Here is a 56,983-nt window from a genome sequence, read left to right as displayed (position 1 = left end):
CAGTCGCGGTAATCCCGCCGTCGAATATGTGCTGGAGCGTAATCTGCCTTACACCAGCGGACCTCAGTGGTTGCTGGAAAACCTGCTTAAAGATCGCTGGGTGCTGGCGGTGGCGGGCACACACGGCAAAACCACAACGGCCAGTATGCTCGCCTGGATCCTGGAATCCGTTGGTCTGAATCCTGGCTTTCTGATAGGTGGAGTACCACAAAATTTTGGTATCTCTGCCCGGCTTGGCCAATCTCCCTTTTTTGTCATTGAAGCCGATGAATACGACAGTGCGTTTTTTGATAAGCGCTCTAAGTTTGTTCATTACAGACCAAGAACATTAATTCTTAATAATCTTGAGTTTGATCATGCCGACATTTTCCCCGACCTCGCCGCGATCCAGACCCAGTTTCATCATCTGCTGCGCATGGTACCGGGTAGTGGACGCATCATTTATCCCGCCTCAGATCAGAATCTGCAACAGGTATTAGATAAGGGTTGCTGGTCAGAGACAGAAGCCACCGGACAACAATGGCAAACGGCAAATCACGCCGAAGATGGCAGTGAGTTTGATATCGTTCTTGATGGCGCGGTTCAGGGGCGGGTGAGCTGGACCATGATGGGTAAATACAACCGCGACAACGGACTGATGGCGGTGGCAGCTGCGCGCCATGCCGGCGTGCGTCCGGTTGATGCCATTGCAGCACTGAACCAGTTTAAGAGTGTACAACGTCGTATGCAGCTGCGCGCAGTCGTCAAAAATATCAGTATCTATGATGACTTCGCACATCACCCCACCGCCATCGCGGCAACCCTCGAAGGCCTGCGCGAAAAAGTCGGTGATAAGCGTGTTTTAGCGGTGCTTGAGCCGCGCTCCAACACCATGAAGCAGGGTATCCATAAGGACACACTGGCCGCCAGCTGGCAACAGGCCGATCGGGTGTATATGTTCGAACCCGACGGATTAAACTGGTCCGTAGACACCTTGCAACGGGCCAGTAGCCGCCCCTTTTCCAGCTATCAGCAGGTGGATTCTCTGGTCGATGCATTGGTGAAAGAGGCGCGGCAGGGGGACCAGATTCTGATCATGAGTAATGGTGGTTTTGGCGGCATCCATGAAAAATTAATACAGGCATTGGAGAAAACACATGGCCTTTGATAAACAACTGACCCTGGCGATTACCGGTGCCTCAGGTGCACCTTATGCCCTGCGCTTGCTCGAAGTATTGGTGCAGGCGAATTATCAAGTGTTGGTGCTCATCTCCTCTGCCGCCAGGGTGGTCCTGACTACCGAACAGGACATCAAATTACCGGCCCGCCCCGCCGATGCTGCAGCATGGCTGAGCAACCGCTTTGCTGCCGCTGAAGACCAGATCCGCGTCTTTGGTAAAGAGGAATGGTTTTCACCTGTAGCGTCCGGTTCAGCAGCCCCCAGACAAATGGTGATATGTCCCTGTTCTACCGGAACCCTCTCTGCCATCGCCTGTGGTGCCAGTGACAACCTGATCGAACGTGCCGCCGATGTGGTGATTAAAGAGAAGGGACAGTTAATCCTAGTGCCCAGAGAAATGCCGCTGTCCAGTTTGCACCTGGAAAATATGCTGAAATTGTCAAACCTGGGCGTCACAATCATGCCCGCCAGTCCCGGATTTTATCATCAGCCTCAAAGTATAGAGGATTTGGTGGACTTTGTGGTGGCACGCTTATTGGACCATCTTGGTGTGGAGCAACGACTGATGCAACGCTGGGGGTATGACCACCGGGAGTAAGCCGGTGGCAACATGCCTGCGGGCTAAGAATAGCTGTTCTTAACCTGCAGCATCATCAGGCGAGTTGATCAAACATCGCGCTCAGTTTGCCCAGGGCCTCCTGCAAAATACGGTCTTCCATGGTCAGGGCAGGCAACAGGCGAATCACATTGGCATAAAAACCACAGGACAATAAGATCAATCCCTGCTGAGCCGCATTGGCAATCAGCGCCTGCGTCAGTGCAGTATTGGGCTGATGCGGATCGCTATTCTGCACCAGCTCTATGGCAATCATGGCTCCTTTTATACGCACTTCACCAATCACCTCAGGGTGCCGGCTACGAATCTGCTCAAGGGCTGCGCCGACCTGCTCACCTATAGCCAGGGCTCGCTGACACAACTGCTCCTGCTCGATCACCTCAAGTACCGCCAGGGCTGCCGCGCAACCCACGGGCGAACCACCATAGGTTCCTCCCAGGCCACCCGGCAGTGGGGCATCCATGATCTCAGCTTTACCCACTACGGCGGCGATGGGGAAGCCCCCGGCAATGCCTTTGGCCATGGTCATAATGTCGGCTTCTACATCTGCATATTCGCTGCAAAAGAACTTGCCGGTGCGGGCAAAGCCCGTCTGGATCTCATCCATTATCAGAACAATCCCCTGCTCATCACAAAGACGGCGCAACGCCTGCAGAAGCGCAGGGGGGGCATGGTAAAAGCCGCCCTCTCCCTGAATAGGTTCGATAATAATGGCCGCAACGTCCTGCGACGCAATGTCCACTTTGAACAGGTTTTGCAGGGCTTTGAGAGAGTCTTCAACCGAGACATCATGCAGCTGACTCGGGAAGGGCACATGAAAAATATCTGCCGGGAAAGGTCCGAACTGATATTTATACGGCGTAATTTTACCGGTCAGTGCCATGGCCATGTTGGTGCGGCCATGAAAGCCGCCATTAAACGCGATCACCCCTCTGCGGCCGGTGTGTGCACGGGCAATCTTGATGGCATTTTCTACCGCTTCGGCACCGGTACTGACAAACACGGTCTTTTTCTGTGATGGGCCTGGCATCAGGTGATTAAGCTTTTCAGCCAGCTCTACCGCCTGTGGATAGGGATTCACCATCACACAAGAATGAGAAAATTTTTGCACCTGTTCATTGATGGCAGCCACCACCTTAGGATGTGCGTGACCGGTATTACACACCGCGATGCCGGTACCCATATCGATGTAGCGATTGCCCTCCACATCCCACACTTCCGAATTGCGGGCATGGGACACGTACACCGGGTACACATTGCCCTGTCCCCTTGCAATGGCCTGCTGTTTACGACTCTGTAATGCGGCATTGGTACTCACTCAGATTCCTCCCATGCACAAATATTTGCACTCTAAATAGTCATCCAGACCGTATTTTGACCCTTCCCGTCCATTGCCGGATTGTTTCACACCGCCGAAAGGCGCTGCCGGATTCGAAATCGCCCCCTCATTAATTCCCACCATGCCGTACTCCAGACCTTCGGCCACCCGCCATACGCGACCGATATCCCGGGCATAGAAATAGGCGGCCAGGCCAAAGTCGGTATCATTGGCCATCGCAATGACCTGCTGTTCATCGTCAAAGCGAATAAGAGGAACCACCGGACCAAAGATTTCCTCACTGGCAACCGGCATCTCATTGCTGACATCGGCCAACACCGTGGGTTTAAAGAATAATGAGTCTTTATCCACAGATTCACCGCCAGCCACCACCCTGGCACCGGAAGAAACGGATTCACTGATCAGGTTCTGTACTTTTTCCAACGCATCACGGGAAATTAACGGACCAATCTGAGTGCCTTCATCCAGACCATCGCCGATTTTCAGCTTCTCCACGGCCTCAGTGAGTTTGTCAGTGAACGCCTCATAAACACTGGCATGTACAAAAATGCGGTTAGCACACACGCAAGTTTGTCCGGCATTACGAAACTTGGATACCAGCAACCCCTGCACGGCAGCATCAAGGTCAGCATCATCAAAAACGATAAAGGGTGCATTGCCACCGAGCTCCATGGACACTTTTTTCACCGTGCCGGCACATTGCGAGATCAGCAATTTGCCCACCTGGGTGGACCCGGTGAAGGTAAATTTGCGAACCCGGGGATCTTCAGTGAGCACCTTCCCGATGGCTTTGGAATCCTTACCGGTAATCACATTCAGCACGCCGTCAGGAATACCAGCGCGTTTTGCCAACTCCGCCATAGCGAGTGCCGACAAAGGTGTTTCTGCGGCTGGTTTGACCACAAAGGTACAGCCCGCCGCCAATGCTGCTGCCGCTTTACGGGCAATCATGGCATTGGGGAAGTTCCACGGAGTCACCGCAGACACCACGCCAACGGGTTGTTTGATCACCACCACCCTTTTGTCACCTGAGGGCGAGGGTATGGTATCCCCATAAACCCGTTTCGCCTCTTCAGCAAACCACTCAATATAGGATGCGCCATAGGCCACTTCGCCTTTGGCTTCAGCCAGCGGCTTGCCCTGTTCGAGTGTCAGCAGGCGGCCCAGATCATCCTGATGCTCCATCATTAACTGATACCATTTACGCATCAGCGTGGCGCGTTCCCCTGCACTTTTGGCCGACCAGACCTTGAACGCGTCATGGGCTGCAGCCACCGCCTGCTCCGCCCCATCGGCGCCATGATTGGCAACCAGTACCAGGGTCTCGCCGTTAGCGGGATTGGTCACCGCAAAACGCTCGTCAGTGTCACACCACTGACCATTGATAAATGCGCCGGTTCTGACCAGCGCTTTGTCGCTCAGTCCTAACATTGGGATTCCTTTTTTGAATACTTATGCAAACGTATATGAGTGAAAATTTTAATGTATTGAACAACATAGTTGCCCAACTATAGATAGCAAAGCTTTAACCTTTGGATTAATCGACTCTTACCTAAACCCTATTAACGGGATGAATAAGCATCGCGCCGTGACGCCGTAAATCAGTGGCACTTGCTGCAGGGCTCATATATCCTTTGTGGAGCTACATCATCCTTTACAACAATACCAATACACCATGACCATTTTTAATCTCGGTTCCATCAACTGGGACCATTGTTATCAGGTTTCGCATTTCGTGCGCCCCGGCGAAACCCTGAGCGCACAAGGCTACCATCTTAATCTTGGCGGCAAAGGCGCCAATCAGTCAGTGGCGGCCAGTCGCGCCGGTGCCCGGGTGCGCCATATCGGCGCCGTCGCCGAAGGCGATGCGGCGCTGTCCGTATTGCATAAACTGGGGGTAGAGACCGCTGGGATTGAGCAACAGCCTGAGCAGGTTACCGGCCACGCCATCATCCAGATAGACCAGAACGCCGAGAATGCCATTGTGCTGCACCCCGGTGCGAACCGTGCCCTCAACTGGCCCTGGGTTGAGCAACATCTGGCCACCGGCGGTCAGGGAGACTGGTTGCTGATGCAAAACGAGACAAACCTGTTACAGCAAAGTGCCAGCTACGCCCGTAAAAGAGGCATGCAGGTTGCCTTTAATCCGGCGCCGATGGACAAACAGATTACGCTGAGCCTGCTCAATGAGCTGGACCTGCTCATCGTGAATCAGGTGGAACTGCAGGATCTCACCGAGGAAACCGATCTTGAAGCGGCCATTCGCAAAATTCAGCAACAGTGCGACACCGCCTTGCTGATTACACTGGGCAAACAGGGAGCCCTGTATGTGAACGCCGAAGGCCGCCAGCAGGTCAATGCCTATGCGGTTGACGCGGTGGATACCACTGCCGCCGGCGACACCTTTATTGGCTATTTTCTGGCATCCCGTTGTCTCAGCGACGATATTAATGAGGCGATGAAACAGGCAAGTGCCGCCGCTGCGTTATGTGTCACCCAGGCAGGCGCCATTGCATCCATACCCGATGCCACACAGGTAAACACTTTTATGGAAGAGCATACACTATGACTAAGAAAATCATCATTGATACCGACCCGGGTGTAGACGACGCGCTCGCCATCACTCTGGCATTTAACTCTCCGGAACTGGACGTGATCGGATTGACCACGGTATTTGGCAATGTGGCCGTGGAGCGCTCAACGGCAAATGCCCTGATCTTGTCTCAATTTTCCAGCTACCCGGTTCCTGTTTATCAGGGACATGGTCAACCGATGCAGAGAAACACGCCAAACTACCCCGATTTTGTGCATGGTGCCGATGGGTTCGGCAACATAGACTGGCCCGCCTCCGATAAGCAGGCCGAATCACAACATGCGGTAGACTTCATGATTGAACAGATCCGCGCCAATCCCGGTCAAATCACGCTGGTGGCACTGGGGCCCCTGACCAACCTTGGCCGGGCACTGGAGCAGGCACCGGATATTGCCGAACTGGTTGAAGAGGTCGTGATCATGGGAGGCGCGGTGTATACACCGGGCAACGTATCCCCCGTCGCCGAAGCCAATATTATCGGCGACCCCGATGCTGCCGACAAAGTCATGACCGCGCGCTGGCCTCTGGTGATGGTAGGGCTGGATGTAACCAGTCAGGTACTGCTTAGCAAAGAGCAGACGGCAGCCATTGCCAGGGCCAATCCTGACCAGGGTAAACTATTGCATCAGGCCTGTGATTTTTATATCGACTTTTACCGTAATGAGTTGGGTATCCCGGGTTGCATGGTACACGACCCCTTAACTCTGGCTTACCTCATCGATCCGTCGCTGTTTGAACTGATGTCTGGCCCTATCCGGGTAGCCAATGACGGACTGGCAATGGGGCAGACCATTTTTGCTACCGCTGGACGCCATTATCCGCATCCCGGCTGGGAAAATCAGCCTAATCAGCAGGTCTGTCTGAAGGTGGATAAACAGCGCGCATTGGATCTGGTTATCCAACGTCTAAGTACCCCCACCAGCCTGGACTAAGAGACAATCGGGTCAGGCTTGTTGGCGCTCCTGTCTCAGCCAATGGCGCAAGAAATTGCGCCCGGCCCGCTTGCCCACCAGATAGTCATATTTCAACACCTCATTGGATGACCCCAGCACCATACTGCGCAGGTTAGTGGGCGGGGCAATCTGGATGATCTCCAGATCCCTCGGCGGTGTCTGCATAAAACGCAGGGCATCGGCGTAATGACGCTGATAATTCACGTACATCTCCATCATACGAGGAGATTGCTTGGCCCGTCTTAGAATGGGTCTCAGTCGTTCCAGCATCGGCGATTGTCCATCATAATCTTCGTTGACAGTGCGGATCACCAACACCTTTCTGGCGCCCTGCTGGTATGCCCAGCGCACCGGAATAGGGTCGGCAACCCCCCCATCAATCAACGTTCTTCCGCCCAGTTTCACGCCCTGACGGTACAAAAAGGGAATGGCGCTGGAAGCTTTGAGGTTTTCGTGCATATTCTCATGCCAGGTATGCAGGTAGACCGGCTCCAGTGTATCGGCATCTGCCGCCACCACATACAAATTTGACGCCTGATCCAACATATTGGGATCAGTGGGAAAGCGTAAGGGTCCCTGTGGCTCAACCTGCTGGAAGTACCAGTCCAGATCAATCACATTGCCACCGGTGAAGAAACGGGAAGGACGAAAAAAGGACTGATTAGTGGTCAGCTCCTGAATGGCGGTTTTGGCATACTGGCGGGCCCTGGCGCAGTAAGCGGTGAGATTCTGCGCCCCGGCAGATACCCCTACTTTCAGATGAAAGGGCCAGAACTGCTGATCTAAAAAGCTGTCCAGCACACCGGCAGTAAAAATGCCTTTCTGTCCTCCGCCTTCTGCGACGACGGCGAAGCAAGGTACCTGTTGATTTTCTGTGTAGCTCATACTGTCCTGCAGATTCGATGAACGAGAATAGGGGTTTTACGCCCAGGGGGGTTTGTAACACCCTGTGCTGTCTCTCATAGTCAGGGCAAATACACCGATGATCAAGAGCAAATCCTGATACAGACCGACCAACAGCATTGACGCCAGCGCATGAAACACCCTACATTGGCTTTCCAGTTCATTACTTGCCCAGGTACCCCCTGGCGGAGAATCGTCATGAAACACAGTATCCTCTTTGTCGCCATGCTCAGTGCCGCTCCCCTTACTCAGGCTGACAGTGTCAGTGAAAGGGCCAGTGAAATCGAGCCCAAGGTGATCGAATGGCGCCGACATTTCCATCAGCATCCGGAACTGTCGAATCGTGAATTCGAAACGGCAAAATATATTGAAGCCTATTTGAGGGATCTTGGTTTGCCGGTGCAGACCGGGGTCGCAAAAACCGGGGTGGTTGCCATGCTCGATAGTGGAAAGCCGGGCCCAACCATTGCTTTGCGCGCCGATATGGACGGTTTACCGGTGCCAGAAGAAAACGATCTGCCTTTTCGCTCACGCGCCATCGGAGAATACAATGGTAATGAGGTTCCGGTGATGCACGCCTGCGGTCATGACACGCATATGGCCATGCTCATGGGGGCCGCAAAAATCCTCACGGAAATGAAGTCGGAGCTTACCGGTAAAGTGAAGTTCGTGTTCCAGCCAGCGGAAGAGGGGGCCCCGGCCGGTGAAGAAGGTGGTGCCGAGTTAATGGTTAAAGAAGGCGTCATGAAAGACGTGGATGTAGTGTTTGGTCTGCATATCAGCTCTGACACCGATGTGGGCGTTGTCGAGTATCGCCATGGTGGCATTATGGCTGCGGTGGATCCCTTTAAGATTGTGGTCAAAGGCAAACAAGCCCATGGTGCCTATCCGTGGCTGAGCGTCGATCCGATCACCACGGCGGCACAGATCGTGATGGGATTACAGACTATTGTCAGCCGTGAGCTGCCCCTCACCGAGGATGCGGCGGTGGTCACTGTGGGATCTATTCATGGCGGTAATCGCTCAAACATCATCCCCAATGAAGTGGAACTGGTGGGAACGATACGCACCCTCAACCAGTCCATGCGAGATCAACTGCATCAGGCGGTGCATCGCAAAGCCAACAGTATCGCCCAGAGCATGCGCGCCGAAGTGGAAGTGACGCTACCCTTGGATTACAGCTATCCGGTAACCTACAACGATCCGCAACTGATGGATAAGATGCTGCCAACTCTGCACCGTACGGCAGGTGAAGGTAAAGTGCATGAAGTCAAAGCAGTGACCGGTGCGGAAGATTTTTCTTTCTTTCAGCAAGAAGTGCCGGGCGTCTATTTGTTTGTGGGAGGGAAACCGTTGCAGTTGCCCAGAGAAGAGGCTCCTGCCCATCACACTCCGGAATTTAAGATTGACGAGTCGGGCATGAAACTGGGAGTAGAGCTACTCACCAACCTGACCCTCGATTACATGCGCGCGGAGTAAGGTGAGGGGTAAGAAAGTGAGGAGTGAGGAAAAACGCCTCACCCCTTCCTCCTCACTACTTATTCCATATAGCCTTTGGGCAACGTATCAATTCGCGCCACGCCGGTATCAATCGCAGCCTGGGCAACGGTTTTTGCGACCCGCTGACAGAGTCTTGGATCCATCGGCTTGGGAATGATGTACTCGCGGCCAAAGGTGAGTGACTTCACCCCTGACGCTTTCAGCACTGCTTCTGAAACGGGCTCTTTGGCAATACTGCGGATGGCTTCAACGGCCGCCACTTTCATCTCATCGTTAATGGTGGACGCTCTGACATCCAGCGCCCCGCGGAAGATAAACGGAAAGCACAGCACATTATTCACCTGATTCGGGTAATCCGAGCGCCCGGTGGCCATGATCAGATCATCACGCGCCGCATGGGCCAGATCGGGTCTGATCTCCGGGTCAGGGTTAGAACAGGCAAACACCACCGGATTAGGCGCCATCAGTTTGAGGGCCTCCGGTGGCAATACGTCCGGGCCGGAGACGCCCACAAAGACATCCGCACCGTCCATCACATCTTCTAAGGTGCGCTTGTCGGTATTGTTGGCAAAAAACTGTTTATGCGGCGTCAGATCGTCGCGACGGGTATGGATGACGCCTTTGCGGTCGAGCATATAAATACGTTCACGCTGAGCGCCACACTTGATCAGCAGTTCCATACAGGCCACCGCTGCCGCGCCGGCTCCCATGCAGACGATGGTCACGTCATGAATATTCTTGCCCTGGATTTCCAGTGCATTGAGCATACCGGCTGCCGTGACAATGGCTGTGCCGTGCTGGTCATCATGAAAAATCGGAATACGGCAGCGCTTGATCAGTTCCTGTTCAATCTCAAAGCACTCTGGTGCCTTGATATCTTCTAAATTGATACCGCCAAAGGTGTCCGCGATATTGGCTACCGTGGTAATAAAATCTTCGGTCGTACGATGTTTAACTTCAATATCAATCGCATCAAGTCCGGCAAAACGTTTGAACAACAAGGCTTTACCTTCCATCACCGGCTTAGATGCCATAGGACCGAGATTACCCAGCCCCAGAATCGCGGTGCCATTTGAAATCACTGCCACCATGTTGCCCTTTGCGGTGTATTGATAGACCGCGTCTGGGTTTGCTGCAATTTCTTTGACCGGCTCTGCAACACCCGGGCTGTATGCCAGGGCCAGATCACCGACACTTTCAGCAGGTTTAGTCAGTTCTACACTGATTTTTCCGGGTACGGGCTTGGAATGGTAGTCCAAGGCTTTTTGACGAAAGTCAGACATGCTTGCCTCTGAATTGTTGGGTACTGAAGTATTATTGTTTTGCATCCCCTTTAACGGGGCTTTGTTCTTGCTAATCGGCGAATCTATCACTCAATCCGATATCAACATATCAGATCAGCGCACCAGATAGCGACACACAATTTAGTCTATTTAAAAACCAGTTTGAATATAGCGAATAGTTATTAAAATTAAGTGAATTTATTTTTCAGGGTATAGATAGCAAAAAAGCGCCCTAAGGCGCTTTTTTAACTTCAATAACCGGGTCTTATTTCTTACCCAGGGCACCGAAACGCTTGTTAAAGCGATCAACACGGCCGCCAGTATCAACGTTACGCTGTTTACCCGTGTAGAAAGGGTGACAGGCAGAACATACGTCCAGGTTGATATCTTTTTTCAGGGTAGAACGAACCTGGATCTTGTTGCCACAAGAACAGGTTGCAGTCATTTCTTGATAATCCGGGTGGATACCGTCTTTCATGGGTTACCTCATCATCAGGCCGTACCGCTATTCGATCCAAACTCTTTGGCTTGATCAAACACCATACGAAAAATTAAAAAACTGGCGGCTTGCCGCCGGGAGGCGCGCATATTAATGTATCCTGATGAGCGGTTCAAGAATAAATCGCTGAAATTATCACCAGCGTGACCAAACTCGCACACCAGTTATACGGAATGCAGTATTCATGATAGTAGAAGTGGCCCTGCCAGTGCCCATGCGCGGGGCGTTTGATTATTTGTCCGCCGGCACTGAGCCCTCCCCGGGTTGCCGGGTACGGGTGCCCTTTGGTACCAGGCATTTAGTGGGGGTCGTGGTCGCCATCAAAGACACGTCTGCACAGCCTGAAGATAAGCTGCGTCCGGTGCAGGAGGTGCTGGATCAGCAACCGGTTATCGGTGACACGATGCAGACGTGGCTGCAATGGGCCAGCCGCTACTATCAGCATCCACTTGGCGAGGTGATGAGCACCGCACTGCCGGCGCGTTTGCGTAAAGGCGAGTCCGCCATCACCACCGAGTTATACTACGAATTAACCAGCATAGGCCGGGACCTTGAAGACGATGCGCTGAAACGGGCACCCAAACAACATGCCCTGATCACCCGATTGCGCTCAGCCCGTTGTCGTGACAAAGCGCTAAAACAGGATTTTTCCGCTGCGGTGATTAAGGCGGCGCGGGAGAAAAACTGGATTGATGCCACACCTGCACCCTATCAGGCTGACACCAGCTGGCCCGAACATCTGCAACTCAAGGGCGAACTGCCCCCGAATCTGGAGCAGTCACTGGCCATTACGGCGGTGCACAATCAGCTTGACCGTTTTGCCTGTTTTTTGCTGGAAGGGGTGACCGGCTCAGGCAAAACCGAGGTTTACCTGCAGGCCATTTTGCCGTTGCTGCAACAGGGTAAACAAGTCCTGATTCTGGTGCCGGAAATTGGCCTGACGCCACAAACCGTAGCCCGTTTTGAACAGCGCTTTGCCGCGCCGGTGGCGGTGCTGCACTCAGGCCTCACCGATAAGGAACGCCTGGACGTCTGGCAGCAGGCGCGACAGGGGGAAGTGGGGATTGTCATCGGTACCCGCTCAGCCATTTTTACGCCGCTGGCGTCCCCCGGCATGATCATTGTCGATGAAGAACATGATGGCTCCTATAAGCAGCAGGATGGCTGGCGCTACCATGCCCGGGATCTGGCTGTGGTGCGCGCCCGCCTGGAAAATGTACCATTGATACTGGGCAGTGCCACGCCGTCATTGGAGACCCTGAATAACGCCCTCAGTGGAAAGTATCAGCATTTATCCCTGCGACAGCGGGCTGGTGGCGCCAAAGCGGTGCAACATCAGGTGCTGGATATCAAGGGTCAGACATTGGATTACGGTCTTGCCAAAGGCCTGCAACAGCGAATCCGTCTGCATTTGCAGCTGGGCCATCAGGTCATGCTGTTTATTAACCGTCGTGGTTTCGCACCGGCATTAATCTGTCACCAGTGTGGCCATGTTGAGGAGTGCCATCGTTGTGAGCGCAGTTACACCCTGCACCGCCAGCTGAATAAACTGCAGTGTCACCATTGTGGTGACGCGAAAAAGGTGCCGGTGCGCTGTGCAGCATGCGGTCACCATCAGTTGCAGCCTGTAGGGGTAGGGACTGAACAGCTGGAACAAGGAATTCAGGGGCTGTTTCCTGAATACGATGCCATGCGCATCGACAGTGATTCGGCGCGGGGTAAGCAAAAGCTCCACGACATGCTGGATGAAATCAATCAGGGAAACCGTCAGATTCTCATCGGCACACAAATTCTGGCCAAAGGCCATCATTTCCCCAATGTTTCCATGGTGGTGATTCTGGATGTGGACAGTGCCCTGTTCAGTGCCGACTACCGGGCCGCAGAACACCTGGCACAATTGATTACCCAGGTCGCCGGGCGCGCCGGTCGCGCTCAGGTACAGGGCGAACTATGGTTGCAGACTCACAATCCGGGCCATCCCTTGTTACAGGATTTACTGAACAACGGTTATCAGCACTTTGCCCGCCTGGCACTCAAAGAACGTCAGTTTGCGTCGTTACCCCCCTACAGCTCGCAGGCGCTATTTCGCGCTGAGGCAGTCGACTCAGGGCTGGCCTATGGCTTTCTGGAACAGGTCAAAGACTGTCTTCGCCCCACTGACATCAGTCTCATCGGACCCTTACCGGCCTTGATGGAAAAACGCCAGGGTCGCTACAGAATGCAGTTGCTGTTGCAATCTGAGCAGCGCACCGGTATTCAGAAATGGCTCAGCAATATGATGAGCCGCATCGAGAAGTTGCCGCTGGCAAATAAGGTGAGGTGGTCACTGGACATGGATCCGATGGATTTCACCTGAATTATGCCCTCATCTGAAGTAGAATCAGGCTGCCAACACAAAACACGACTCCCGGCAGTTCTCAGACAGAGATAAGGTATCCATAACACTATGGCACACAAAGATTACGTTTCCCGCGGCCGTTCTCCAAAAACGCCCCCTCCCAAGGCGCCGGTACCCTGGCTGCGTATTATTGTTACGCTGGCGCTGATTCTGGCTTTCGCGTATTTTCTGTGGAGTATCAGAAACAGTGCACAGGAGCAGCCGCAAGCACCGACATCAGTGCAGTCTGAGCCTCAGGAAGCCTTGCCTGAGCCTCCTCAGGAAGAGTGGGAGTTTGTTGAGACCCTGCCCCAGCAAACCGTTGAGGTGGAGCTGCCCGATGAGGTGGAATCCGATGTACGTTGGCTGATGCAATGCGGCTCGTTCAGAAGCGACGACCAGGCCGAGCAGATGCGCGCCAAGATTGCCTTTCAGGGGCTGGAATCACAAATTCGTCCCAGTGAAGGCGCAAATGGTCGCTGGTACCGGGTAATACTGGGCCCTTACGACAGAAAGCGGGCGGCGGAACGCGATCGTCATGCCATTCAGAAAACCGGCATTACCACTTGCCAGATCTGGAACTGGAATCTGGATTAGAGTTGATCCCTTTTGTCAGCTAATGGATAGTGGTGTTTTACCAATCGCCGCGGGTGGATTGGTATAACACTCACAAAAATAAGGGAGAAGCATGTCTGAGAATCTACTCGACGATGCTCTGAGCCGGATTAGCCGTTTTGCCGAGCAGGCAGACGTGGCTCAGGAAGTCATCGACAGCCTGATGCAACCCAGGGCCACCAAAACCGCCAGTTTACCTGTTCGTATGGATAGCGGTGCCACAGAATACTTCACCGGATTTCGTTGTCATTACAACAATCAACTGGGGCCAACCAAGGGAGGCATTCGCTTCCACCCTAACGTCACCCTCGAAGAGGTGCAGGCACTGGCACTATGGATGACCATCAAATGCGCCGTCATGGATCTTCCCTACGGCGGTGGCAAAGGTGGCATCATCGTCGACCCCAAGAAATTGTCCCCCATGGAGCTGGAACGTTTATCGCGAGCCTATGTTCGTGCGATGGCGGATTTTATTGGTCCTCAGACCGATATTCCGGCACCGGATGTGTACACCAACGCCCGCATTATGGGCTGGATGATGGACGAATACGAAGCCATTCATCGGGTCAAAGCGCCCGGTGTTATCACTGGCAAACCGGTGCGACTGGGCGGCAGTCTCGGTCGTGACGATGCCACCGGTCGAGGAGCCTATCTGTGTACCCTGGCACTGGCACGCAAACAGGATCTCACCCCTCAGGACACCTCGGTGGCGATTCAGGGATTCGGCAATGGTGGTTATCATGCCGCACGCCTGTTGCAAAAGGCCGGCTTTAAGATTGTTGCCATCAGCGACTCCCGGGGCGGTATCTACTCCAGCGAAGGCTTTGATGTAGAAAGTGTCTATCAGGAAAAGCAACGTAGCAAACAGGTGAAGGCCGTGTACTGCAACGCCTCAGTGTGTGAGCAGGTTGATCACGACGCCATCAGCAATGAAGAATTGCTGGAACTGGATGTGGATATTCTGATTCCGGCGGCGCTGGAAGGTGTCATTCATAGGGGTAATGCCACAAAGATCCGTGCCCGCCACCTGGTTGAAATCGCCAATGGTCCGGTTGAGGCAGATGCCGATGAGATCCTCGAAGAGAAGGGCTGCATCGTGGTGCCGGATGTGCTTGCCAATGCTGGCGGTGTGACCGTCAGCTATTTTGAATGGGTGCAGAATCGCCAGGGCTACAGCTGGGACGCCGAAACGGTGCAGGAACGTCTTTCTGAACGGATGGAGCGGGCCTTTGAGGACATCTGGGAGCAATCCCGGCAACATAACACAGGATTGCGTGCGGCGGCCTACATCCTGGCCTTAAAACGTCTGGGTGAAGCGGTAGAGGCGCACGGTACCCGAAATTACTTCAATTCATGACCGAACAAACCAGGCCCCATGACCGGCCTGGTTTTCATGCCGGCCCCTGTGCTACGGGCAAATCATTGCGCGCGCCCCACTCACTCCAGGAACCATCATAAAGGGCCAGATTACGGTATCCGCATAGCCAGGCTGCCAACAACGGGACACAGGCCCTGACACCGGAACCACAGCTGAAAATCAGGCGATGATGCTCTGTCACTCCCAGCCTGTTGAAGTGTGCCTGCAACAGTTCTTTAGCGGGCAACTGCCCCTGGTGTAACAGCGCTGAAAAGGGCAGATTCTGAGCGGCGGGAATATGCCCCTGCCGGAGTCCGGCTCTGGGCTCTGGTTCACTGCCGGCAAAGCGCCCCGCAGCGCGTGCATCGATAATCAGGCTTTTGGGATCCTCAATGGCCGCTAACACCTCTTGCGCATTGACCACCCCGTCGTGTTTCAGTTTCGCCTCGAATGAACCTCGTCGTGCGGGGCTGGCTGACTCGGGGCAGGTGTCGCCTGAAATAGCCTGCCAGGCAGGTAAACCGCCGTTGAGGACAGCGACCCTGGTATGACCCATAAGACGAAACATCCACCACGCCCTGGGGGCAGAAAACATACCCTGCGCATCATAGACCACCACGTTAGTATCCGCATCGATACCCAGTTGCTGCACCAGTGCCGTAAAGCGCGCCGCATCCGGCAACATATGGGGCAGTGTCGCACTGGGATCGCAGACCACCGTGTCCATATCAAATGTCATGGCGCCTTTTATCAGGGGGGATGTAACGCGGGTCTTCTGACCCGCAGGTGCCATGCTGGCATCCAGAATACACAGATCGCTGTCGTGCAGATGACGGGCCAGCCAGGCCGGGCTAACCAAAGTCGGGAATGCATCTTCAGACATAAACGGCCCTCTTCATCAGTGACAAAACACCGCTTAACCTGTCCGCACAGGGGGGGGCGGCTCCATGTTATTCGAGCAAAGCCGCACTAGAGTCCGAGTTTTTTCGCTATGGCGTCTACTTCAGCGGGCTGCTCTTTGGTCAGCACCTTACACAGGCCCTGTTTAACATGCTGGCATTCCCCGATGTAGGTGCGGTGTCCTTCCTCCAGAATATACAAGGTCAGGTAGTACTGCATATCCGTATCTCTGGGCTCCTGCGTGCCAATCTGGAAGGGACGCTCCGTGCGCTCTCCCTGTTGGTGTACAAAAGCCGGGCTCTGAACCCAGTCCACCAGCTCGGCGCGTTGATCGGCCATAAAGGGATGGTATTTGTAGAGCCGCAAATCCAACACCGCACGATCGATGGAGGGTAAATCTGCGGGGATAATCATCTGGCCGCTTACCAGCGAGTGTGCATGGCGACTTTCTTCATTCAGACGGCTGCATTGCTCTTTCGCCTGGCGCTGATGATCATGGAACAGTGTGGCGCGCTCGCCATTCACCTGCCAGCCCCATTGCCCCCCCTGAAAATGCATTCCTTCGTGCGAAGCAACTTTGGGCAGCACATGTGTCTGCGTTTTGTAGAGCAACATGGCAGAATCACCGGTGGCGCTGTACGACACCATCACGCTCTCACCAGACTGGCAGCGGTAATGCTGCTGGCGTTCAAACTCCTGGGGAGCGGATTCAGGCACCTGAAATACCTGCAACAACTCACAGCCGCTCAGGGTAAGGATGAACAGGGGCGCAATAATCCAGCGCAGCCATCGGTGACATACGTGATGGCTGGCCATACCCTGGCAGAATGTCGCCGCAGTCAGAGGTGAACGGGACGGGGCGGCTTGCAAACCCATAATGGACTCTCCACGGTTTTCAATGCTCATGATGAAGGGCCCGTTGCACCGCGGCATCAGCATGAATACGCAGCGTGTCAAACAACGGCACATTTGTATGATGCTGCTGCACCAACAGACCAATCTCTGTACAGCCTAACACAATACCCTGTGCACCATTGGCCGACAACTGATTGATAATATTAAGGTATTCCTGTCTTGATTGCTCGTCAATTATCCCCTGGCACAATTCACTGTAGATCACCTGGTCAACCACGGCCCGCTGCGCTGGTGTGGGCAGGACAACCTCAATCGCAAAGGAATCAAACAGGCGCTGTGAAAAAAACGCCTGCTCCATGGTAAAGCGTGTGCCCAGCAACCCTACCTTAGTGATATTGCGGGTCTTAAGGTGAGCGGCCAGTACATCCACAATATGCAGTAGCGGAATAGACAACCCCGCCTGAATCTGGTCCGCCACTTTATGCATGGTGTTAGTACAAATCAGCAGAAAATCCGCACCGCCAGCCTCAACGGCACGAGCCCCCTGGATCAGGAGCTCTGCGGCCTGCTGCCAGTTTCCTTCATGCTGGCAACGGGCTATGGGGGCAAAGTCCAGGCTGTACAGCACCACCTGTGCAGAGTGCAGTCCACCGCGCTGCTGCCTGACCGCCTGGTTAATGTGCTGATAGTAACTGAGCGTAGATTCCCAACTCATACCGCCAAGCAACCCGATAGTCTGCATCAGGCGCGGGCCTTAATAAACGCGCTTACCAGCTCTGCCAGGGCCTGTCCGGTGACCCGCAGCCCCGCTGCCTCACCGGCAGGGTGACGTTCAGGTGCCGCCTCGGCCAGGTGCAGATACTGCACGCTATTCGCCTGGCTCAGTCGATGGACATAATAAATGGCATCGTCCAGTTGCACACCCGCGCTGGTAATCGCACTGGTGGGCATGTCGCTGATGGCATCCATATCCAGTTCCAGGCCCACAGGTCGGGCGGCCCCCTTTAAATACTGCTGCGCCTGCTCAAGCGCCTCGGAGAAGGTCAGCTCACGCCGCCACTGAATCTGTTGAATGCTGAACCAGGGAAAGCCAGCATACTGTAAGGCCTGTAGTGCTTCTGCCGAGTTCTTTTGTTCGTGCAGTCCAACCACGGTGTAGTGGGAGAGATAGCCTTGTTCATAGGCATAACGAAATGCATTACCACTGTGCCGGCCTTCCGGTTGTCTGAAATCGGCATGAGGATCAAGGTTGCACACCGCCATGGGCTCGGCAAGGTGTTCACTACAGGCGCGAATTAACCCGTAGGCGTTATTGTGCCCCCCGCCAATCACCACAGGAATAAGGCCTGCGGCAAAAATCGGAGCCAGCACCTGCAGCAAACGACGATCAAGCTCATCAACCTGCTCGCGCAACTGGCCGAGATCATCACTGTAAGGCAGATCATCACAGATGACTTCACCCAGTAACACCAGCGACTGAGCGCTCAACAGCGCGTTTTCCTGTAAATTCAGAAAGGCCGACAGAAAAGCCTGCCAGCCCAGATGGGCGCCGCCTTTACCACAATTGGCCCTCGGTCCGCTCTGCTCTGGCATACCAAGCAGCACCACGGACCCACCGGCAGCCTTGACAGCATGCCAGTCAGCATAATCAGAGGCCAGGTGAATACGCTGCCCTAACTTCGTCTCACCGGGGCGGGCATGCACATGATCAAGAACACGTGCTTTATCCAGCGTGCGGACGTGCGCCGGATTCATTCAATATCCAGCGGCTCAGGGGAGAGAATAATACCGGTGCTGTCTGCATACAGATGATCTTCCGGCAAAAACGTTACTCCGCCAAAGTTCACCGCAATATCCGCATCACCGGTTTGCTCATAGTCGGCGGAGACGGGAATAGACGCCAGTGCATGGATGCCAATATCCATATCTTCGAGGGTGTCCAGGTCGCGCACACTGCCATAACAGACGATGCCTTCCCAGTCGTTATCTACCGCCAGTTGCGCGGTGTTGGCATCGATCAGTGCCCGGCGCAAAGAGCCGCCGCCATCCACTAACAGAATTTTACCCTTACCCGGCTGAGCCAGAATCTTTTCCAGCAGTCCCTTGTCCTCGAAACATTTTACGGTGGTTATTTCTCCGCCATAGGAACGTCGCCCCCCATAGCTGACAAACATGGGCTCCACCACGTCGACATTATCGGCAAACAAGTCACACAGTTCTGAAGTGTTGTAATCCATGAGGTTATCCGGCACATGTGGGTGATTACCCCTCAGTATACTTTGAGATTTGTCTGTGTCCATGACGGCTTAGACTACTGTCACAAAGTCTTCTTTTTTCTGTCACCTCAGGTTCATAGGAGTTCCATAACCTGCACCCTATCGATGTTCAGGTCGAGAAACAGGTAATGAATTTGTTTGCCAGAGCAGATACACAATTATTTTACTGGCTGTTCAATAAGACACACGGTCGCAATTGTGCACCGGTGCGCTGGATTTCCCACAGTGGCGATGGCCCTCTGTATCTCGTTGCCGGTCTTATCCTGTGGTGTTTTGAGCCCTCCCATGGTGACCTGTTTATGTATAGCGCCCTCACGGCTTATGCGCTGGAATTGCCCCTTTATCTGTTGCTGAAAAAATGTTTTCGCCGCCAGCGTCCCTGTGATCTTCTGCGTAATCTGCGCGCCCACATATCGCCGTCAGACAAATTCAGCCTGCCTTCCGGACACACCGCGGCGGCGTTTCTTATGGCGGCACTGATCGCGCATTTTTATCCTTCTTTCGCCCTGCTCGTCTATGCCTGGGCCGCCATGATTGGGGTGTCCAGAGTGCTGCTGGGTGTGCATTATCCCAGCGACATTGTGGCCGGTGCCTGTCTTGGACTCAGCATCTCGGTGTTCAGTCTGACGCTGATGAGTTAACAAAGGAAAGGCATGAAAATTCTCTATGGCGTTCAGGGAACAGGAAATGGGCACACCACACGGGCCAGAGTCATGGCCCGCGCGTTTGCACAGCGCAACGATGTGGAGGTGGACTACCTGTTCTCCGGCAGGGATGCTGACAAATACTTCGACATGCAGGTCTTTGCTGACTATCAGAATCGCCGGGGCCTGACCTTTGTACATCGCCAGGGCACCATTGATCGCTGGCAAACCCTGCGCAGTGTCAGGCCTGTGCAACTGCTCAAAGACATTAGGGCGCTCGATCTGAGTCCCTATGACCTGGTGCTAAATGACTTTGAACCCATCAGTGCCTGGGCCGCCAGACGGCAGCAGCGGCCCTGTATTTCCATCAGTCACCAGGCCTCCTTCACTCATAATGTGCCGCGGCAGGGCGACAACCTCGCGGACCGTTTACTGATGAAGTACTTCGCGCCGGCCGACATTTATCTTGGTGTGCACTGGTATCATTTCGGTCATGCCATCATGCCGCCCTTCGTTGAGGATGAATATGAAAAAGGCGATAGCGGCAAAGACATACTGGTGTACCTGCCCTTTGAAGCCGTCGGTGATATTGCCACCCTGCTGGACCCCATCAGTGAGGTCAATTTCGTCTGCTTTCATCCCGATGTGGACTCGGCTTATCAACAAGGCCATATCCGCTGGCAGCGTCCCTGTAAAGACGGCTTTCATGAACAACTGAAATGTGCCGCCGGGGTGATTGCCAACGGCGGCTTCGAACTGTCCAGCGAATGTCTCAAACTGGGCAAGAAATTACTGCTCAAACCCCTGCACGGGCAATTTGAGCAACTGTCCAATGTGCTGACGCTGGAGCAGTTGGGCTTGTGTCAGAGTATGACGACGCTGGATACTGAAGCGGTGGAAAATTTTCTGGAAATGGCGCCGGCAGAGCCCATTGGCTTTCCCAGCGACCCGCAGATTCTGATCGACTGGCTGATCGCCGGGCAGTGGCAGGACACGGCCGGCCTGTGCCGACAGCTTTGGCAACAAGTAGATTTTCCGGCCCCGTTACAACGGCGGCTGGAAGCGCTGACACCAGCCTGATCAGAGTACCCTGGGCTCAAAATCTTCGGTAAAGGCATCGAAGATTTCACCGGCCTGGTCAATCAGGTCCGCAGTAAACTTAGCAATGTGAAAGAGCGCTTCTCCTTCATTGGCGATCGGGATATTCGACATCCCAATTACGACACCATCGATGGGTGAGCGAATGGCCTCTTCCATGTCACCATGGGGACTGGCGGAATAAGCCAGGATCTGGTTCTTACTCACCATTTCACCGAGTCGCACGCGACTGACAATCAGACCGTCCACCTCGTTACGCACCCATTGACTGCTGTTGGCCACCATCGGTTCAAATTTACGACGGCTGCCTCGGCGTTTCCCCATGCCCAGATATTTCATCACATTGAGAATACCGTTGAGGCCCGTGCGGATTGACGCTTCATCAAAGCGCAGGGCTTCGCCCGCTTCGTAGAGCAGGCAATGGACGCCGCGCTCTGTGGCCGACGAGCGCAATGAACCGTCCCGTTCCTTGGCATGCAGGATCACCGGGGTCAGAAATTCTTCTGCCATCGCCTTGGCTTCGGGGTCTTTGAGATCCGTACGAATTTGCGGCAAATTACTTCGATGGATAGCCCCGGTATGCAAATCGATTAGATGAGTGGCCCGGCTAAGCAACTGATCGTAAAACAGATGTGCCAGCCTGCTACCCAGCGCCCCGCGCTGAGAGCCGGGGAAGCAGCGGTTAAGATCCCGTCGGTCCGGCAAATAGCGGGTTTGCTGAATAAAGCCGAACACATTCACAATGGGTACCACCAGCACCGTCCCGTTGAGGCGTTTCGGATTCAGCCTTTTGATTAAGCGGCGACAGATCTCAATGCCGTTCAGTTCATCGCCATGAATCGCGGCACACACCAGCAATACCGGGCCGTCGCGCAAACCGTGAAAGACCTCAACATGCAAATCCATAGGCGTGTCGGTGTACAGTCGGGTCGCGGGCAGTTTGATCGACACCTGTGTGCCCGCTGTCACTTTCTGATCGGCAATCTCAAATGCCGGGCGTCTTGGCATCAGCCTTTACCTCGCGTCCGTGTTTTATGGGCCTTGGCATTTTTCTCGATAAATTCGATGATCCGTCCGGCCACATTCTTACTGGTCGCTGCCTCAATACCCTCCAGACCCGGTGAAGAATTCACTTCCATTACCACGGGTCCGTGATTAGAACGCAGAATATCCACCCCGGCCACATTCAGTCCCATGGTTCGGGCGGCGCGCACTGCCGTGCTGCGCTCCTCGGGCGTGAGACGCACCAAAGAGGCACTGCCACCACGGTGCAGGTTGGAGCGAAACTCCCCCGCTTTGGCCTGGCGTTTCATGGAGGCAATCACCTTGTCACCGATGATCAGACAACGAATATCCGCACCACCCGCTTCTCTGATGTATTCCTGCACCATGATGTCGGCTTTCATACCCATAAAGGCTTCAATCACACTCTCGGCAGCCTGACGGGTTTCTGCCAGCACCACACCAATGCCCTGAGTCCCTTCCAGTAGTTTAATCACCAGCGGCGCGCCCCCCACCATGTCGATCAAATCCGGAATATTACTGGCCTGATTGGCAAAACCGGTTACGGGCAGGCCTATGCCTTTGCGTGACAACAGCTGTAGCGAGCGCAATTTGTCGCGACTGCGGCTAATGGCCACCGATTCATTGATCGGGTAAACCCCCATCATCTCAAACTGACGCAAAACGGCGGTACCGTAAAAGGTCACCGAGGCGCCGATGCGCGGAATAATAGCGTCAAATTCCGGTAACTCTTTACCCTTTATATGCACCGATGAACTCTTCATATTGATGTTCATGTAGCATTTCAGTGGGTCGATAATATGCATTTCATGCCCGTGGGACTCCCCCTCCTCTTTCAACCTGCGGGTAGAATAAAGGTTGGGATTACGGGACAAGACAGCGATTCTCATGATTACTAAGCCTTAATAAGGAAAATGGATTTGCCAGCATTGATCGTGATACAGCGACGAAAAAGCAGTTTGGCAGCCTGTCAGAGATTAATCAAACCTCTTGGAAAGATAGGATTTTTGGGGATCGACGATGAAACGCCCCTCCATGGCCTGACGCCCAAGAAGCATGCGAAAGCGCATAGAGTCACGGTTTGTCAGTGTCAACTCGCCCGTAAACTGCTTTCCTGCAATATCCAGCGTAGTTTCGATCACATACCGGAGTTCCTCATGCCCTCCGGAGTCACGCACAGTACGCTGTTCCAATACCGGCGCCTCGCAGACCAGCTCTGTCTGATTGTCATTCTGATGCGGATGTAAATGAATACGCACCCATTGTTGCCCGGCCTTTTCAAAAGGCTCCAGCTTGAACGCATGCAAACAGGAGGTTTTTGCGCCTGTATCGACTTTCATTTTTATGTTTTCGATACCCAGGTCGGGCAATGCCGCCCACTCCCGCCAGCCAAGTGTTTGCATAAATCACCTATATGTTTAAATGAACACTGTGCACGCATATAGCATGAATCCCCCTATGCGGCCAGGAATTTACCTTAACATGCTGCTTAACGGCAATATGCATTATTTCCAATAACAGTGCACCGAATCCAGCCGCTTAGCAAGGCAGGCTAAGGCAGCCTGAAGGCAACCAACAGACATAAAGCCCCACCCAGTACAGTGATACCTTTATATACCTGATGCCAATATTTGGCGCTGTAATTGACGCAAATTTGTTCTATTATGCCCCCAATGGAATCCGGGATTCATCGTGATACCGGCTAGGGAGAGTGTTTTGTTTAGCTCATTACGCACCAAACTCACTTTATCGATGCTGATTACCAGTCTCGCTGCCATCAGTGTGATGGCGCTGATCAGCCCGTTATTATTAGAGCAGCGCTTCGAAGATCTGACCCGCCAGGAACAACTGGGACAGCTGACACAATTACTCAAGCGTCTTAAGCAACAACAAACCAACTGGGGAACAGCAGACGGGGCCCAACAACTGTTTCAGCACATGCAGGAACAGGCCCTGTTACCAACGGTGCCGCTGGACAATGAGCCCCAACTGCTGCAGCTTTTTAATATCAGACAAACCCTCGCCGATTACGCAGTCACGGATCATAACGGCTATGTGCTGAGCGGGGCAGGCCAATATGATGCCGGTGAACAATTGCCCGCCCCGATCATCAAACGGGCGCTGCCTCTTAAAGACAATGATGAGTTACTCGGTTACGCACTCAATACCGGTGCCACCCATCTTAACAGTGACGACGGCACATACCTGCTGACCCTCAGCCAGAGTATGTTGATTGGCGCCGCCGCTGGCCTGCTCATCACACTGCTGCTCAGTCTGACCATGGGTCGCAAGCTGATTACCAATCTGCGCCACCTGACCCAGGCAGCAATGGAAATGAGCAAAGGCAACCTGGACCAGCAGGTGAGCATAAAAGGCGACGATGAAGTGGCCATACTGGCCCGTGAGTTTAACCGCATGTGTCAGGAATTGCAGAATACCTATGCGGAGTTAACGGCCTCCAATGAGACGATCAGGGCGCAGGCCGAAGCCATGCAGGAGTTGTCTCTGCGCGATGAACTGACCGGACTGCATAATCGTCGCTACTTTAATCAGCAGTTCCGGCTGATGCATCATCAGGCAATGCGCTATAAGGATCCCATGACCCTGGCGCTGGGAGATATTGATCACTTTAAACTGATCAATGACCGCTTTTCTCACCAGATCGGTGACGCGGTGCTCAAACAACTGGCAAAGATAATGCAAAAAGAGGTGCGGGAGTCTGACGTGCTTGCCCGGTACGGCGGAGAAGAGTTCGTTTTGCTGATGCCGCAAACCACCGGCGAGCAGGCCGAACGACTGCTAAACCGCATTCGTGCTGAAGTGGAGTCCTACGCTTGGGAAAGCATCTGTCAGGGACTGAATGTCACCATCAGTTTTGGTATCAGCGATCAGCTGCAAAAAGACATGGGACACAGCATGCTGGTAGAAGCGGACAATAAACTCTACCAGGCTAAAGACGAGGGACGTAACAGGGTTTGCGTCTGACCCCTCTTGAGCACGCCTGACCTGGCAATGTAAGAAGCCTCGCTCGGACTATACTGACAGTTTCTTTCACACCTTCGCCGAGAAAAATGGATAAACATAGCGATAAACCCGGCCATCACCTCTGGTGGTTAGGATTGATGAGCGCACTGCTGCCCATGCTGACGATCCACCTGTGCTGGCTGGTTTCGTCATTCCAGGGCCAACTGTCCTGGTGCAACCCTTATGGCCTGAACTGTCACAGTGTCAGTGCCACGGGCCGGTATGGGGTTGCCTATTTTATCTTTAAAGGTGGCATGATTCCGGCGCTGGTGATGCTCACTTTTTATTGGTGGGTCAATCAGCAATGGCTCAACAGACTGTCTCTCGCCCGGGGCAACAAACTGATGCTCTGCGGTACCCTGGCCAGCCTGGCACTGCTTATCTATACCCTGAGCTTAGGTCATGCCGGTGACGCCTTTTACCTGCTGCGACGGGCCGGTGTGATTATCTATCTGGGCCTGACCTTTATCGCCCAGCTTATACTCGGGGCAGCCCTGGCGAAAACCACGAAAGCCGGTAAAGTGCTGTTAACGCTGTCACTGTTCACACTGGCAGTGGCATTGTGTTCTTTGCTGCTGGATGCGCTGCCCTCGGTGGATTACCAGAGCATGGACGATGCCTTTGAGTGGTGGCTTATTATGCTCCTCAACCTGCATGGGCTGGGGGTTGTCTGGCTGTGGAAACAACACAAACTGAAACTGACACTGCAGTGCTAACCGGCAATCACCGGTTGTGAGGGTGTTACAAGAGGGAACTGGCTACAGAGGCCCAACGCGCTATGTGGCGTGACAAGGTTATATGATCAGGCCATTGCTGGCCTGATAAGTTACTGACGGTATATTTCTTCTGTAGTCCGCAATGCAGACCACAGCGGTAACAGTGCGTTACCGCTGTCTCAGCACCCTGATTTACAGGTTAAATACCGTTTTTAACTGTGGAACATCATTGAGCTGATCCTTAACACTCTCATCACCCACCACAACCAGCGTCATTTTCGCCAGCGGCAGATATTTTGCCGCCAGCATCGACAACTGCTCAGGCGTGATCGCATTAATCTGCTGAACATAGGTTTCCAGTCTCGACATGGGTAAACCATGACTCTTGAGGAACCAAAGCTGATTAATGATGGCCGTGCGCGAGGAGTTCTGCAGCACATAGATGCCGGAGATATAGTTTTTAAATCCCTGAAGTTCCTCTTTGCTGGGCGCCTCGGTTTGCAAACGGGTGATCTCTTTCACGATTTCAGCCAGTGCCGGTCCGGTGGCTTCCGCTGTCACATCCGCAGTCTGATACCAGGTGCCGGATTTAACCCGGGCCACAATAGTACTGCTGGGCGAATAGGTATAGCCCTTATCCTCTCGGATATTGGAGGTAATACGGCTGGAAAATGAACCACCCAGTAAGGTGTTCATCAGTTGCAGACCGATATAATCCTCATGAGCAGGATCCACCACAGGCAATCCCAGACGCAGCGTCGACTGAGGCGCGTTTTCGCGGGGCACAAACACAAATTGTCCGGCGCCTTTACCCTCAGGTGCGTTAATGTCCCGGGGCTGACCCGCGGTCATCTGCGCAAACGCCTCACGCACCTGCTTTTCCACTGTTACCGGGTCAAATTTACCGGACACAAACAGATGGCTGCGACTGGCAACCAGATTCTGAGCCGCAAAGCCTTTGACCTGTTCACTGCTGAGTCGCTCTACCACCGCTTCATCGGCAAATACCTTGCCATACGGATGCTCCGGATACAGAGCCTCATAAAAGGCTTCAGCCGCTTGTCCCTGAGCCTGCGACTTCTGCACTTTCAGACTACGGATAAAGTTTGTTTTTGCCCGCTGCAGGTCTTCCTGCGCATAGGTCGCATTTTGCACCAGATCGGCAATCAGACCCGCTGCATCCGCAGCATAATCACTGAGCACGTCCATTTGCACATAACTGGAATTGGTAGAAACCGACGTATTCACCTGTCCGCCCATGGCAGCAGCCTGCTCTGCAATTTCCTGCGCAGAACGATTCGAGGTGCCTTCTGTGAGCAATTCGTAGGTCATATCCGATACGGCATCAAGTTCACCATCATCCACATTACCGGTTGAGGTGATCAGGCGCAGGGTGACTTTGGGTGTATCCCCATACTGCACAAAAGTGACACCCAGACCATTCTCAAGACTGAAATCATATGTCTGCGTGAGGTTAAAATCTTTTGGCTCAGAGCCTGCAGGTGGCTGCTGCTTCTCTGCCTGTGCCCCAAATGTGGCTAGCAGCATTCCGGCAATAAACGCTTTCCATTTATTCATTGTTGATCTCCTTGTGATTCAGCAGCGGGATCGTCCCCGGGTGTCAGGGTCAGAATTGTGCGATTACCCGGGCGCAGGTATTCATTCACGGTCTGTTTGATAATCTCTGGCGTTACTGCTTTAAACTGCTCTTCCAGCGTGTTGATACGCGCAGGATCATTGTCAAACAGGGCAAAACTCGCGAGTAAATCCACTTTACCGAAGCCATAAAAACCATCGATATTGTCATACAGGGAGGAGCGCAATTTCACCAGCGCACGATTGATGTCTTGCTGGGCAACAGGTTGCTCCGTCAGCTGGGCCAGGGCGCTGTCCACCGCCTGCGTCAGCATCTGCTCATCATATTCCTCATCATGGGTAAAGGAGGCCATCCACAACATCGGTCCGTTGTAATTAAACATATTGCCGAGCAGGTAGTTTATCCCGCCACTGACATCCCCGGTGAGCTGCTTGTCTTTCACCAGTTCGCGGTGCAACAGGCTGTCATCGCCCTGCACCAAGAGCTGGTCAATGATGCCCATGGCATAATACTCTGGCGTATTACGCGGTGGCATACGATAGGCAAAGGCATAAGCAGGTTTTGGTGCCAGCTTGTCATAGCGGTTGAATTTCCGCTCTTTTTCCTGACGCAGTTCAGTCAGGTCTGGCTGCTTGGTCAATTCCGCCGAGGGAATATCGCCAAAGTATTTTTCTATCTGTGCGCGGGTCTGCTCCACATCCACATCACCGGCAACCACCACCACGGCATTATTAGGCGAGTAATACTGGTCGAAAAAGCTTTGCACGTCTTCGAGTGTGGCGGCATCTAAATCTTCCAGATCGCCGTAGAAGTTGTGTGCGTTGTACCAGTTATCAAAGGCGTACTGCGGCATATCCAGCCAGGGGAAGCCCCCATAAGGCTGGTTCAGCACATTCACTTTTACCTCATTCTTCACCACTTCCTGCTGGTTCGTGAGGTTTTCCTGAGTGATAGCAAGACCGCGCATACGATCGGCTTCAGCCCACAACATGGTTTCCAGTTTATGGGCCGGAACAATCTCGTAGTAGTTGGTAAAGTCAAAACGGGTGGAACCATTCAGCACACCACCATTTTGCTGCACCAGATGAATAAACTCCATCTTGCCCAGGTTGTCTGAGCCCTGAAACATCATGTGTTCAAACAAATGGGCAAAGCCGGTACGGTCCTTAGGCTCAATACGAAAACCAATATTGTAATACACACCAATGGTGGCAATAGGCGCGGTATCATCCTCAGAAATGACCACCTTGAGACCATTGTCCAGAGTACTGTAATGCACCGGTACATTGAAACTGACCGGACTCTCAACCTGCTTGGAGGCTTCTGCCAGCTCCTCTGCCATGGTTTCGGTCTGCGTCTGCTGGCGGGGCGGCTCACTACAGCCCTGCATCAGTATCAGCGCTGCGGGCAGCGCATATTTCAGTATCCTCATAAGCTTGTTCCTTTTTATGTTTTAGTTACCCAATTCACCAGCTGCGCACGCGCCAGACTACCCGCGAAGTGCCCTCACTGGCAGAAATACACTGGCCTGTAATCCACCTTGCGGGTGATTGGTCAGGCTAATGCGTCCCGAATGCATATCCACGATACGCTTAATAATCGCGAGGCCCAAACCTGAACCCATACTGCCCCGCGCTTTGTCACCCTGTGTGAAGGGCTGAAACAAATTCTCTATTTGCTCCTCCGGTATCCCTGAACCGAAATCGCGTATACACAATGACACCTCACGGTTTTTAGCATCGTAGTGCGAACTGATGGCAATGTGATCACTGCCATAACGAAAGGCGTTATCAATGAGGTTTTCCAGTACCCGCTTCATCGCCACTTTACGCAGTTGTAAATCGGGAATCTCGCCCAGGTGCAGCTCGATCTCATGGTGCGACTCGATGTGTCTGGCTCTGACCACATCGTCAACAATACTGTTGAGGTTAACCCGCTCCACTTTCTCCTGACGGTCCTGACGTACATAGTTGATAAACTGATCGATGATATCGTTCATATCTTCAATATCGTGACTGATTCCGTCACGAATCCATTCCTGCTCATCAGGAAGCATTTCAGCCGCCAGCCGGATACGGGTCAGGGGCGTGCGCAGATCATGGGAGACGCCGGCGGTGAGCAGATTACGGTCATCCTCAAGTTGTTTAACACCCTTGGCCATCTGATTAAACGCCCGGGTTACCGCCATAATCTCAGTAGAACCTTCTTCTTTGAGCGACTTAGGATGCTCACCTCGGGCTACGGTCAGGGCCGCGCCCTGCAATGCCTGTAATGGACGATTTAACCGGCGCACAAACAACCAGCCACCGGCGACACTGAGTACGCCAATCACCATCAGGTAAATGGTCAGGGGAGAAATATCCGATTCACCCAACCCCTGCATGGGCACCGTGATCCAAAGGTTCGGCGCCTGAGGTGGATTGACCCAGAATAATGACGGACTGCCGGGGCTGATACGCACATCGGCGCTGCCACCCAACTCCACTGACATCTGCCGCGACAAAAACTGATAGTAGCGAGCCTGATTCAGACCCGCTTCACGGGCCTGGGCTTCGTCCATAATGCGGATACCCGTTGCCTCATAAAACGCTTTGTGCAGCGCCGGATCTTCATGATCCAGCCCTTCAATAAAAATGACTTTGATTTGGGTGGCCAGCAAGCTGTTAATTTGCTGATAACTGGGGCGAATAAAATAATAGGTCACCGACAAATACGAGACGACCTGATTGATCAAAAGCAACATGCCAATCAACAGCACCGTCTGCGCAAAGGCGCTGCGGGGGAGAAAACGCATCGTCAGAGTGCTCAGCTGGCTTTACTCTCACCATCGGGGACAAACACATAGCCTAACCCCCATACGGTCTGGATATAACGAGGGTTGGCCGGGTCTTCTTCAAGCAGGCGACGTAAACGGGAAACCTGCACGTCGATACTGCGTTCCAGCGCACTGTAATCACGGCCTCTGGCCAGATTCATCAGTTTATCGCGAGATAACGGTACCCTTGGATGGGTGACCAGAGACTTCAGCACCGCGAATTCACCGCTGGTGAGCGTCACCGGCTCGCCATCGGCGGTCATCTCACGGGTACCGAGGTTGAGCTGATAACGACCAAAACTGACAAGCTGTTCGGCCTGAGATGGCGCCCCGGGAGCCTCTAGGGTACGGCGGCGCAAAACCGCCTTGATCCGGGCCAGCAGCTCTCTGGGATTAAATGGTTTGGGCAGGTAATCGTCAGCGCCCATTTCCAGCCCGATGATGCGATCCACTTCATCACCCTTGGCGGTCAGCATAACAATCGGCAGGGCACTCTCTTTCTGACGCATCCGCCGGCAAATGGATAAGCCGTCTTCGCCTGGTAACATCAAATCCAGCACCATCAGGTGAAAATTTTCCCGCTCCAGTAGCCTGTCCATCTGTTCTGAATTAGCGGCCGTTCTGACCTGATAGCCCTGTTCAACCAGATAACGCTCCAGCAAACTGCGCAGGCGCATATCATCGTCCACCACCAGAATCTTTGTTGTTTCCTGTCCCATACCCTTTCCCGGTTTATTGCCGTTTCTGCAATTGCCACTATAAGGCAAGGGCAAAGGAAAGTGAAAGACTTAGGACGTTGCCCGGGCAACGGGATTGTTACAAAAAATGACCGTTTGTTACGGCCTATGTGGATCGTCCCTGTTGGGTGTCATTGCATTCGCTGGCAGGACTGGGGCAAAATGGCGCGCAATCAGCAACCCCGCTACCTGCAACAGAATAAGGTCAATACCATGCAAGCAAGTGTTAAATGGCTCGACAACCAGCGTTTTGTGGCAACCTCAGACAGTGGCCATGGCGTGATCATGGACGGTGATAAAGCCTCAGCGGCCAGTCCCATGGAGATGGTGATGATGGCGGCCGGAAGCTGTGCTTCTGTGGATGTGGTCAGTATCCTGAAAAAAGCGCGACAGCAGGTCACCGGTGTCGAGGTGAAACTGACCGGCGAGCGTGCCGATACAGTCCCGGCGGTGTTTACCCGTCTGAATCTGCACTTTGTGGTCACCGGTTTTGACGTCAGCGACAAACATGTTGAGCGGGCAGTGAACCTGTCGGCAGAGAAGTATTGCTCCGTGTCCATTATGCTGGGTAAGAGTGTAGAAGTGACGCACAGTTTCGAGGTTTGTCAGGCGCAATTTTGATGGCGCAGAAAACCCGGTAGCGACAACAGAAATCAGGTGAAACCTTGCCTCTGTGTGGTTGACGCGGCCACTTACACCCCAGCAGAGTGACGCCGCGACGATACCGCCGTAGCGGCGTTACTTCTCTTCCACCCAGTCCATCTGGAAGCTGGCGCGACGCTTTTTATCCATCAATTCTTCTATCAGGGGCGAGAGAATCAGCTCCATGGCCAGCCCCATTTTACCGCCCGGTACCACCATGGTATTGACCCGGGACATAAAGGCTCCGTCGATCATCTGCAGCAGATAAGGGTAATCCACCGTACGCATTTCACGGCGAAATCTGACCACCACAAAACTCTCATCATGGGAGGGGATCTCACGGGCGCTGAAAGGATTGGACGTGTCCACTGTCGGCACCCGCTGGAAGTTCACATGGGTGCGGGAAAACTGCGGAGTAATGTAATGAAAATAGTCATCCATACTGCGCACTATGCTGCTCATTACCGCCTCACGGGAATGACCGCGATCCGTGGTGTCACGGACAATTTTCTGGATCCATTCCAGGTTTACTATGGGCACCATGCCCACCAGCAAGTCCACGTGCTTGGCAACATTGGCTTCCTCGGTTACCACAGCACCGTGCAGGCCTTCATAGAACAATAAATCCGTTTTTTCCGGCAGGTCCTGCCACGGCGTAAAGGTGCCGGGCATCTGGTTAAAAGGTACCGCGTCATCAAAGGTGTGCAGATACTGGCGGAATTTACCCTGACCGGTTTCGCCATATTCGCGGAACAGGCTCTCCAGCAACACAAAGTCATTGGCTTTAGGGCCAAAATAACTGATATGACGGCCTTGCTCCTGAGCTTTGCGAATTTCCACTTCCATTTCCGGACGGGTGTAGCGGTGAAAGCTGTCACCTTCCAGAAAGGCCGCATCCAGCCCCAGGTTACGGAATATATGCCGGATGGCATTGGTGGTCGTTGTCGTGCCGGCACCGGATGAACCGGTAATGGCAATAATCGGATGCTTTGCTGACATAGATAATCGCGTGATTTTGTCGAACGCTAGTTATAAGCAAGCCGGTGTATGGGGTCAAGTCTGCTGCCCGCGCACAATTGTGCACAAATATCGATAAAGGCGTCAGGAGAGGGGGTCGCAGGCGTCACTTTCGCTTAGATTTTTTTTATCCTGATCCGGTGTGGCTTATAAAAACTCTGTCGAATCGACTCAAGCTGCGCGGCTCCCTTGAAAACCAGACCTTTGCCCCAAAATAGCTAGCAATCAGGCTTTGTCTGCCACCGGCAGACACAAAGAAAAGGATCTACAGTGACCACAATCGTATCAGTCAGACGTAACAATCAGGTGGTGATCGCCGGTGACGGCCAGGTGTCTCTGGGTAATACTGTCATGAAGGGCAATGCCAAAAAAGTTCGCCGTCTGTATCAGAACAAAGTTCTGGCAGGATTCGCCGGCGGTACCGCCGACGCCTTCACCCTGTTCGAACGCTTTGAGTCCAAGCTCGAAACTCATCAGGGGCACCTGATGCGTGCCGCCGTTGAACTGGCCAAAGACTGGCGCACAGACAGGATGCTGAGGCGTCTCGAAGCCCTGTTGGCCGTTGCCGACGAAACCGCATCCCTGATCATTACCGGTAACGGTGACGTGCTGCAGCCAGAAATGGATCTTATTGCCATAGGCTCAGGCGGTCCTTATGCTCAGGCCGCTGCCACGGCACTGCTACAGAACACCGAACTCAGTGCCCGAGAGATCGCCGAAAAAAGTCTGACCATCGCTGGTGATATCTGCGTATTCACCAATCAGAACCAGACCGTTGAGCAGCTTGACTACTGATCGGCCTGAAGCCAGATAAACCCGTTTAGCAAAGGTATTCCAATGTCTGAAATGACTCCCAGAGAGATTGTCCACGAGCTGGACCGCCATATTATTGGTCAACAGGCCGCCAAACGTGCCGTGGCCATTGCCCTGCGTAACCGCTGGCGCCGCATGCAATTGAATGAAGAGTTGCGCCATGAAGTCACGCCCAAAAACATTCTAATGATTGGTCCTACCGGGGTCGGTAAAACCGAAATTGCCCGGCGCCTGGCCAAACTGGCCAATGCCCCCTTTATCAAGGTAGAGGCCACCAAGTTCACCGAAGTGGGCTACGTGGGCAAAGAGGTTGAAACCATTATCCGCGATCTGGCCGACATTGCGGTGAAAATGACCAAAGAGCAGGAAATGAAAAAGGTACGCTATCGCGCCGAAGAAGCGGCCGAAGAGCGTGTCCTCGACGCCCTGCTGCCACCGGCCCAGAACAACTGGGGTGAAAAGGAAGAAGTGAAAGACAGCGGTACCCGTCAGGCGTTTCGTAAGAAGCTACGTGAAGGACAGCTGGATGACAAGGAAATTGAAATTGATGTGTCGTTGCCACAGATGGGCGTAGAGATCATGGCGCCTCCAGGCATGGAAGAGATGACCAGTCAGTTGCAGAGTATGTTCCAGAACCTCTCATCCGGCTCCAGCTCGAAAAAGAAAAAGCTCAAGATCAAAGATGCCATGAAGCTACTGACCGAAGAAGAAGCCGGGCGTCTGGTCAACCACGAAGAACTCAAAGAGAAGGCCATTTACAACGTTGAGCAAAACGGCATCGTCTTTGTGGATGAAATCGACAAAATCTGTAAACGGGAAAATAACAGCGGCGGGGATGTGTCCCGTGAAGGCGTGCAGCGTGATTTACTGCCTCTGGTAGAAGGGTCAACGGTCAGCACCAAACACGGCATGGTCAAGACCGACCATATTCTGTTTATTGCCTCTGGCGCGTTCCAGATGTCGAAACCGTCTGATTTGATCCCGGAACTGCAGGGCCGTTTACCCATTCGGGTTGAGCTCAGTGCTCTGAATACCGGTGATTTCGTGCGAATTCTGACCGAGCCTAACGCTTCACTGACCGAACAGTATATTGCACTGATGAAGACCGAAGGCGTGAACGTCAGCTTCGCCGAAGACGGCATCAAACGTATTGCCGAAGCGGCCTGGCAGGTCAATGAACGTACCGAGAACATCGGTGCGCGGCGCCTGCACACGGTGATGGAGAAGCTGATGGAAGACATTTCCTTCGATGCCACCGACAAACACGGCGAGGCCATTGAAATCAATGCCGAATACGTGAATGCACACCTCGAAAGCCTGGTAGAAGACGAGGACCTGAGTCGCTTTATTCTGTAAATAAGCGACCGACACTGTCCGAGCCCTTTCTCAGGCCTCATGTCGTTCCCGCATGATGTTGGCGGGAACCCAGTGACCTTAAGACACCGAAAGGAAAAAGGCGCTGGATGCCCGATAAGAACATTCGGGCATGACCTGCGGATACGGGATGTTTTAATTGATACTCCTACATCATACTTTGTCGTTCCCGCAGTTGTTGGCGGGAACCCAGCGACCTTAAGACACCAAAAGGAAAAAGGCACTGGATGCCCGATAACAACACTCGGGCATGACCTGCGGTGACGTCGTTCCCGCATGATGTTGGCGGGACCCAGTGACCTTTAGACACCAAAAGGAAAAAGGCGCTGGATGCCCGATAACAACATTCGGGCATGACCCACTGTGACGTCGTTCCCGCACGTTGTTGGCGGGAACCCAGCGACCTTAAGACACCAAAAGGAAAAAGGCACTGGATGCCCGATTACGACACTCGGGCATGACCTGCGGATACGGGATGTTTTAATTGATACTCCTACATCATACTTTGTCGTTCCCGCACGTTGTTGGCGGGAACCCAGTGACCTTAAGACTCCGAAAGGAAAGGGCGCTGGATGCCCGATTACGACACTCGGGCATGACCGCCTGAGCCAAATGAAAAAGGCACTGGATCTCCGCCTTCGCGGAGATGACAACTACACAGAGAAACCGGCAACGGAAACCAAATTCAACCGTCGTTCCCGCATGTTGTTGGCGGGAACCCAGCGACCTTAAGACTCCGCAATTGCTACGACAACGTCAGTTCACTAACCAGCGAGTTGTAGGCTGCCTCGGCAATCTGCGCGGCGATGATTTCAATATCCGGCGAGAAATAACGATCGTGGTCGTAGAAGGCCACCTTTTCTCTGACCAGGGCATAGGCGTTTTCCAGCAACGCACTGGTTTTCAGGGGACGTCTAAAATCAATACCCTGGGCTACCGCCAACAGTTCAACGGCGATAATACCCCGGGTATTTTCCGCCATATCTGCCAGACGTCGGCCCGCAAAGGTTGCCATGGACACGTGATCTTCCTGATTGGCAGAGGTGGGCAGGCTGTCCACCGATGCCGGATGGGCGAGACTCTTATTCTCTGATGCCAGAGCCGCCGCCGTTACCTGCGCCAGCATAAAGCCAGAGTTCACACCGCCATTTTCCACCAGGAAAGGCGGCAGCTTACTCAGGTTACTGTCGATAAGCAGGGCCGTGCGACGCTCAGAAAGAGCACCAATTTCAGCGATAGCCAGAGCCAGATTGTCCGCGGCAAATGCCACGGGCTCGGCGTGAAAATTGCCGCCGGAAATAATGTCTTCGCCGAAAACCAACGGATTATCGGTCACCCCGTTGGCTTCACTGAGCAGAATTTCCGCAGCGTTGCGCATTTGTGTCAGACAGGCCCCCATCACCTGAGGCTGACAACGCAAAGAATAGGGGTCCTGCACTTTTTCACAGTCTTCATGGGCGTGACCAATTTCAGAGTCATCCCCCAGCAGCTTGCGGTAAGCGGCCGCCATATCCATCTGGCCTTTCTGTCCGCGAGCCTGATGGATCCGCTCATCAAAAGGTGCGCGGCTACCCATCGCCGCCTCAACACACATGGCACCGGCAACGGTGGCGCTGGCAAGAAGATCCTCGGCGGCAAACAAGCCCTGCAAGGCGAAGGCCGTGGATGCCTGGGTGCCATTCAATAGGGCCAGCCCTTCTTTTGGCGCAAAAGTAAGTGCTTGCAGACCTGCAACATCCAATCCTTCCTGACCTGTCAGAACCTTACCCTGGTAACGCACATGCCCTTCGCCCATCAACGGCATGCTCATATGAGCCAGTGGCGCCAAATCTCCGCTGGCGCCAACAGAGCCCTTTTTCGGCACACAGGGATAGACCCCGGCATTAAGCAGCGCAATCAGGTTTTCGATAACCTGTAAGCGTATGCCCGAATACCCCCGCGACAGACTGTTGATTTTCAGCAACATCATCAGCCGGACTGTGCTGTCGTCCATCAGGTTGCCGGTACCGGCAGCATGAGAGAGCACGATAGAGCGCTGCAACAATTCCAGTTCTTCGGGTTTAATCCGGGTATTAGCCAGCAGGCCAAAGCCGGTATTAATGCCATATACCACCCGGCCCTCATCCAGCACTTTTTGCACGGTGGCGGCGGATTCATTAATGGCCGCTTTAGCATGCTCTGCCAGGCTCACATTTATCGGATGACGGTCGGCGTGGCGTAAGGTAGCCAGGTCCAGCTGGCCGGGCTGCAGATTCAGTGTTTGCATTATTTGTCCTCCAGCATGGGTAAGTCGAGGCCGTTTTCACGGGCGCAGTCTTTGGCGATGTCATAGCCGGCATCGGCATGGCGCATGACGCCGGTCGCCGGGTCATTCCATAACACTCTGCCGACGCGTTTTGCGGCCGCGTCGGTGCCGTCGCACAGAATAACCACCCCGGAATGCTGCGAGAAGCCCATACCAACGCCCCCGCCATGATGCAGGCTGACCCAGGTGGCGCCACCAGCGGTGCTTAACAGGGCATTGAGCAACGGCCAGTCAGATACCGCATCAGAGCCATCGAGCATGGCTTCCGTTTCGCGGTTGGGGCTGGCCACAGAGCCCGAATCAAGGTGATCACGACCGATGACTACCGGTGCACTCAACTCATCGTTTTTCACCATCTCGTTGAAGGCCAGTGCCACACGGGCGCGATCTTTTAGCCCAATCCAGCAAATGCGTGCCGGTAAGCCCTGAAATTGAATCCGTTCACGGGCCATGTCCAACCAGTTGTGCAGGTGCGCATCGTCGGGGATCAGCTCCTTCACTTTCTGGTCGGTTTTATAGATATCCTCAGGATCGCCTGACAAGGCTGCCCAACGGAATGGCCCGATACCCTGACAGAACAGTGGGCGAATATAGGCCGGCACAAAACCGGGGAAATCAAAGGCATTTTGCACACCTTCCTCGAAGGCCATCTGGCGGATGTTGTTACCATAGTCCAGTGTTGCCGCACCGCGTTCCCGCAACGCCAACATGGCCTTCACCTGCACCGCCATCGACTGCTTGGCCGCCTTTACCACGGCCGCTTCGTCTTTTTGCCGCATCTCGGCGGCATAGGCCATGCTCCAGCCCTGTGGCAAGTAGCCATTTAACGGGTCATGCGCTGAGGTCTGGTCGGTTACCACATCAGGGGTAATATTGCGTGTGACCAGCTCTGCATACACATCGGCAGCATTGGCCAGCAGGCCCACAGACACCGGGGTGTCGCTCTGAGCGATAATTTCCAGCGCCTCATCCAAAGTGGCGGCTTTCTTATCCAGATAGCGAGTCCGCAGACGAAAATCGATGCGGGTTTCATCACATTCTATCGCCAGCATCGAAAATCCCGCCATCGTGGCGGCCAGTGGCTGTGCACCACCCATACCACCAAGCCCCCCAGTAAGTACCCACTTTCCTTTGGCGTCACCATTAAAGTGCTTTTTAGCTACAGAGCCGAAGGTTTCGTAGGTGCCCTGCACAATGCCCTGACTGCCAATGTAGATCCAGCTTCCTGCTGTCATCTGGCCGTACATCATCAGGCCTTTTTTATCCAGCTCGTTAAAATGCTCCCAGTTAGCCCAGTGTGGCACCAGATTAGAGTTGGCAATGAGAACCCGCGGCGAATCGGCATGGGTTTTAAAGACGCCAACCGGTTTACCGGATTGCACCAGCAGTGTTTCGTCATCTTCGAGACGTCTGAGCACCTCTACAATCTTGTCGAAACACTCCCAGTTGCGGGCGGCGCGGCCAATGCCGCCATACACGACCAAGTCTTCAGGGCGTTCTGCCACATCCGGGTCCAGATTGTTCATCAGCATGCGCAGGGCGGCCTCGCTCTGCCAACTTTTACAACTCAGCGTACTGCCGTGGGGCGCACGAATGGTGCGCGAGGGATCATGTCGGTTATTCATGGGTATTCTCCTGTTTCATCGCGGGAAGGTCAGATGACCACCCAGCTGATATTTACCTCCCGGATGTGTCAGTCGTGCGTGACTGACCACACCATCGCGGCACCATGTAGTACGGTGCAAACGCAAGCAGGCCGTTCCGGGTTTAATATGAAGATGGGTTTGACTGAGTGGATCGGCGAGTATCGCCTCCACCATATGCTCGGCTTCCGTAAGTGGAGCGACCGAACAGAGATATTCATGGGGTGTCACCCGGGTAAAGTCCTGTTCAAGATAACCTGGGGCCAGCACCGGATTGATAAAACGCTCTTCCAGTTGCAGTGGCGTATTGTCTTGCCAGTGGCAAATCAGACTGTAAAAAAGCGGGTCGCCAGATGCAAAATGAAAGTGACTGGCAATCAGACTACTGGCATCACGACGGTCTAATTCGATGACCTCAGCCCGATAGGCATGTTGGCGGTCCCGAATTTCGTCGGCGATATTGCGGATCTGCAACATAGATGACTGGTTTTTCAGGCTCGCCACGCAGGTGGCCGCACCCTGTGTTCGTTTTAACACCCCTTGCTCGGCCAGCTCCTGCAGGGCCCGGCGGGCGGTCATACGACTGACAGAAAAGGTCTGCGCCAACTGGTTTTCAGAGGGCACCGTGTCACCCTCTGCCCAGTTTCCGCTCTCAATCTGCGCCAGAATATGGCTTTTGATTTGCTGATATTTTGTCATGCCACCTGTTTTGCCCTGTTTCTGTTGTGGGTTGCCCTGCCCGTCTTTACCGGATCACTGGAAAACGCTTTGACAACATGCCAGAATCAACTTGTCTATACAAGATGAACCGGATAAAAATAGACTAATCTCAGTCTCAGGTAAAGTTTCACGGGAGAATTCAATGGCCGACACATTGCACGCAGATCTACTGCTAACCAACGCGCATCTGGCAACCATGAGTCCGGCGGGCGAGCCCTATGGCATCATCAGAGACGCCAGTGTTGCCATCGCCGAAGGTCGCATCCTGTGGGCCGGAAAGATAACCGAACAGCCCGCTGTGATCGCCAAGGCTGAGCACGACTGCCAGGGGCAATGGCTGTTGCCGGGACTGATTGATTGTCATACCCATCTGGTGTTTGCCGGTAATCGTGCCGACGAGTTTGAACAGCGCCTGCAAGGGGTAAGCTATGCAGATATTGCCCGTCAGGGTGGGGGCATTCGCCGCACTGTGCAGGCCACTCGCGAAGCCAGTGAAGAGGCGCTTTTGGCCCTCACACTCAAGCGCGCGCGCACCCTGATGGGCCAGGGAGTCAGTTGCATTGAAATTAAGTCCGGATATGGTCTGGATACCGACACGGAACTGAAGATGCTGCGGGTGGCCCGCCAGGTTGAACAGCATCTGCCGGTGACGGTACGCACCACGTTTTTGGGGGCTCACGCCCTGCCAGCGGAATATCAGGACGATGCCGATGGCTACATTGATCTGGTGTGTAACGAGATGCTGCCCCAGGTGAAGGCAGAAAATCTCGCCGATGCGGTGGATGTTTTCTGTGAAAGTATTGGCTTTAGCCGCGAACAAACGCATAAGGTTTTTGCTGCCGCGCAAAACCTCGGCTTACCGGTGAAACTGCATGCCGAGCAGCTGTCTAATCTTGGTGGCAGTGAGCTGGCCGCCAGCTTTAATGCCTTATCCGTCGATCATATTGAGTATCTTGATGAGGCCGGTGTCAGTGCAATCGCCAAAAGCGGCACCGTTGCCACCCTGTTACCCGGTGCCTTTTACTACCTCAAAGAAACCCAAAAGCCCCCCATTGAACTCTTGCGCAAATACAGGGTTCCGATGGCCCTGGCCACAGATTTTAACCCCGGCTCTTCGCCAGTTTGTAACCTGCCACTGATGCTGAACATGGCCTGTACCCTGTTTGCGCTGACACCGGAAGAGGCGCTTAGAGGCATCACCATCAATGCCGCCAAAGCATTGGGTGAGGCCGAGCACATGGGCAGTATCGAAACAGGCAAACTCGCCAATATTCTGCAGATGGATATCAGCCATCCCAATCAGCTGTCGTATGAAATCGGCATTAACCCGCTAAACCGTGTGTGGCATCAGGGCAGAATGTTAACCCGTTAAGCCCTGGGCCATACCCGCAGTAAACTTTCCGGGTAAACCTTCGCCACGCGGCATTGAGCCATTGGGCGACATTCAGGCCTTCTTGCCTGACGATGTAACTCCTGAATGTCGGGCGTTCCCCGTGGGCCACATCGGCATGGCCGAGCAGACAACTGCCTGAGGTGACAAATCTTTTGGTTTGCGTATGATCCCCATCTAAGCAATCCGAGCCTGGGTTATTACTCATCTTCCACGGGTAATACGATGCACTCCAGATGGCTTATGGCATACGCAAAGAAGGTTTTTTAAATACTAGCAAAGGCAATTATGAAAAAATTAATCAGATTCTTATCCGTCATGATGTTTGTGTTTTCCGGCACTGCGCTTGCGCACGTTCAGCTTAAAGAGAGCGCCCCCTCTGACGATACAATATTGACCGATTCACCGCAGGTATTGTCGTTAACCTTCAGCAGCGATGTGCGTATTGTCAGGGCCTCCCTGTCAAACCAGCAAGGAAAGAAAATTGATTTCGGCTTTAAGCCATCAATGCAATCCGATAATCACTTCTCCTGGCAGTTACCTAAGCTCGTAGCTGAAGACTATACCGTAGAGATTATTTTCTTCGGTACAGATGGTCATAAGATGAAGGAAAGCCTCAGCTTTACCGTTAGCTAGTTCGGAGCAGTATAAAACATGGAAATGTACCTTTGGAACAGCGCAATTGTGCTGTCAAAACTGCTTTTTTATCTGGGCTTTGCGGCGGCGACCGGGTATACATTTTTTGTCTACAGCAAGTCCTTTACTTCCAGGTCTGCCGCCGATACGGAGCTTTCTGCTTACCGAAGATTAACGATCAGCATCCTGGCGGTGGCATTCATGGCCAATATCGTCGGTTTTTTTGCCACTACTGGCGCAATGGCTGAAGATGGCATTCGCGGTGCAATGGATCCTGCCATTGTCGCCATGATGTGGAGCACCGCCACTGGCGATACGGCATTGATGCGTGGAATTGGGCTTATTGCAGCACTCTTGATCCTGTTATTACCCATGGCGTTGGGGTCGACTAAAAAAACCCAAGGTGCCAAGCACCTAATCATGATGACGGCAGTGTTGCTGCTGGCGTATTCCTTCGTCCAGCTCGGACATATCTCTGAACGTGGTTGGCTTAATCAGGCATTGCTGATGTTTCATGTTTTCGTCATGGCCTGGTGGTTTGGCGCATTATTCCCTTTGAAACTGGCCTGCCGCTCTTTCAGCGATGAGAAGCTCGTTGAAGTGATGGAATCATTTGGCAAACAAGCAGTTTACATGGTTATTTCTTCAATACTTGCCGGAGTGATAATGGCAGTCGAACTCATTGATAGCCTCGCCGCTCTTTTCGAGTCGTCCTACGGCCTGACGTTGTTGATCAAGGTAGTTTTAGTCATCAGTATTTTAGGTATCGCCGCCACAAACAAATTAAAACGGGTTCCTTCAATCAAAGACGGCACCGGACGACGGTCATTATCGAGGTCCATTTCGATAGAGATCATGGTGGCTTGTTCAATTCTGCTGGTCACCGCTGCACTGACCTCAGTGGTTTATCCAGCGTCCTCGTAAAGATAACCCGTACTCTGGTTGTACTGGCAACACGGATAGGTTCTGCGTGTGTACCTGGCACTGAGGCTCATGGTACAAGTCTATACAAGCTGTTGAACAACAAAAACATTGTGGTCAAAACGGCGCACATTGATGCAGACAGTCAAAGCCGTAATGCGGATACCAAGGGATATCATCGGAAATGACACATTATAAATTGAAGAACATGTTAAGCAGATTTCTGGGCATTTTCAGTTGCCTGTTATGCCCGCTAGCCTTGGCCCACGATACCTTTTTGTTGCCGGTTCAAAATACCGTTTCAGTCAGCCAACCGGTGGAAGTGAGAATGACCAGCGCATTAAGCTTCCCGGATCTCACCTGGGGAGTCGCTCAGGAACGAATTGCACTGGCTAGTGTACAGCTAAATGGAGAGACGATAACGCCATTGTCCTATTCAGAAGGTGAAGCCTTTCTTAGTATTGGTTTCACACCACAAAACGCCGGTGTGAGTACCGTTGCAATGAGTTCCAAGCTCCGTTCCGGTGATATCGGTCACGAGAATGTAGACGGGTATCTGGACGAAATTGGTGCCTCATCAGACATTAAAGACGCCTTCAAGGCGTTGCCCGGCAATCCGTCATTACACAGAAGCTATGTGAAGCATACCAAGACCTTTATCTGTGTTGAGCCCTGTGATGACAAAAGCACTTTTATGTCAGAGCCTGTTGGGCAAACCTTAGAATTTGTTAAAGCCAGTGGCTCGGCCGATGTTTTTCAGCTTTTGTTTGAAGGGCAACCGCTTACGAATCATGACGTGAAAGTAAAAAACACCTCAAAAGAAACCTTCATGCTCAAAACAGATGAAAGCGGACGGCTTGAGCTGAATGAACAAATATCCGGAACCTTCATGCTCGCCGCAGTTGCCCTGACGCTTCCCGACAGAACCGATGGCACCTATCACAGTGATCAGGCTACGCTGGTGTTTTCACGCTAAGAAACCGTTTCTAATCGAGCCGGGCTTGCAAAGACTCTACTGGGCCTGGTGCGCTGACATAAAACGGTCATGCCCGAATGTTGTTATCGGGCATCCAGCGCCTTTTTCTTTCGATGTTTTAAGGTCGCTGGGTTCCCGCCAACAACATGCGGGAACGACGCCACCCCAGGTCATGCCCGAGTGTGGTTATCGGGCATCCAGTGCCTTTTTTCTTCCGGAGTCTAAAGGTCGCTGGGTTCCCGCCAACAGCATGCGGGAACGACGCCACCGCAGGTCATGCCCGAGTGTGGTTATCGGGCATCCAGTGCCTTTTTTCTTCCGGAGTCTAAAGGTCGCTGGGTTCCCGCCAACACCATGCGGGAACGACGCCACCGCAGGTCATGCCCGAGTGTGGTTATCGGGCATCCAGCGCCTTTTTCTTTCGGTGTCTTAAAGTCACTGGGTTCCCGCCAACAACATGCGGGAACGACGCCACCGCAGGTCATGCCCGAATGTGTTTATCGGGCATCCAGTGCCTTTTTCCTTTCGGTGTTTTAAGGTCACTGGGTTCCCGCCAACAACATGCGGGAACGACGCCACCCCAGGTCATGCCCGAGTGTGGTTATCGGGCATCCAGTGCCTTTTTCTTTCGATGTTTTAAGGTCGCTGGGTTCCCGCCAACAAAATGCGGGAACGACGCCACCCCAGGTCATGCCCGAATGTGTTTATCGGGCATCCAGTGCCTTTTTCTTTCGGTGTTTTAAGGTCACTGGGTTCCCGCCAACAACATGCGGGAACGACAATCAGCCACATCAGCGTCCCGTTATTACCCCGGCCCCGTGTCCTGCGCTGATTAGATTGTCACAACACACTGGTGTTGCCATTGTGCTGAATAACCTGAATTCGGGACAAAGCCCGTTGTGTTTTGCGCTCTCAGCGCTATAGACTGGTGAAAATCTGCTCTTTTGCCGGGCAATACGGCGGTGGGCTAAAAACGGAACAACCGGAGACACAACAATGAAAAGAATCATCTGGGGCGCCCTTGCCACTTTGCTGCTGGGCTGCTCTGACGCCCCCGTGGCACCTGATACTACGCAGACACCCGCCGTTGAACAGGTTAGCACCCATCGTTTTACGGTAATGCTGAACGGTAACAAGGTCGGCCATCTGCATGCCACCCATGAGCTGGCTGCCAGCGATCCCGGCCAGACACTTCGTATTGATTATGACTACAAGAGCAATGGTCGCGGGCCAGCCTCAAAAGAGGTGATTACCTTAAACGCACAAGGCATTCCACAAAGCTGGAATATCAGTGGCAATACCACCTTTGGCAACCCCGTTGCAGAGAAGATGCAGCGCCAGGGTGCCACTGCCAGCTGGGAAGATGCCACCGGCAGCGGCGAAGCCAGCATCACACAGCCTGCTTTATATGTGCCGCAAAACAGCAGCCCCTACCAGACATATGTGCTGGCCAGCGCATTGCTGCAAACCGAGACACAGAGCATGCCTGCGTTGCCCGCCGGCACTCTGAGCCTGAATAAGCTACAAAGCCTGAGCGTAACCGGGGAAGATGCGAAGGCACAGATTACCACCTACGCCCTGGCCGGGGCCGATATTGACCCCGATTACCTGATACTGGACGACCAACAACGCTTTTTCGCCTTTATTCATCCGCGCTTTATTGTGATCCGCGAAGGCTTTGAGGCTGAAGAAGCGCGCCTGCGTCAGTTGGCAGCCAATTACTCCACCGAACGCTTCGAGCGTCTGCAGGCAAATTTTGCCCATGCGTATGCGGGGCCGGTACGTATCACCGATGTGCGCCTTTTCGAGCCCGAAAAACTGGGGCTTTCTGGGCCGGTTTCCGTGGTGGTTGAAACGGGCCGCATTGCCCGGATTGATAGCGCTGACACCCCGGCTCAACCCGGTGAAACCCTGATTCAGGGTAACGGCGGCACGCTGGTACCCGGCTTGTATGATATGCATGGCCACACCGGAGATGATGACGGGCTGATGAATGTGCTGGCCGGTGTAACGTCGATCAGAGACATGGGCAACTCACTGGAGGTGCTGAGCGAACTGATAGACAAAATCGACGCCGGTATTCTGGCAGGCCCCCGCATTACCCGTTATGGCATGATTGAGGGCAAGAGCCCGTCGAACAACAACAACGGCATTCTGGTAGAAACCCAGGAGCAGGCCCTGGAAGCCGTGAGAACCTATGCTGACCGTGGCTTTCCGGGCATAAAAATCTACAACAGCATGAAAGGTGAATGGGTACCGGCCATGGCCGAACTGGCAAAATCACTGAATATGCGGGTTAGCGGCCATGTACCGGCGTTTTCCAATGCCAATGAAATGATCAAGGCTGGCTACAACGAGCTGACCCATATTAATCAGGTGATGCTGGGCTGGGTACTGGAGCCGGACGAAGACACCCGTACCTTATTGCGTCTCACCGCATTGGATCGCCTGCCAGAGCTGGATTTAAGCAGCGAGCCGGTGCAGACCACCCTGGATTTGATGGTTGAAAACAATGTGGCCATTGACCCCACACTGGCCATTCACGAATACCTGCTGCTGTCACGCAACGGCGAGACCCGCGCCGGCGTAAGAGACTACATCGACCATATGCCGCCGGGCGTGCAGCGCAGTGCCAAGGTTTCGCTGGCAAAAATTGATAGCCCGGAACAAGACGCAGCCTATCGCGGTGCCTATGAGCAGATTGTGAAAACCCTGAAAATGATGAAAGACCGCGGCATTGTGATAGTGCCGGGCACCGATCTGGGTGGGGCGTTCAATTTGCACCGCGAGCTGGAGTTATACCAGCAGTTTGGCTTTAGCCCCGCTGAAGTACTGAAGCTGGGCAGCTACGATATGGCCCGGTATCTTGGCCATGAAAATCGCGGCAGCATTGAACCCGGGAAGCATGCCGACTTCTTCCTGGTGCCGGGCAATCCGGTTGACGACATCAAAGCCATCAAGACCATCAGCATGGTGTCGCGTGGCGGCGTGTTTTATTACCCCAGCGAAGTCTACCCCGAGCTTGGTATTACACCTTTTACCGACAAACCACAGGTCGATGAAGTCAGCGCGTCGCAATAGGCCCAAATACCCACAAGCAGGTTATGCCCGAGTGCAACGCTCGGGCATCCTCCCTCAAACGGTCATACCCGAATGTCGTTCTCGGCTTCTTTGTTTAGTTGTCATCTCCGCGAAGGCGGAGATCCAGCGCCTTTTTCATTTGGCTCAGGCGGTCATGCCCGAATGTCATTATCGGGCATCCAGCGCCTTTTTCCTTTCGGTGTTTTAAGGTCACTGGGTTCCCGCCAACAGCATGCGGGAACGACGCCACCGCAGGTCATGCCCGAATGTGGTTATCGGGCATCCAGCGCCTTTTTGTCTTCGTTGTTTTAGGTCACTGGACTCCCGCCAATTACAAATGCGAAAACGGGCTGATGACCCCATGGCCCCCGCGCTGAAGAATGTGGGTATATATCTGCGTGGTGCGCAAATCTGCATGGCCGAGCTGATCCTGCACTGTGCGAATGTCAGCGCCAGATTGCAGCAGGTGGGTCGCAAAAGAGTGGCGCAGGGTGTGCGGAGTAACATGCTTTTTAATACCCGCCTGGCGGGCCGCCCTGCCAACAGCCTTTCGGACCGAGGTTTCATCAATATGATGGCGCCGCACGGTGGCGGTTTCGGGATCCACCGACACCTGGCGACTGGGAAACAGATACTGCCAGCCCAGTTGGCTTTTGGACTGGGGGTACTTAACCCTTAACCGGTGCGGCATCCACACCCCGGCATAATGGGGATTGGCTAAATCCGCATGCAGATACTGCTCTACCAGCGTGATCTGGCGGCGTAAATCCGGAATTAATTCACTGGCCAAAGTCACGACCCGGTGCTTGCCGCCCTTACCGTTCCAGACACGCACCGATTTATAATCGAAATCAATATCCTGCACCCGCAGGCGCACCGACTCCATTAGCCTCAGACCACTGGCGTATAGCAACGACACCGGTAATTTTTGTTGCGCCGAGACATGTGCCAGCAATTGGCGCATTTCCAGTTGTGTTATTACCACGGGCAATTTTTGCTGACGCTGGCTTTTAACAAAATTCAGCTTCAGGCTCAGCGGTTGCTTCACCACCTCCTTATACAGAAACACCAGCGCATTGAGTGCCGAGGCCTGTGTGCCAGCGGCCACATCCAGTTCGTTTACCAGGTGATTCAGATACTGCTCCACTTCTGTGTCGCCCATCTGAACGGGATGGCGCATCTGATGAAAGTGAATATAACTGCTGATCCACTTGATATAGGTTTCAATGGTACGCTTGGCGTAGCGATGGGCGTACATCTGCTCGGCCACGGACTGAAGAAAGAGGGATTTTGCCATAACAGCATGCTCCATATACTGTATTTTCATACAGTTATAGACCAACTTCCTGATAACAGCAAAAAAGAGGAAGTCTTCCGCGTTTAAACAAGGAACTCTTCCCGCTATTAAACTGTTAGGTTCACCGATGAGAACTATTCTGGCACTCTTATTGAGCATTGTCTCAGCGTACTCCTATCCACTTGAAACTGATTCATTTCCTCTGGTTAACACAAAGTGGTTTAACTATGGGAGTAAGAACACGGTTATCTGGGGATTTTATGAAAATACTCTGACAAGAGAGTTATCTCTCTATCCAGAGCGGGGCGCAACCACTTTCAACATTCGATATAAGAAAGTAGAGCACGGATGGCTGATTGAGCTCATTTCACCTGATGGAGAGGTTGTTGAAGACCTGTATGTGAACATACAGGCTAGAGATGAAATTTACGTTGGCGATAGTCTTGATTATTTGAGCTTATATAGGCCAACTGGATATGGTAGTGATAAGTAGCATTTTGACCATAGAACCTAACAAGTTAAATCATCGGAAAACCACCCGCAGGCCAAAAATGGCCAAAGCGCGTGTGTTTTCCGCTGTTTAAAGCGTTATGCACCTAGGAGACATCGGTAGTGATTTCACATATTACGTTAGGAACTAACGACCTTAATAAAGCTATTGGATTTTATGACCAAATTCTCGGTCTAATCGGTGCAAAACAAGTAGCAAAAACCGAAGACGTTGTGTTTTATGCATTTCCAGGCTCTGATACAAAGTTATCCATTACTAAACCACACAATGGAAAACCTGCGACATTCGGTAATGGAACCATGCTGGCTCTCAAAGTTAACAGTAATGAACTTGTTAAAGAGATCTATCAGCTAGCAATAAGCTTAGGCTCGACTAGCGAAGGAAAGCCTGGTCCTCGAAATGAGAATGCTTATTTTGCTTCTTATATTAGAGATTTGGATAATAATAAAATCGCTATTTTTCATAGAGATAATAGTCTAAGTGCATAACAAACCACTCAAGGAACTCGCTCCGCTCGCTGGGACGCTAACACATGGGCTGCGTCACTTCGTTCCTAATTTTAGCCCATGTGTTATCGCCCCTTAGTGGGAAGTTATAAGCCATAGGTAAGTATGAGTTTAAGTAAAGAACAACTCGCTAAAGTTCGGATGCCGTTTAGAGTACTGGCAGGGTTTATTTTTTTGCTTTCTCTATTTGCTATTCTAGCAACTGTTACTTTCGCAATCACAGAGCCATATGATCATATTATTTGGGCTTTAAGCGCAGTAATTCTGGCTATGGCGTATATATCTGGGCATGTAGTTTTTACTGGGTATGCACCAAAATTTTTATTGTTTACGCACGGTGCAAAAGATGGCTTATAACAAGCCGTTCAACGCATGTGCCAGCAAACAGCGCTGGCCCGGACTCGCAAACTACGCTCGCCCGTTAACGGTGCGTTAGGCAAACCAAGGAGATTTTAGTGCGGTACCTAATCATGGCTATGCGTACGCCCCAATTTCAGCAGTCGGTCGTTGATGCCCACAAGCATTTCTTGGCCCAGCTCAAAGCGGATGGCGTCCTTGAGCTGGCAGGCCCGTTCACCGACAAGTCTGGTGGCGCATACGTCATTTCGGCAAAAGATCTAGAAACGGCGCAGGCAATTGCATTCAACGACCCGGTTCATACTAGCGGTTCGTCCAAGGTGTCGGTGTATGAGTGGAATGCAAGCTAGTCGCCTAACAAGAAACTTATGTCGCTCCTTCGGGGATGGGACGCTCGCAAGCTCGCGCCCCATATTTTGGCGTTAGGCATAAAGGGAGTAAGTAGATGGATCAACTTAAAAATCGAGTAATCGCCGTCATTTTAGGTATTGCGCTGGCTTATGCATCAATAGCTATTATTGGTATCGGTGCTGCGGTAGCAATCCCCTCTGACATTCTAAAACCTGTTGCACAAGTATCAGGCTTGCTTGCATTTACTCTGGTCGACTTTTTCATTATTGCAGTGCCGCTTGCGGCAGCGTTTTTAGTGGTAGCTTTTGCCAGTAGGGTGGTAATCAGAAAGCCAGACTTAACTTTCTATGCGTTGTTGCTCGCGCCTCTGGTGTTATTGCAGCTTTATTTTGTGGTGCAATCACAGCCTCAGATGCTCAATAGCTTAGTAACAACGTTACCGCGTTACCTATTGTTGGCAGTGTGTTTTTACTTATTAGTTCGCAGCTCGAATCGGGCAAATGCCTAACAAGCAAATATTATCGCCAGCGAAAAGCGCTGGCTGCGACGTCAACCCGCTGCGCGGCTTTCCGCTCTAAATTTGGGCGTTATGTAACACAGGAAAAATCGTGCAAAAGGAAGTGAGAGAAGAGCCAATATCGGAGCTGAAGTCAGATGCAAGGAGAGCGGTTTGGGCGTTCCTTATCATCAACATTTGTGTTGTTCTTCTAGCGCTAATCGGCATTAAAGAGTTCGTTTTTGCAGCCATCTTTATTCAGCTTGGTCTTATTTTACTTTGGCTGCTCCCTGTCTTCCTATATCAGGTGCTCATCAAAAAGCAGGCAGTGGTGCTATCCACACTCAAAGCCTTGGCATCTTACAAGAATTTAATGGGGCAGGTTCAGTGGCCGTAGTGTTACATAACAAGTTGCGGAAGTGTGCCGCAAACAACACGGCAGGGACGCAAAGCGTTAGCTTTAAGAGGATAATAAGTTGAAGAATATAGTTAAAGTCATTCCACTTGTACTTCTATGCTTTTTGGTCAGGGCAAATGAGCAAGATGTTGCTGGTCAGCTCGATGCGTTTATCGTTGAAATGGAAAAGCAGGCTATTTTCAGCGGTTCAATAGCTGTCATCGAAAATGGTGAGAATATTTTTAGTAAGTCTGGTGGATATGCTGATGCTTCTAAAGCAAAACCTGTTGAAAAATATGCAGTTTTCAATATTGGATCTATATCAAAGGGCTTCACTGCAATGTCGATCTTGCTGCTGGTCGAGGACAATAAGCTACAGCTGGAAAACTCTCTATCCACCTACTTTCCTGAGCTGCCAAACTGGGCTGAGAAGATTACAATTAGCCATTTGCTGAGTCATTCCTCAGGCTTGCCTGCTAATGAATATCAGCCTGATTTGGACAATACTAAAATTATTCCTGAATTGAGGACGGTGACTGAGATCGAGTTTCAGCCCGGAGAAGATACGCTTTATGGCAGTTATGGGTATCAGCTTTTAGCAATGGTTGTTGAAAGAATAACTGAGCAACCATTTGGAGCCTTCGTTCAAGACAGAATTTTCGTGCCATTGAATATGAAGTATAGCTATGTACTAGGAACTGAACCGCGGACGACGGCACAGCTTGCCATCGGATACGAATTTGGGCGGGGAAACGTGCCGCAAGACTTCACAACCGGTGCCAGTAATGTCTATTCAAATGTAAGTGACTTGCTGAAATGGGAGCGCGCACTGTCTAACAATGCTCTGGTAAAGCAAGCGACTTTACAACAGGCATTAACGCCATTTAAATGTTGGGGAAATGATTGCCGATTAAATGCCGATTTTGGTATTGGTGTGTACAAAAACGATGAGCTTTGGGGGATTCATCATCATGGTGGATTTGGCGGTTATCAATCCATGTTGTATCGATTTCCCGAAAAGAACAGGACCATAGTTTTTACTGCAAATAACGGGTTAGAACTTCAGTACAACGATATTCGATTTACGCTGATATCTATTTTGGATGGTGAAAGTCCGGCTTATCCAAAGAAAGATGCTCATATTATGTATTACGACGTGTTAATGAATAAGGGGTTAGACGAGGCAAAATCTGCATTTATATCAATGCGAAAGAAGCCTGACATTTATGATGTAAATGAGAAAGACATAAACTCCATTGGTTACTTTTTGCTTGGTAACAACCACGCTGAATTAGCAGTCGAAACCTTTAAATTTTGTTCTGAACAGTTTCCTGATTCCGCTAATATCTGGGATAGCTATGGCGAAGCCTTAGAAACCGCTAAGGATATAAAAGGAGCTCGCCATGCCTATGAAAAAGCACTGAAGCTGGCTATAGCGAACCAGAATGAAAAGCTTGCTGCAAGTATTAAGAAGAATCTGCAGAGAGTAAACGCATTGACGGAATTAACTGAAAGCTAACAAGGCCAGGCAAGCGACGCCAAACAGCAGCGCGCCTGCTGGCAGCGTTAGCAATATGAGGAAAGCGCGTTGAAAATTTTAACTACTATAGCCCTTTTTCTCTCATTTAACGCGGTTGGCGAGTTATTCGAGGAAATTGATTGTGATTCCTCTGACTCTTCTGCTTATCCATACAAGCCGATTTTATGGTCAGCACAAAACACTAACGGCAACCCGTTGCGCACTAAACATTGAGAATGATGTAAACTCACTAAGGAAGGTTTTATGAACTACAAGAAGGCACTTTTACCTCTCTGTTTTTTGTCCACCGGCGCACTCGCCGCCAATAACTATGCCTCTGTTGAATTAACGCATTTGCAACCAACAAAAACTGACAGCACCTGGCTTCGAGAAAAACAATTCATGCCTCGCTATCCCATTGAGCTGGCAATGAAAGGTGTGGCCGGTTGCGGCGTTTTTAACGTAGAAGTCGATGAAAACGGTTCAACCGAGCGCATCACGCTTATCAGCTCAGTACCTGAAAAGGTTATTTCAAAGCCTGCAATTAACGTTATCAAAGACTGGGATTGGAAATTGGCCGAGGGCAAAATGCCGGCGAGCGAAGAGAAGTTGTTAAGGCTGGATTTTTGTATGGGTGGTAGTTCGCAAGAAGAATCACTCGCAAAATGTAAGCAGCAGGCAACGATGGCATGTGAATAGCGTTCACATGGCACACCAATGCACGCTCAATAACAGGGTGTTAGTTGCTGTGGCAAATCTGCAAAGGAGGGGAGAATGAGTAAAGATTGGGAATCTGAGTTACAGAAAGTAGAAAATTTCATTAACGATATTCAGTCGGTTAATCCCGAGCATGCCAAGATTATTCAATTAGTGAGAGAACTCTTCACGCAAGAGGAAGCTGAAATACGTCAGGGAATAAAATATGGCGGTTTATGTTTCTTCCAAGAAGGTGTCCTTATTAGTGGCGTATTTCCATACAAACATCATCTGTCCATAGAATTCAGTCATGGTTCTGATTTCAGTGATCCATCTTCGGAACTGGAAGGTCAAGGCAAGGACAGAAGACACTTAAAAATATTCACGATTGAAGATATTACTACCAAAAATGCTTTGTATTTCGTTAAGCAAGCATTGGGGGAATGAAACCGTATTCGAGGGGTGGCATAACAGATACAGTCTGCATGACAAAGCTACGCTACACTCCGGTTTACCTCTGCCAGAGGCCTTCGGCTTGATGGGGAAAACGATGATGCCAAGGCTTCATCATATAACCCTTGCCGCTAATGACATGGCATCTTGCTTAAAAAGCGACGGTTGCCATATTGCCTTCGATATTGCCGCAGCAGATCAATAACTAAACGACTGACTCGCAGCCAGGTAATCCGAGGGCCTGACATCAGGCGACGATAAGACAAAACGAAAAGGGCTGACACAATGAGTAACAACTGGAATGAATATGCCGCTGGCTGGGATAGCAATGCGTCCGTCATTGCTTATGCTGATAATGCCTACATTGCCCTGAAAAATACGGTGGCGTTAGAAGGGCGCCGCATTTTAGATTTCGGTTGCGGCACCGGCTTGCTGACACAGCGGTTAGCGGGCACAGCAAGCGCGGTAGTGGCGCTGGATCCATCACACAAGATGATTGCCGTGCTGGAAAATAAAGGCCTGAACAATGTAGCAACGATTGCATCTGAGCTGTCCCCCAACCTGCTCGATGATAACCGACTGCTGTCACCTAAATTTGATCTGGTGGTGGCATCATCGGCACTGGCCTTCGTGCCCGATTACATAAACGTACTGAAGCTGTTACATCAACTACTTGATACCGGTGGTTACCTGGTGCAATGGGATTGGCACAAAGAAGAAGGTGAGCAAGGATATGGCTTTACAGCGCAACAGATATCATCGGCGCTGACAGAGGCAGATTTTGCTGAGTGCTCCGTATCCATTCCCTTTTCTATGCAAGCTGACGATAGTTCCCTGGATGTGCTGATGGGCGTGGCCAGAAAGGCCTGAGCAGGGCTCATCGGCACGACAGGTGTTTGACTGTTTCTGGTATAGTCGTTGTTAGCGACACCAACAATTCCGTTCCAGACATGGTGCGGCGGGTAACAAAAAGGATACTTATGAGCGAACACTTGGGTACCTGTTTATGCGGCACCGTCACCTTTACCATTCAGGGCGATTTTGATTGCTTCTACCTGTGTCATTGTCGGCATTGCCAAAAAGATACGGGTTCCGCACATGGAGCGAACCTGTTTTCTCAATCGGCACAGCTAACCTGGCTATCCGGTGCCCAGGCGGTCACAAGTTTTACGCTTAACGGTACCCGCCATAGCAAAAGCTTTTGTCAGCACTGTGGTTCGGCCTTACCCAACACCCAGGCCGAAGGTATGCTCGTGGTACCTGCAGGTTGTTTAGATACGCCTGTTGCGCTGTTGCCCAGTGCCCACCTTTTTTGTGCAAGCAAAGCCGCCTGGGAGACTGACCTGGACAGGGTACCCTGTTATGAAAAGCTGCCCCAATAAACACAGCACCCCGGCTGAAACCGTTACTGCATACATGTTGTGTTTATTGGTCCTTTAGCAACATAAACTTGTTGAAATTGAGGAGCCAGGACACTGCTGCGCAAACGCTGTATGAGATAGACTATCAAAGCAGCGAGGGGTTCTATGCCTGCAAGCTTAGACTGTGAAACTATCAGAGTAATATCAGCAATCTATATCGTGCTGTGAACAAGGATTGGAAATGAGTACAACGCACAACAAGGGCAAAACGGGCCGGGGACTGCTGCTGATTGCTGCGACACTGAGTTTTATCGCCGCTTTCCTGCATATCGCTGTGATCATTGGCGGTGGCGACTGGTATCGCGTTTTTGGGGCAGGTGAGCATATGGCGCAACTGGCAGAATCCGGCAGCCTGTATCCGGTTGGGGTCACGTTACTGATTGCCTCGGTGCTTTTTGTGTGGGGGCTGTATGCCCTTTCCGGAGCCGGGGTGATTGGCCGCTTACCCTGGCTGAAGCAGGGGCTGATTGCCATTACTGCGGTGTATTTGCTCAGAGCCATCGCAGGCTTTACGCTGCCTTTTGTGAGCCTGCATCCCAGCGTAATACAGAATTCACTCACCTTCTGGCTGGTCAGTTCGCTGGTGTGCCTTGTGTATGGCCTGTGCTATCTTTTTGGCAGCCTGAAGCACTGGCAACATCTTGGCAGGGTCGATCCGTTGTGAAGCGGGCGCTTTAGTTAAGCGTGCGTTTCAGCGGTGCAGACCAGTACATTGTCAGAACACCACAAAAATCTGTAACCGCCCATGGAGCCGACCTATGTCAGACATCGCCAACACCCCCGAGCCACCCTATTATGCCGTGATTTTCAGCAGCCATCGCACAGAGGGCGATAACGGCTATGACGACATGGCACAGCGCATGGTCGAGCTGGCTTCTGCCCAGCCCGGTTTTCTGGGTATGGAGTCGGTCAAAGAAGAACTGGGGATTACCGTGTCGTACTGGCAGAGCCTGGAAGCCATCAGTAACTGGAAAAACCATGCTGAGCACCGCCAGGCACGCCAACAAGGGCGCGACAACTGGTACGCTGATTTTCGTGTACGCGTGGCAAAGGTTGAACGTGAATACGGTATATAGCGCCTAAACGCAGCGGCCATTAGCCCTCTCGCCTGGCATGGTTACTCTGCCGGTAATCAAATGTTTGTGTGCGCAGCGCTTGCCACCAGCATTGAAAAAACGTCATGATAAAACCCACATCATAGTCTCTGGCAACGGCCAGGTGAGATAAAACGAGGTTATCATGAACACCTATTTTTGGTTTGCCCTGCTGGCCGCCACACAATCCCTGTTGCTGTTAGCCTTGGCGCTGAATGTGTCCAGAATCCGCATGCGGCACAAAATTTCCTTGGGTGACGGTAATAATAAGGCCCTCATGGCAGCCATACGAACCCACAGCAACAGCATCGAGCAGGCGCCGTGTTTTGTACTGGTGGTGCTGGCACTGACCTTAATTGATGCCACCAGCCCGATGCTACCTGTGCTGGTTATCGGTTTTACCCTGGCAAGACTGGCACATGCCTGGGGCATGCTGTATCGCGTATTTATGGCCAGACGCATCGGCGCCGGACTGACTTATGTGTTTCAGTTGCTTGCCATCATTGCGGTGTTGCACGCCCTGCTGGCCTGACACACGGAGCCAGAAATCACCGGGTGAAGGCAAACATATGGCGCACTATTATGATCACTCAGGCAGGAGATTCAGGTGGCAGAACTAAAGGATCTACCCGGGCTAGGAGCAAAAACCGCAACATGGTTGCGTGATGCCGGTATTCATACACCCGATGATCTCAAAGCCCTGGGAGCGGTTGGCGCCTATACAAAAATCAGCCGGCAATCCGGTGTGCGCCCGAGCCTGAATTTGCTTTACGCGCTCGCCGGCGCCATTGAGGGCGTGCACTGGCTCACCATGGCGCAGCAGGAAAAGGGACGCTTGTTAATGGAGCTGGAAGGCTATACCGAAGCCCTGCAACTGCACGCCGGGGCCGATGAAATGGAAATCATGGTGGATGACCTCAGCCGTGCACCCGTGCAGGCGCTGTTGCAGGAACACCTCAGTGATATGTATGCCACCTCGCCCGCCGAAAGTGTGCATGCACTGGACATTGAACGGCTGAAATCACCGTCGATTACCTTTTACAGCGGCTGGAGTGGCAAGCGTCTGATGGGCTGCGCAGCGCTCAAAGCCCTGAGCCCAAAGCAGGGTGAACTCAAGTCTATGCGCACCAGCACTCACGCCCGTCATTGCGGTGTTGCCAGCCGTTTGCTTACACATATTCTGCAGGAGTGCACCAGCCGGGGTTATCAGAGCATCAGTCTGGAAACCGGCTCACAGTCCTACTTTGAACCGGCGCGTAAACTCTATGAAAAATTTGGCTTTTGCTATTGCGGCCCCTTTGGCGAGTATCGCGCTGATCCTAACAGCCTGTTTATGACCCTGACTTTACATGATCAAAACCGGCATGAGCCGACGTCATAGATGCCAGGCCTTGCAGTTGGCCATGGTGGCTGGGCGTGACCTGACAGGGTCAACCCATTATTATTGAGCCATCGGCCGGATAAGGAATAAAGATGGAAACCACAAGA

General features: G+C 52.5%; 58 protein-coding genes and 1 pseudogene (2 of these 59 only partly in view). 37 read left to right on the top strand and 22 right to left on the bottom strand.

Going from position 1 to position 56,983, the window contains the following annotated elements:
* Together mpl and CCY32_RS04840 are read left to right on the top strand one after the other, a co-directional pair.
* Positions 1 to 1,147 carry the 3' portion of a UDP-N-acetylmuramate:L-alanyl-gamma-D-glutamyl-meso-diaminopimelate ligase gene (gene mpl / locus CCY32_RS04845; protein WP_088329463.1) on the top strand. 212 nt of this gene lie to the left of the window's left edge, so the window shows 1,147 of its 1,359 coding nt (coding positions 213-1,359); the start codon falls outside the window, past its left edge; its stop codon occupies positions 1,145 to 1,147.
* Positions 1,137 to 1,757 carry a flavin prenyltransferase UbiX gene (locus tag CCY32_RS04840; RefSeq protein WP_088329462.1) on the top strand — a complete coding sequence of 207 codons (621 nt, stop codon included), beginning with the start codon at positions 1,137 to 1,139 and terminating at the stop codon, positions 1,755 to 1,757. The genes mpl and CCY32_RS04840 overlap by 11 nt, the downstream gene beginning before the upstream one ends.
* A 55-nt stretch (positions 1,758 to 1,812) precedes the next feature.
* On the opposite strand, the gene gabT is transcribed toward CCY32_RS04840, so the two are convergent.
* Together gabT and CCY32_RS04830 are read right to left on the bottom strand one after the other, a co-directional pair.
* Positions 1,813 to 3,093 (bottom strand): 4-aminobutyrate--2-oxoglutarate transaminase, encoded by a 1,281-nt coding sequence (gabT, locus tag CCY32_RS04835; RefSeq protein WP_088329461.1) that lies wholly within the window; start codon positions 3,091 to 3,093, stop codon positions 1,813 to 1,815.
* A complete protein-coding gene (locus CCY32_RS04830; protein WP_088329460.1) occupies positions 3,094 to 4,545 on the bottom strand; it encodes an NAD-dependent succinate-semialdehyde dehydrogenase in 1,452 nt (483 codons plus the stop codon). It lies immediately after the preceding gene.
* Between the two features lie 244 nt (positions 4,546 to 4,789).
* On the opposite strand from CCY32_RS04830, the gene CCY32_RS04825 reads away from it, so the two are divergent.
* Both CCY32_RS04825 and CCY32_RS04820 read left to right on the top strand, forming a co-directional pair.
* Positions 4,790 to 5,683, top strand: a complete 894-nt coding sequence (locus CCY32_RS04825; RefSeq protein WP_088329459.1) for a ribokinase — start codon at positions 4,790 to 4,792, stop codon at positions 5,681 to 5,683.
* Positions 5,680 to 6,639 (top strand): nucleoside hydrolase, encoded by a 960-nt coding sequence (locus tag CCY32_RS04820; RefSeq protein WP_088329458.1) that lies wholly within the window; start codon positions 5,680 to 5,682, stop codon positions 6,637 to 6,639. Before CCY32_RS04825 ends, CCY32_RS04820 begins: the two co-directional genes overlap by 4 nt.
* Before the next feature lie 12 nt (positions 6,640 to 6,651).
* On the opposite strand, the gene CCY32_RS04815 is transcribed toward CCY32_RS04820, so the two are convergent.
* Positions 6,652 to 7,545 carry a patatin family protein gene (locus CCY32_RS04815; protein ID WP_088329457.1) on the bottom strand — a complete coding sequence of 298 codons (894 nt, stop codon included), beginning with the start codon at positions 7,543 to 7,545 and terminating at the stop codon, positions 6,652 to 6,654.
* Between the two features lie 216 nt (positions 7,546 to 7,761).
* Between CCY32_RS04815 and CCY32_RS04805 the strand changes: the two genes are divergently transcribed.
* Positions 7,762 to 9,042: an amidohydrolase gene (locus CCY32_RS04805; protein ID WP_088329455.1), complete on the top strand. Its 1,281-nt coding sequence runs from the start codon at positions 7,762 to 7,764 to the stop codon at positions 9,040 to 9,042.
* Between the two features lie 59 nt (positions 9,043 to 9,101).
* On the opposite strand, the gene CCY32_RS04800 is transcribed toward CCY32_RS04805, so the two are convergent.
* Both CCY32_RS04800 and rpmE read right to left on the bottom strand, forming a co-directional pair.
* Positions 9,102 to 10,346, bottom strand: a complete 1,245-nt coding sequence (locus CCY32_RS04800; protein WP_088329703.1) for a malic enzyme-like NAD(P)-binding protein — start codon at positions 10,344 to 10,346, stop codon at positions 9,102 to 9,104.
* Positions 10,347 to 10,611: 265 nt separating this feature from the next.
* Positions 10,612 to 10,824, bottom strand: a complete 213-nt coding sequence (gene rpmE, locus CCY32_RS04795) for a 50S ribosomal protein L31 (protein ID WP_088329454.1) — start codon at positions 10,822 to 10,824, stop codon at positions 10,612 to 10,614.
* A gap of 205 nt (positions 10,825 to 11,029) precedes the next feature.
* Between rpmE and priA the strand changes: the two genes are divergently transcribed.
* From priA to CCY32_RS04780, 3 genes are all read left to right on the top strand, one after another.
* Positions 11,030 to 13,201 carry a primosomal protein N' gene (gene priA, locus CCY32_RS04790; protein WP_088329453.1) on the top strand — a complete coding sequence of 724 codons (2,172 nt, stop codon included), beginning with the start codon at positions 11,030 to 11,032 and terminating at the stop codon, positions 13,199 to 13,201.
* Positions 13,202 to 13,291: 90 nt separating this feature from the next.
* A complete protein-coding gene (locus tag CCY32_RS04785) occupies positions 13,292 to 13,819 on the top strand; it encodes an SPOR domain-containing protein (protein WP_088329452.1) in 528 nt (175 codons plus the stop codon).
* A 91-nt stretch (positions 13,820 to 13,910) separates the two neighbouring features.
* Positions 13,911 to 15,194: a Glu/Leu/Phe/Val dehydrogenase gene (locus CCY32_RS04780; protein ID WP_088329451.1), complete on the top strand. Its 1,284-nt coding sequence runs from the start codon at positions 13,911 to 13,913 to the stop codon at positions 15,192 to 15,194.
* A gap of 34 nt (positions 15,195 to 15,228) precedes the next feature.
* On the opposite strand, the gene sseA is transcribed toward CCY32_RS04780, so the two are convergent.
* The 5 genes from sseA to rraA all read right to left on the bottom strand — a co-directional run bounded on the left by sseA (position 15,229) and on the right by rraA (position 19,186).
* Entirely contained in the window at positions 15,229 to 16,077 is an 849-nt protein-coding gene (gene sseA / locus CCY32_RS04775) for a 3-mercaptopyruvate sulfurtransferase (RefSeq protein ID WP_088329450.1), read from the bottom strand.
* Positions 16,078 to 16,163: 86 nt separating this feature from the next.
* Entirely contained in the window at positions 16,164 to 17,000 is an 837-nt protein-coding gene (locus CCY32_RS04770) for an MliC family protein (protein ID WP_168171422.1), read from the bottom strand.
* The gene (locus tag CCY32_RS04765) at positions 16,990 to 17,691 is read right to left on the bottom strand and encodes an aspartate/glutamate racemase family protein (protein ID WP_088329448.1); all 702 of its coding nucleotides are present in this window, start codon (positions 17,689 to 17,691) and stop codon (positions 16,990 to 16,992) included. Before CCY32_RS04765 ends, CCY32_RS04770 begins: the two co-directional genes overlap by 11 nt.
* The gene (locus CCY32_RS04760; RefSeq protein ID WP_088329447.1) at positions 17,691 to 18,704 is read right to left on the bottom strand and encodes a formimidoylglutamase; all 1,014 of its coding nucleotides are present in this window, start codon (positions 18,702 to 18,704) and stop codon (positions 17,691 to 17,693) included. The genes CCY32_RS04765 and CCY32_RS04760 overlap by 1 nt, the downstream gene beginning before the upstream one ends.
* Positions 18,701 to 19,186 carry a ribonuclease E activity regulator RraA gene (gene rraA, locus CCY32_RS04755; protein WP_088329702.1) on the bottom strand — a complete coding sequence of 162 codons (486 nt, stop codon included), beginning with the start codon at positions 19,184 to 19,186 and terminating at the stop codon, positions 18,701 to 18,703. Before rraA ends, CCY32_RS04760 begins: the two co-directional genes overlap by 4 nt.
* Before the next feature lie 167 nt (positions 19,187 to 19,353).
* Between rraA and CCY32_RS04750 the strand changes: the two genes are divergently transcribed.
* Together CCY32_RS04750 and CCY32_RS04745 are read left to right on the top strand one after the other, a co-directional pair.
* Complete coding sequence (locus CCY32_RS04750) at positions 19,354 to 19,866, top strand: phosphatase PAP2 family protein (RefSeq protein WP_088329446.1); 513 nt, start codon at positions 19,354 to 19,356, stop codon at positions 19,864 to 19,866.
* A 12-nt stretch (positions 19,867 to 19,878) separates the two neighbouring features.
* Positions 19,879 to 20,949: an MJ1255/VC2487 family glycosyltransferase gene (locus tag CCY32_RS04745; protein ID WP_088329445.1), complete on the top strand. Its 1,071-nt coding sequence runs from the start codon at positions 19,879 to 19,881 to the stop codon at positions 20,947 to 20,949.
* Here the strand turns inward: CCY32_RS04745 and CCY32_RS04740 are convergent, their stop codons facing one another.
* The 3 genes from CCY32_RS04740 to CCY32_RS04730 form a co-directional block, all read right to left on the bottom strand.
* Positions 20,950 to 21,978 (bottom strand): succinylglutamate desuccinylase/aspartoacylase family protein, encoded by a 1,029-nt coding sequence (locus CCY32_RS04740; protein ID WP_168171439.1) that lies wholly within the window; start codon positions 21,976 to 21,978, stop codon positions 20,950 to 20,952. It abuts the gene before it with no gap.
* Positions 21,975 to 22,880 (bottom strand): 30S ribosomal protein S6--L-glutamate ligase, encoded by a 906-nt coding sequence (rimK, locus tag CCY32_RS04735; RefSeq protein WP_088329443.1) that lies wholly within the window; start codon positions 22,878 to 22,880, stop codon positions 21,975 to 21,977. Before rimK ends, CCY32_RS04740 begins: the two co-directional genes overlap by 4 nt.
* Positions 22,881 to 22,967: 87 nt before the next feature.
* Positions 22,968 to 23,393 carry an ATP-dependent zinc protease gene (locus tag CCY32_RS04730; protein ID WP_088329442.1) on the bottom strand — a complete coding sequence of 142 codons (426 nt, stop codon included), beginning with the start codon at positions 23,391 to 23,393 and terminating at the stop codon, positions 22,968 to 22,970.
* A gap of 313 nt (positions 23,394 to 23,706) precedes the next feature.
* Here CCY32_RS04730 and CCY32_RS04725 point away from each other — a divergent pair, with 313 nt between their 5' ends.
* Together CCY32_RS04725 and CCY32_RS04720 are read left to right on the top strand one after the other, a co-directional pair.
* The gene (locus CCY32_RS04725) at positions 23,707 to 24,975 is read left to right on the top strand and encodes a sensor domain-containing diguanylate cyclase (RefSeq protein WP_141096175.1); all 1,269 of its coding nucleotides are present in this window, start codon (positions 23,707 to 23,709) and stop codon (positions 24,973 to 24,975) included.
* Between the two features lie 86 nt (positions 24,976 to 25,061).
* A complete protein-coding gene (locus CCY32_RS04720; protein WP_141096174.1) occupies positions 25,062 to 25,730 on the top strand; it encodes a hypothetical protein in 669 nt (222 codons plus the stop codon).
* A 192-nt stretch (positions 25,731 to 25,922) separates the two neighbouring features.
* Here the strand turns inward: CCY32_RS04720 and CCY32_RS04715 are convergent, their stop codons facing one another.
* From CCY32_RS04715 to ompR, 4 genes are read right to left on the bottom strand one after another with little or no spacing between them, the layout of a single operon-like run.
* Entirely contained in the window at positions 25,923 to 27,308 is a 1,386-nt protein-coding gene (locus CCY32_RS04715) for a pitrilysin family protein (protein WP_088329439.1), read from the bottom strand.
* The gene (locus CCY32_RS04710) at positions 27,305 to 28,759 is read right to left on the bottom strand and encodes a pitrilysin family protein (protein WP_210401682.1); all 1,455 of its coding nucleotides are present in this window, start codon (positions 28,757 to 28,759) and stop codon (positions 27,305 to 27,307) included. The genes CCY32_RS04715 and CCY32_RS04710 overlap by 4 nt, the downstream gene beginning before the upstream one ends.
* A 57-nt stretch (positions 28,760 to 28,816) precedes the next feature.
* Positions 28,817 to 30,121 (bottom strand): two-component system sensor histidine kinase EnvZ, encoded by a 1,305-nt coding sequence (gene envZ / locus CCY32_RS04705; protein WP_088329438.1) that lies wholly within the window; start codon positions 30,119 to 30,121, stop codon positions 28,817 to 28,819.
* A gap of 11 nt (positions 30,122 to 30,132) precedes the next feature.
* Positions 30,133 to 30,861 carry a two-component system response regulator OmpR gene (ompR, locus tag CCY32_RS04700; RefSeq protein ID WP_088329437.1) on the bottom strand — a complete coding sequence of 243 codons (729 nt, stop codon included), beginning with the start codon at positions 30,859 to 30,861 and terminating at the stop codon, positions 30,133 to 30,135.
* 231 nt (positions 30,862 to 31,092) lie between these two features.
* Here ompR and CCY32_RS04695 point away from each other — a divergent pair, with 231 nt between their 5' ends.
* Positions 31,093 to 31,500 carry an OsmC family protein gene (locus CCY32_RS04695; protein ID WP_088329700.1) on the top strand — a complete coding sequence of 136 codons (408 nt, stop codon included), beginning with the start codon at positions 31,093 to 31,095 and terminating at the stop codon, positions 31,498 to 31,500.
* A gap of 117 nt (positions 31,501 to 31,617) precedes the next feature.
* Here the strand turns inward: CCY32_RS04695 and CCY32_RS04690 are convergent, their stop codons facing one another.
* Complete coding sequence (locus CCY32_RS04690) at positions 31,618 to 32,520, bottom strand: phosphoribulokinase (RefSeq protein WP_088329436.1); 903 nt, start codon at positions 32,518 to 32,520, stop codon at positions 31,618 to 31,620.
* Between the two features lie 288 nt (positions 32,521 to 32,808).
* Here CCY32_RS04690 and hslV point away from each other — a divergent pair, with 288 nt between their 5' ends.
* Both hslV and hslU read left to right on the top strand, forming a co-directional pair.
* Positions 32,809 to 33,333: an ATP-dependent protease subunit HslV gene (hslV, locus tag CCY32_RS04685; RefSeq protein ID WP_088329435.1), complete on the top strand. Its 525-nt coding sequence runs from the start codon at positions 32,809 to 32,811 to the stop codon at positions 33,331 to 33,333.
* Positions 33,334 to 33,375: 42 nt separating this feature from the next.
* Positions 33,376 to 34,707 (top strand): HslU--HslV peptidase ATPase subunit, encoded by a 1,332-nt coding sequence (gene hslU / locus CCY32_RS04680; RefSeq protein ID WP_088329434.1) that lies wholly within the window; start codon positions 33,376 to 33,378, stop codon positions 34,705 to 34,707.
* 763 nt (positions 34,708 to 35,470) lie between these two features.
* Here the strand turns inward: hslU and hutH are convergent.
* The 3 genes from hutH to hutC are packed head-to-tail and all read right to left on the bottom strand — an operon-like array spanning position 35,471 to position 39,372.
* Positions 35,471 to 36,991: a histidine ammonia-lyase gene (gene hutH / locus CCY32_RS04675; RefSeq protein ID WP_088329433.1), complete on the bottom strand. Its 1,521-nt coding sequence runs from the start codon at positions 36,989 to 36,991 to the stop codon at positions 35,471 to 35,473.
* Positions 36,991 to 38,655 (bottom strand): urocanate hydratase, encoded by a 1,665-nt coding sequence (hutU, locus tag CCY32_RS04670; RefSeq protein WP_088329432.1) that lies wholly within the window; start codon positions 38,653 to 38,655, stop codon positions 36,991 to 36,993. The genes hutH and hutU overlap by 1 nt, the downstream gene beginning before the upstream one ends.
* Positions 38,656 to 38,670: 15 nt before the next feature.
* Entirely contained in the window at positions 38,671 to 39,372 is a 702-nt protein-coding gene (gene hutC / locus CCY32_RS04665; RefSeq protein ID WP_088329431.1) for a histidine utilization repressor, read from the bottom strand.
* A gap of 163 nt (positions 39,373 to 39,535) precedes the next feature.
* Between hutC and hutI the strand changes: the two genes are divergently transcribed.
* The 5 genes from hutI to CCY32_RS04640 all read left to right on the top strand — a co-directional run bounded on the left by hutI (position 39,536) and on the right by CCY32_RS04640 (position 46,397).
* Positions 39,536 to 40,765, top strand: coding sequence for an imidazolonepropionase (gene hutI, locus CCY32_RS04660; protein WP_088329430.1), 1,230 nt, complete (start codon positions 39,536 to 39,538; stop codon positions 40,763 to 40,765).
* A 306-nt stretch (positions 40,766 to 41,071) separates the two neighbouring features.
* Complete coding sequence (locus tag CCY32_RS04655) at positions 41,072 to 41,419, top strand: copper resistance protein CopC (RefSeq protein WP_088329429.1); 348 nt, start codon at positions 41,072 to 41,074, stop codon at positions 41,417 to 41,419.
* Between the two features lie 18 nt (positions 41,420 to 41,437).
* Positions 41,438 to 42,343 carry a CopD family protein gene (locus tag CCY32_RS04650; protein WP_088329428.1) on the top strand — a complete coding sequence of 302 codons (906 nt, stop codon included), beginning with the start codon at positions 41,438 to 41,440 and terminating at the stop codon, positions 42,341 to 42,343.
* A 205-nt stretch (positions 42,344 to 42,548) separates the two neighbouring features.
* Positions 42,549 to 43,316: a DUF4198 domain-containing protein gene (locus tag CCY32_RS04645; RefSeq protein ID WP_168171421.1), complete on the top strand. Its 768-nt coding sequence runs from the start codon at positions 42,549 to 42,551 to the stop codon at positions 43,314 to 43,316.
* A 996-nt stretch (positions 43,317 to 44,312) separates the two neighbouring features.
* Positions 44,313 to 46,397: an amidohydrolase family protein gene (locus CCY32_RS04640; protein ID WP_088329426.1), complete on the top strand. Its 2,085-nt coding sequence runs from the start codon at positions 44,313 to 44,315 to the stop codon at positions 46,395 to 46,397.
* Between the two features lie 331 nt (positions 46,398 to 46,728).
* Here the strand turns inward: CCY32_RS04640 and CCY32_RS04635 are convergent, their stop codons facing one another.
* Positions 46,729 to 47,694, bottom strand: coding sequence for an integron integrase (locus CCY32_RS04635; protein ID WP_088329699.1), 966 nt, complete (start codon positions 47,692 to 47,694; stop codon positions 46,729 to 46,731).
* A gap of 127 nt (positions 47,695 to 47,821) precedes the next feature.
* Here CCY32_RS04635 and CCY32_RS04630 point away from each other — a divergent pair, with 127 nt between their 5' ends.
* The 17 genes and pseudogenes from CCY32_RS04630 to CCY32_RS04555 all read left to right on the top strand — a co-directional run.
* On the top strand, positions 47,822 to 48,187 hold the full coding sequence (locus CCY32_RS04630) for a hypothetical protein (protein WP_088329425.1): 366 nt from the start codon (positions 47,822 to 47,824) through the stop codon (positions 48,185 to 48,187).
* 119 nt (positions 48,188 to 48,306) lie between these two features.
* Positions 48,307 to 48,693: a VOC family protein gene (locus CCY32_RS04625; RefSeq protein ID WP_088329424.1), complete on the top strand. Its 387-nt coding sequence runs from the start codon at positions 48,307 to 48,309 to the stop codon at positions 48,691 to 48,693.
* A 123-nt stretch (positions 48,694 to 48,816) separates the two neighbouring features.
* Entirely contained in the window at positions 48,817 to 49,068 is a 252-nt protein-coding gene (locus CCY32_RS04620) for a hypothetical protein (RefSeq protein WP_088329423.1), read from the top strand.
* Between the two features lie 113 nt (positions 49,069 to 49,181).
* Positions 49,182 to 49,418 (top strand): YciI family protein, encoded by a 237-nt coding sequence (locus tag CCY32_RS04615; RefSeq protein ID WP_088329422.1) that lies wholly within the window; start codon positions 49,182 to 49,184, stop codon positions 49,416 to 49,418.
* Between the two features lie 95 nt (positions 49,419 to 49,513).
* Entirely contained in the window at positions 49,514 to 49,927 is a 414-nt protein-coding gene (locus CCY32_RS04610) for a hypothetical protein (RefSeq protein WP_088329421.1), read from the top strand.
* Between the two features lie 100 nt (positions 49,928 to 50,027).
* On the top strand, positions 50,028 to 50,312 hold the full coding sequence (locus CCY32_RS04605) for a hypothetical protein (protein WP_088329420.1): 285 nt from the start codon (positions 50,028 to 50,030) through the stop codon (positions 50,310 to 50,312).
* 79 nt (positions 50,313 to 50,391) lie between these two features.
* Complete coding sequence (locus CCY32_RS04600) at positions 50,392 to 51,831, top strand: serine hydrolase domain-containing protein (protein ID WP_088329419.1); 1,440 nt, start codon at positions 50,392 to 50,394, stop codon at positions 51,829 to 51,831.
* A gap of 264 nt (positions 51,832 to 52,095) precedes the next feature.
* Positions 52,096 to 52,530 carry an energy transducer TonB gene (locus CCY32_RS04595; protein ID WP_088329418.1) on the top strand — a complete coding sequence of 145 codons (435 nt, stop codon included), beginning with the start codon at positions 52,096 to 52,098 and terminating at the stop codon, positions 52,528 to 52,530.
* 75 nt (positions 52,531 to 52,605) lie between these two features.
* On the top strand, positions 52,606 to 52,974 hold the full coding sequence (locus CCY32_RS04590; RefSeq protein WP_088329417.1) for a DUF1801 domain-containing protein: 369 nt from the start codon (positions 52,606 to 52,608) through the stop codon (positions 52,972 to 52,974).
* A 291-nt stretch (positions 52,975 to 53,265) separates the two neighbouring features.
* Complete coding sequence (locus CCY32_RS04585) at positions 53,266 to 53,850, top strand: class I SAM-dependent methyltransferase (protein ID WP_088329416.1); 585 nt, start codon at positions 53,266 to 53,268, stop codon at positions 53,848 to 53,850.
* Positions 53,851 to 53,960: 110 nt separating this feature from the next.
* A complete protein-coding gene (locus CCY32_RS04580; RefSeq protein ID WP_088329415.1) occupies positions 53,961 to 54,362 on the top strand; it encodes a GFA family protein in 402 nt (133 codons plus the stop codon).
* A 220-nt stretch (positions 54,363 to 54,582) separates the two neighbouring features.
* Entirely contained in the window at positions 54,583 to 55,065 is a 483-nt protein-coding gene (locus CCY32_RS04575) for a hypothetical protein (RefSeq protein WP_088329414.1), read from the top strand.
* A gap of 94 nt (positions 55,066 to 55,159) precedes the next feature.
* A complete protein-coding gene (locus CCY32_RS04570) occupies positions 55,160 to 55,477 on the top strand; it encodes an antibiotic biosynthesis monooxygenase (protein ID WP_088329413.1) in 318 nt (105 codons plus the stop codon).
* A gap of 163 nt (positions 55,478 to 55,640) precedes the next feature.
* Positions 55,641 to 56,027 carry an MAPEG family protein gene (locus tag CCY32_RS04565; RefSeq protein ID WP_088329412.1) on the top strand — a complete coding sequence of 129 codons (387 nt, stop codon included), beginning with the start codon at positions 55,641 to 55,643 and terminating at the stop codon, positions 56,025 to 56,027.
* Positions 56,028 to 56,102: 75 nt separating this feature from the next.
* A pseudogene (locus tag CCY32_RS17345) lies at positions 56,103 to 56,330 on the top strand (TfoX/Sxy family protein); the annotation flags it as partial.
* A gap of 60 nt (positions 56,331 to 56,390) precedes the next feature.
* Positions 56,391 to 56,876, top strand: coding sequence for a GNAT family N-acetyltransferase (locus tag CCY32_RS17340; RefSeq protein WP_168171438.1), 486 nt, complete (start codon positions 56,391 to 56,393; stop codon positions 56,874 to 56,876).
* Positions 56,877 to 56,968: 92 nt separating this feature from the next.
* A protein-coding gene (locus tag CCY32_RS04555) for a hypothetical protein (RefSeq protein ID WP_088329410.1) crosses the window boundary here: on the top strand, positions 56,969 to 56,983 show its beginning. The gene runs 546 nt beyond the window's last position; the window shows 15 of its 561 coding nt (coding positions 1-15); the start codon lies at positions 56,969 to 56,971; its stop codon lies off the right edge, out of view.

Origin of the sequence: Lacimicrobium sp. SS2-24 (assembly GCF_002201535.1) — a bacterium.
GTDB lineage: Bacteria > Pseudomonadota > Gammaproteobacteria > Enterobacterales > Alteromonadaceae > Lacimicrobium.
Note: the sequence above shows the minus strand (reverse complement) of the source record. Positions and strands in the feature narration are given on the sequence as shown.

Coding starts and splice junctions, on each gene's coding strand:
- ompR (WP_088329437.1), bottom strand. CDS start 30,861: ATGGGACAGGAAACAACAAAGATTCTGGTGGTGGACGATGATATGCGC.
- CCY32_RS04825 (WP_088329459.1), top strand. CDS start 4,790: ATGACCATTTTTAATCTCGGTTCCATCAACTGGGACCATTGTTATCAG.
- hutH (WP_088329433.1), bottom strand. CDS start 36,991: ATGCAAACACTGAATCTGCAGCCCGGCCAGCTGGACCTGGCTACCTTA.
- rpmE (WP_088329454.1), bottom strand. CDS start 10,824: ATGAAAGACGGTATCCACCCGGATTATCAAGAAATGACTGCAACCTGT.
- rraA (WP_088329702.1), bottom strand. CDS start 19,186: ATGGATTACAACACTTCAGAACTGTGTGACTTGTTTGCCGATAATGTC.
- CCY32_RS04640 (WP_088329426.1), top strand. CDS start 44,313: ATGAAAAGAATCATCTGGGGCGCCCTTGCCACTTTGCTGCTGGGCTGC.
- CCY32_RS04715 (WP_088329439.1), bottom strand. CDS start 27,308: ATGAATAAATGGAAAGCGTTTATTGCCGGAATGCTGCTAGCCACATTT.
- CCY32_RS04610 (WP_088329421.1), top strand. CDS start 49,514: ATGGATCAACTTAAAAATCGAGTAATCGCCGTCATTTTAGGTATTGCG.
- CCY32_RS04800 (WP_088329703.1), bottom strand. CDS start 10,346: ATGTCTGACTTTCGTCAAAAAGCCTTGGACTACCATTCCAAGCCCGTA.
- CCY32_RS04805 (WP_088329455.1), top strand. CDS start 7,762: ATGAAACACAGTATCCTCTTTGTCGCCATGCTCAGTGCCGCTCCCCTT.
- CCY32_RS04840 (WP_088329462.1), top strand. CDS start 1,137: ATGGCCTTTGATAAACAACTGACCCTGGCGATTACCGGTGCCTCAGGT.
- CCY32_RS04620 (WP_088329423.1), top strand. CDS start 48,817: ATGAGTTTAAGTAAAGAACAACTCGCTAAAGTTCGGATGCCGTTTAGA.
- CCY32_RS04615 (WP_088329422.1), top strand. CDS start 49,182: ATGGCTATGCGTACGCCCCAATTTCAGCAGTCGGTCGTTGATGCCCAC.
- CCY32_RS04645 (WP_168171421.1), top strand. CDS start 42,549: ATGTTAAGCAGATTTCTGGGCATTTTCAGTTGCCTGTTATGCCCGCTA.
- CCY32_RS04785 (WP_088329452.1), top strand. CDS start 13,292: ATGGCACACAAAGATTACGTTTCCCGCGGCCGTTCTCCAAAAACGCCC.
- CCY32_RS04650 (WP_088329428.1), top strand. CDS start 41,438: ATGGAAATGTACCTTTGGAACAGCGCAATTGTGCTGTCAAAACTGCTT.
- hutU (WP_088329432.1), bottom strand. CDS start 38,655: ATGAATAACCGACATGATCCCTCGCGCACCATTCGTGCGCCCCACGGC.
- CCY32_RS04750 (WP_088329446.1), top strand. CDS start 19,354: ATGAATTTGTTTGCCAGAGCAGATACACAATTATTTTACTGGCTGTTC.
- CCY32_RS17340 (WP_168171438.1), top strand. CDS start 56,391: ATGGAAATCATGGTGGATGACCTCAGCCGTGCACCCGTGCAGGCGCTG.
- CCY32_RS04590 (WP_088329417.1), top strand. CDS start 52,606: ATGAGTAAAGATTGGGAATCTGAGTTACAGAAAGTAGAAAATTTCATT.
- CCY32_RS04655 (WP_088329429.1), top strand. CDS start 41,072: ATGAAAAAATTAATCAGATTCTTATCCGTCATGATGTTTGTGTTTTCC.
- CCY32_RS04565 (WP_088329412.1), top strand. CDS start 55,641: ATGAACACCTATTTTTGGTTTGCCCTGCTGGCCGCCACACAATCCCTG.
- CCY32_RS04690 (WP_088329436.1), bottom strand. CDS start 32,520: ATGTCAGCAAAGCATCCGATTATTGCCATTACCGGTTCATCCGGTGCC.
- envZ (WP_088329438.1), bottom strand. CDS start 30,121: ATGCGTTTTCTCCCCCGCAGCGCCTTTGCGCAGACGGTGCTGTTGATT.
- priA (WP_088329453.1), top strand. CDS start 11,030: ATGATAGTAGAAGTGGCCCTGCCAGTGCCCATGCGCGGGGCGTTTGAT.
- CCY32_RS04575 (WP_088329414.1), top strand. CDS start 54,583: ATGAGTACAACGCACAACAAGGGCAAAACGGGCCGGGGACTGCTGCTG.
- CCY32_RS04780 (WP_088329451.1), top strand. CDS start 13,911: ATGTCTGAGAATCTACTCGACGATGCTCTGAGCCGGATTAGCCGTTTT.
- hutI (WP_088329430.1), top strand. CDS start 39,536: ATGGCCGACACATTGCACGCAGATCTACTGCTAACCAACGCGCATCTG.
- CCY32_RS04580 (WP_088329415.1), top strand. CDS start 53,961: ATGAGCGAACACTTGGGTACCTGTTTATGCGGCACCGTCACCTTTACC.
- CCY32_RS04595 (WP_088329418.1), top strand. CDS start 52,096: ATGAACTACAAGAAGGCACTTTTACCTCTCTGTTTTTTGTCCACCGGC.
- sseA (WP_088329450.1), bottom strand. CDS start 16,077: ATGTCTGAAGATGCATTCCCGACTTTGGTTAGCCCGGCCTGGCTGGCC.
- CCY32_RS04815 (WP_088329457.1), bottom strand. CDS start 7,545: ATGAGCTACACAGAAAATCAACAGGTACCTTGCTTCGCCGTCGTCGCA.
- CCY32_RS04765 (WP_088329448.1), bottom strand. CDS start 17,691: ATGCAGACTATCGGGTTGCTTGGCGGTATGAGTTGGGAATCTACGCTC.
- CCY32_RS04745 (WP_088329445.1), top strand. CDS start 19,879: ATGAAAATTCTCTATGGCGTTCAGGGAACAGGAAATGGGCACACCACA.
- CCY32_RS04630 (WP_088329425.1), top strand. CDS start 47,822: ATGAGAACTATTCTGGCACTCTTATTGAGCATTGTCTCAGCGTACTCC.
- CCY32_RS04635 (WP_088329699.1), bottom strand. CDS start 47,694: ATGGCAAAATCCCTCTTTCTTCAGTCCGTGGCCGAGCAGATGTACGCC.
- CCY32_RS04570 (WP_088329413.1), top strand. CDS start 55,160: ATGTCAGACATCGCCAACACCCCCGAGCCACCCTATTATGCCGTGATT.
- rimK (WP_088329443.1), bottom strand. CDS start 22,880: ATGAGAATCGCTGTCTTGTCCCGTAATCCCAACCTTTATTCTACCCGC.
- CCY32_RS04830 (WP_088329460.1), bottom strand. CDS start 4,545: ATGTTAGGACTGAGCGACAAAGCGCTGGTCAGAACCGGCGCATTTATC.
- CCY32_RS04720 (WP_141096174.1), top strand. CDS start 25,062: ATGGATAAACATAGCGATAAACCCGGCCATCACCTCTGGTGGTTAGGA.
- CCY32_RS04695 (WP_088329700.1), top strand. CDS start 31,093: ATGCAAGCAAGTGTTAAATGGCTCGACAACCAGCGTTTTGTGGCAACC.
- CCY32_RS04820 (WP_088329458.1), top strand. CDS start 5,680: ATGACTAAGAAAATCATCATTGATACCGACCCGGGTGTAGACGACGCG.
- CCY32_RS04585 (WP_088329416.1), top strand. CDS start 53,266: ATGAGTAACAACTGGAATGAATATGCCGCTGGCTGGGATAGCAATGCG.
- CCY32_RS04770 (WP_168171422.1), bottom strand. CDS start 17,000: ATGAGCATTGAAAACCGTGGAGAGTCCATTATGGGTTTGCAAGCCGCC.
- CCY32_RS04710 (WP_210401682.1), bottom strand. CDS start 28,759: ATGAGGATACTGAAATATGCGCTGCCCGCAGCGCTGATACTGATGCAG.
- hutC (WP_088329431.1), bottom strand. CDS start 39,372: ATGACAAAATATCAGCAAATCAAAAGCCATATTCTGGCGCAGATTGAG.
- CCY32_RS04760 (WP_088329447.1), bottom strand. CDS start 18,704: ATGAATCCGGCGCACGTCCGCACGCTGGATAAAGCACGTGTTCTTGAT.
- hslU (WP_088329434.1), top strand. CDS start 33,376: ATGTCTGAAATGACTCCCAGAGAGATTGTCCACGAGCTGGACCGCCAT.
- CCY32_RS04730 (WP_088329442.1), bottom strand. CDS start 23,393: ATGCAAACACTTGGCTGGCGGGAGTGGGCGGCATTGCCCGACCTGGGT.